Raw genomic sequence first — 53,510 nt, forward strand, 5'->3', positions numbered from 1 at the left:
TCGGCGGCTGGGTCAGCAACGCCGATCTTGGACACCCTCCCCGCATCTACCCAGCAGCGACACACGCCCGAATCTTCAAGGCATCAATCATCTAGGGTTTCCGGGTGGGCACGGATTTCGAGATCGTCTGTGAGATCGAGCCGCCGACGCGGCCGGACATCCGGCACGTGCGACACCAGATCGGCGTGCTCGCCCCGGTCGCGCACGCGTTCCTCATCCCGGACAACCACCTCGGCCGGGCGAGCGTCTCCAGCATCGCCGTGGCGCACGAGGTCACCGCGATGGGCGGGCGCGGCATCGCCTGCCTCAACTCCCGCGACCGCAACCTGCTGGGCTTCCAGCGCGACATGCTCACCGCCGCCGCGTACGGCGTGGACGAGTTCCTGTTCGTGCACGGGGACAAGCCCACCGCCGGGGAGCGGGCCGGTGAGCTCACCGTGCGCACGATGATCGCCGAGGCGCGGGCGATGGGGGAGCGCCCGGGCTTCACCCGGCCGCGCATCGGCGTCGCCGCCGGCCTGCGCCGGGTGCCAGCCTGGAAGCGCGAGGCCGACTTCGTCATCGCCCAGATGTGCTTCGACGTCGCCACGCTGCTGCGCTGGCGCGACCTGGCCGCGCTGGACCGGCCCGTCTACGCCGGGGTGCTGGTGCTGGCCAGCGCCGGGATGGCCCGCCGGCTCTCGCAGACGATCCCGGACATCGACATCCCGGCCGCGCTCGTCGAGCGGGTCGAGGCCGACCCGCGCTCGGGCGTGGCGGCGGCCTGCGAGCAGGTCGAGGCGCTGCGCGACAGCGGCGCCTTCGACGGCGTCCACCTGGTCACCGTGTCCCGCTACCGCGAGGTGGCGCTGACCCTGCGGCGCCCGGGCTCGCGCCCCGGCGCGGACGGGCCGGCACCCCACTCCCCGGGGTGAACCGGCCCGTCCGTTGCGCCGCCCCCGGCCCGTGGCTGACCGGGGGCCGCGCTTTCCCAATGGGGTCCTACGAGGCGGCCGGCTCCGTGGCCGCGGCGGTCTCGCCGATGTGGTGCTTGACCGGCTTGATGAGCGAGGCGAGGGCGCCGATCACCGCCATGGCGATCGCCAGCCAGAACACGATCACCAGGCCGTCATGGAACGGGCCGGAGATCAGGTGCGGGAAGAACTCCCGGCCGGTCAGCGTGGCCGCGTTGGCCGGCGGCAGCTGGCTGAGCAGCTGCGGGCCGAGCAGTGACTGGATCGGGTTGTACCCCAGGAAGGCGGCGAACAGCGTGCCCACCGGCGGCAGGCCGGCGATCTGGCCCGCCGCGCCGGCCGGGACGCCCTGCGCGGTGAGGCCGCTGCTGAGCGAGCCAGGCAGCGAGCCGGACAGCCCGGCGATCATGAGGGAGAAGAACACGCCGATGGACAGCACCATGCCGGCGTTCTGGAACGTGGCGCGCATGCCCGACGCGGCGCCGCGCATGTGGGCCGGGACGCTCGACATGATCAGCGAGGTGTTGGGCGCGGCGAACAGGCCGCCACCGAGGCCGTTGAGGAACACCAGCCCGGCGAAGACCCAGTAGCTGAAGTCGGTCGGCAGGATCAGCAGCCCGCCGAAGGACAGCGCCATGACGAGCAGGCCGACGGCGCCGAAGAGCCGGGGGCCGTGCCGGTCCGACAGGTGCCCGGCGATCGGGCCGGCGGCGAGGAAGCCCACGGTCAGCGGCAGCAGGTAGATGCCCGCCCACAGCGGCGTGGACTCGTAGGAGTAGCCGTGCAGCGGCAGCCAGATGCCCTGCAGCCAGATGATCAGCATGAACTGCAGGCCGCCGCGGGCGATCGAGGCGAGCAGGCCGGCGACGTTGCCCGACGCGAACGCGCGGATCTTGAACATGCCGAGCGGGAACATCGGCTCGGCGACGCGCCGCTCGATCCAGGTGAACAGGGCGAGGACGGCCACGCCGCCGATGAGCCCGGCGAGCACCCACGGATTGGTCCAGCCCTGGCTGTGCCCACCGTAGGGCTGGATGCCGTACGTGATGCCGGCCAGCAGCGCGGTGAGCCCCACGGCGAAGGTGAGGTTGCCCCACCAGTCGACCCGTCCGGGCCGTCGCAGGCCGGTGTCGTGGAGGCTGCGGTACGCCCAGATCGTGCCGATCACGCCGATGGGCACGTTGACCCAGAAGATGGACCGCCAGTTCCACTCGGCGAGCAGGCCGCCGAGGACGAGGCCGATGAACGAGCCCGCGATGCCGGCGACGATGTTCACGCCGAGGGCCATGCCGCGCTGGGCGGCCGGGAACGCGTCGGTGAGGATCGCGGCCGAGTTGGCCATGAGCATCGCGCCGCCGACGGCCTGCAGCACCCGCCAGCCGATGAGCCACAGCGCACCGCCGCCGCCGTTGAACGGGTCCAGCGACAGGGCGATCGAGGTGACGGTGAACAGCGCGAACCCGAGGTTGTAGATGCGGACCCGGCCGTACATGTCGCCCAGCCGGCCCAGCGTCACCACGAGCACCGCGCTCACCAGCATGTACCCCATCAGCATCCACAGCAGGTAGGACACGTTGCCGGGGCTGAGCGGGTTGAGGTGGATGCCGTTGAAGATGGCCGGCAGCGAGATCAGCACGATCGAGGAGTTGACCGTGGCGATGAGCATGCCGAGGGTGGTGTTGGACAGCGCCACCCACTTGTAGTACGGATGGTCCTTGCCGGCCGACAGTGCGCCCCGCAAGCCTGATGTGTTGGAACCATCGAGGGTCTCGGTCACTTGGCGAGCCTCTCCAGCGCCGGTAGCGCAGCCGCGATCAGCGCCTCGTCTTCGTCGGACAGGTCCACGAGCAGGGTGGCGAGGTGCTCGGCCCGCACGGCGCGCCGGCGTGCCAGCAGCTCGGTCCCGGCCCTGGTGACCCGGACCAGCACGACCCGGCCGTCGGTGGGGTCGGCGGCCCGGTCGGCCAGGCCGTCCCGCTCGAGGCGCTGGACGAGTTGGGTCATCGCGGGCTGGGTGACACCCTCCGCGGCGGCGAGCTCGGTGAGCCGCCGCGGTCCTTCGCGCTCCAGTCGCCGCAGCGTCGAGGCGGCCGTGAGGCTGATGTCGTTCGGTGGGTTGCCCTGCCGCAGCAGGCTGAACAGCCGCTCGACGGCGACGGCCAGGCGTGCGGGGTCCAGCGCGGCACGGGCAGCGGGCATGCTTCAATTCGTATCACGCCCTTATGGAAGTGGCTGGCCGGTGCGACCAAGCTCACCCCGCGCTCACCTACCGGCGTCCATCCCGCCGGTCCGGCTTCACCAGCGGGAACGCCAGCGTCTCGCGGATCGACCGGCCGGTCAGCAGCATGACGAGCCGGTCCACGCCCAGCCCCAGCCCGCCGCTGGGCGGCATCGCGAACTCGAACGCGTCGAGGAAGTCCTCGTCGAGCTCCATCGCCTCCGGGTCGCCGGCCGCGGCCCGCAGCGACTGCGCGGTCAGCCGGGCCCGCAGCTCGACCGGGTCGACCAGCTCCGTGTACGCCGTGCCGAGCTCCATGCCGAACGCGACGAGGTCCCAGCGTTCCGCCAGCCGCGGGTCGTCGCGGTGCTGGCGGGTCAGCGGCGACACGTCGACCGGGAAGTCGGTGTAGAACGTCGGGCGCACCGTGGCCGCCTCGACCAGGTGCTCGTACAGCTCCAGCACGAGCTGGCCGTGCGTCCACGCGTCCTGCCAGGCGACGTGCAGCTTGTCGGCCAGCTCGCGCAGCTCAACCACCGTGGAGTCCGGCGACACCTCGGTGCCCGCCGCGTCCGAGACGGCCGCGTAGACCGGCACCACCGGCCACTGCTCGCGCAGGTCGACCACGACGCCGTCACGGCGCAGGACCGGCTCGTTGCCCGCGGCGGCCAGGACCAGGTCCCGCGCCAGCGCGCGCATGGTGGTGTAGTCGCCGTACGCCTCGTAGGCCTCCAGCATCGTGAACTCGGGGTTGTGGGTCGCGTCCACGCCCTCGTTGCGGAAGTTGCGCCCGATCTCGAAGACCCGCTCGACCCCGCCGACGGCGAGGCGCTTGAGGTACAGCTCGGGCGCGATGCGCAGGTAGAGCCGCATGTCATAGGCGTTGCTGTGGGTCACGAAGGGCCGGGCGTTGGCGCCGCCGTGCACCGGCTGCAGCACCGGCGTGTCCACCTCGACGAAGTCGCGCGAGTGCAGCGCGCGGCGCAACGCGAACGTGACCGCCGAGCGGGTGCGGATCATGTCGCGGGCCGGCCGGTTGACGATGAGGTCGACGTGGCGCTGCCGCACGAGCGTCTCGGGGTCGTGGATCCCGCGGTGCTTGTCGGGCAGCGGGCGCAGGCACTTCGCGGTCAGCTCCCAGCGCTCGGCGAACACCGACAGCTCGCCGCGCTTGGACGTGCCGACCTCGCCGGTGACCCCGACGTGGTCGCCGAGGTCGACGCTCGCGGCGAACTCCGGCCGGTCCACCAGCATCACCTGCAGGTCGCCGGTCCAGTCCCGCAGCGTCGCGAAGCACAGCGACCCGTGGTCGCGCAGGCGGATCACCCGGCCGGCCACCGACACCCGCTCGCCGGTGCGGCGGTCCGGGGCCAGGCCGGCGTGCGCCACGCGGACCTCCGCCAGGCTGTGCGTGCGGCCGAAGCCCGGCGGGTAGGGCTCCACGCCCGCGGCGCGCAGCGCGTCGAGCTTCGCCATCCGGATGCGGACCTGCTCGGGCCGCTCCGCGGTCGGGGTGGAGGGTGCGGGGGCCTCCTCGTCGGTGACGATCAGCTCGCGGCGGTCCGCGGTGAACGGCGCCGTCGCGCCCCGCCGCAGCAGGGTGCGCAGCCGCGGTACGACCACGAAACCCTCGGCGAGGCCGGAGGCGAGCCCGACCTTGGGCAGGTCCCGCACGTCCTCGAAGCACAGGAAGCGGGGCAGCCACTGCGGGTTGTACTTCACGTTCGACCGGTACAGCGACTCCAGCTGGAACCAGCGCGAGGCGAACAGCAGCAGCGCCCGCCACAACCGCAGCACCGGGCCGGCCCCGATCCGGGCGCCCTCCTCGAACACGGCCCGGAACACGGCGAAGTTCAGCGACACCCGCTGCACGCCGATGCGCGGCGCCTGGAGCATCAGCGTCGCCACCATGTACTCGACCAGCCCGTTGTCCGACTGCCGGTCGCGGCGCATCAGGTCCAGCGACAGCCCGCCGGCGCCCCACGGGGCGAACGACAGCAGCGCCACCTCCCGCCCGTCGCGGTCGTACGCCTCCACCAGCACGCAGCGGCCGTCGTTGGGGTCGCCGAGGCGGCCCAGGGCCATCGAGAAGCCGCGCTCGGTCTCGGTGTCCCGCCAGCTGGCCGCGAGCTGGATGATGTTCGCCATCTCCTCCGGGCCGATCTCGCGGTGCCGGCGGATGCGCACCGTGTACCCGGCCCGCTCGACCCGGTGCACCGCCTGGCGCACCTGCCGCAGCCGGGGCGCGTCGAGGTCGAAGTCCCGCACGTGCAGGATCGCCTCGTCGCCGAGCTCGATGACCCGCAGGCCGGCCCGCGCGTAGGCGGTGGCGCCCTCCTCGCCGGCGCCCATCACGGCGGGCGTCCACGCGTACGCCCGCGCCTCCCGCAGCCACGCCTCGATCGCCGGCGGCCACGCGTCCGGGTCGCCGAGCGGGTCGCCGCTGGCCAGTGACACGCCGAAGACCACGCGGTAGGTCACCGCCGCCCGGCCCGACGGCGACATGATGACCTCCTTGTCGCGGCGGGTGGCGAAGTAGCCCAGCGAGTCGCGCTCGCCGTGCTCGGCCAGCAGCCGGCGCACCGCGCGCTCCTCGTCGGTGTCCAGCGAGGCGATCATCCGCTGCGAGCGCAGCAGCGCGAAGAGGGCCGAGAACAGCGCGACCGCGCCGAACGTGCCGAGCACGAGGTTGACCCAGCCGGGGGCCCGCCCGTGCCGGCCCACGTCGAAGCCGAACGCCCCGCCGAGCACGATCCGGCCGCTGTACCCCAGCCGCGCGATCCCCGGCCCGAGCGAGCCCGGGAACAGCTCGAGCAGCCCCCACCCGACGGCGGTGAACGCCAGCAGCAACACGCCCAGGGTCAGCAGCGCCTTGGGCAGGCTGGCCCGCTGGACCCGGGCCCGGAACTCGCCGCGGGCCAGCCACAGCAGGCCCAGCAGCGCCGCCGTCACGACCAGGTTGGTCCAGGCCGCGGCCGTCCCGTGCCACGGCAGGCGGATCTCGTGCGCCTCCTCACCGCGCTCGCCGACGTCGGAGAGCACGAACACGTCGTACAGGCCCTGCACCGCGAATATGATCGCGAGCAGCCAGAACGTGATCCGCTTGCGGTTGCGCACGCCGGCCGCGAGCGTGATGAGGAACGCGGCGTAGCCCACGTTCGGGGGCGCCGGAAAGAGCAGCGCGTCGACGCTGGCACGCACGGGGTGAACCCGCGCGCCGAGCGCCACGCTCACCGCGGCGGAGGCGCTCAGGGCCGCCACCAGCGTCAGACCGACGGCCAGCCAATCCGGGATCCGCTCTCGCTTCACCGGGACATCATGCCCTGGACACTCAGCCGTTCTCTTGGATGCACCGTTTCGGCGCGCGGTGACGTCGTCCATACCCGCGTCCTCACGCGTTCCACCTTCACCCGTTCTTCACCCGATCGGGGGTTCTCAAACCGTCATCCCCGCAGCCCGAGCGCCCGTTCGACCTCGTGGCAGACCTGCTCGACGACGTTGACGCGCGCGGTCGGCTTGTCGTCGGCGGCGATCACGTGCCACGGCGCGGCCGGGTGGTCGGTGCGCTCCAGCATGTCCTCGACCGCCTCCTTGTACTGCGTGCGCTTCTTGCGGTTGCGCCAGTCCTCCTCGGTGAGCTTCCATGAGCGCAGCGGGTCGGCCGCGCGGCTGTTGAACCGGCGCAGCTGCTCCTTCGACGAGATGTGCAGCCAGAACTTGACCAGGATCATGCCCTCGGCGGTGAGCGTGCGTTCGAACTCGGCGATCTCGTCGTACGCCCGGGTCCACTGCTCGTCGGAGGCGAAGCCCTCGACCCGCTCGACCAGGACCCGGCCGTACCACGACCGGTCCAGCACCGTCATTCCGCCCCAGCCGGGCAGGACCGGCCAGAACCGCCAGAGGAAGTGGTGCCGCTTCTCGTCGTAGGTCGGCGCCGCGAACTGGGTCACCCGCACGTGCCGCGGGTCGAGGTGCTCGACCAGCCGCTTGATCGAGCCGCCCTTGCCCGACGCGTCCCACCCCTCGAACACCACGCACAACGGCGGGCCGAGCCTGTGGTCGCCGATCTGGCCGCCCAGGGTCAGCCGCAGTCGCAGCAGCCGCTCCTGCGCGGCCGTGAGCCTGGCCAGCGCCACATCCTTGGGCAACGTGGCGTTGAGATCAACCTTCGACAGCCGTTTCATGCTGTTCAGCCTGTCACCCCCGGGGGTGACGAACGCGACCGGCCAGGCAGACACCAGCCAGCACCAGCCAGCGCCAGCCAGCAGCATCGTGCTGGTCGCTCCCGAACGGTGCCGGGGTCCCCGCAGCGGGGTCTCTGTGCCGGGGTTTCCGGCCGCCTGCCCGGACACGAAACCGCCCCGCGGCCGGTGACCCGGCGGCGGGGCGGTTTCGCGACGACCTGTCAGTGGATGATGACCGCGGCCGGGGCCCCGGCGGCCTCGTCGTCGTTGAGGTGCGTGACCTCCCTCTTGCGCGGCAGGAAGGCGATCGGGATGAATGTCGCCAGCACCAGGATGAAGGCGACCCAGTACGTCGAGGAGAACGCGTCGGCGACGACCGCCAGGCCCCGGTGGATCACGTCCGGGCCGAACGTCTCCAGGATCTTCGGGCCCAGTTCCTTGTCGTGCGAGGCGATCGCCACGTCGGCGATGCTGAGCGGCTCGTTCGTCTGCGGGTTGACCGCGCCCGGCAGCTTCGGCGCGTCGTCGAGGTTGCTGGTCAGGATGACCGACATGACCGCGGCGCCGATGGAGCCGCCGATCTGCTGGAGGATGTTCACCAGCGTCGAGCCCCGGGCCACCTCGTGGTTGGTCAGCGTCCGCAGCGCCGAGGTCATGATCGGCATCATGGTGCCGCCCATGCCCAGGCCCATCACGAACAGCGAGCCGCACAGCAGCAGGTAGGACGTGTCCGCGCCGACCTGCGTGAACGTGAGGAAGCCGGCCGCGATGAGCGCCATCGCGAACGGCACCGTGCGGCCGACCGGGATCTTGTCCGCCAGCATGCCGGCGATCGGCATGGTGAGCATCGCGCCGATGCCCTGCGGGGCCATCAGCAGGCCGGCGTTGAGCGTCGACTCGCCGCGCACCTGCAGGAAGTAGCTCGGGAAGAGCAGGCCGGCGCCCATGAACGCGATCACGAACACGAACAGCGAGATCGTCGCGATCGTCAGCCTGCGGTTGCGGAACAGCCGCAGGTCCAGCAGCGGGTGCTTCGGCTTGAACGAGTAGAACACGAACCCGATCAGCAGCAGCGCGCCGACCAGCATCGGCGCCCACACCTTCGTCTTCGCGATCGTGCCCTCCTCGGGCAGCGAGGACATGCCGTACAGGAACGACGCCAGACCCGGCGAGAGCATCAGCATGCCGAGGAAGTCGAACGACTCCGACGGCTCGGTGTGGTCCTTGGGCAGCGCATACGCGGCGTAGACCAGCGCGATCGCGCCGATCGGCAGGTTGATCAGGAAGATCCAGTGCCAGCTGGCCACGTCGATGAGCCAGCCGCCGAGGATCGGGCCGCCGATCGGGCCGAGCAGCATCGGGATGCCCAGCACGGCCATGAGCCGGCCGATGCGCTCCGGGCCGGCCGCACGAGTCATGATCGTCATGCCCAGCGGCATCAGCATGCCGCCGCCGAGGCCCTGCAGCACCCGGTAGCCGATCAGCTCGCTGATCGAGCCGGCGGTGGCGCACAGCCCGGAGCCCACGGTGAACAGGAACAGCGCCAGCATGTACAGCCGCTTGGTGCCGAACCGGTCCGCGGCCCAGCCGGACAGCGGGATCACGGTCGCCAGGGCGAGGGTGTATCCGGTCATCGTCCACGCCACCCGGGCGTACGTCGCGTCGAACTCCCGCATGAACGTCGGCAGCGCGACGCTCACGACAGTCACGTCGAGGATGGACATGATCGCGCCGAGGACGATGACGCCCGCGACCTTGAGTACCTGGGCGTCCAGCTTCGTCGACGCCGCGCCACCGGCTCCCGGGGCGGCTATTTGCGGTTGGGCCACGTGTTCCCCCAAAACGTGAACTCTCACGTACAGATGATCGATTTTTCGGCCACAGCCTACGTGGCGTGTGTTGCCCACTGCGAACGAGATAGCAACCTTTACCTGCGCTCAAGGTTGCCGCTGCGGTGTGGGAGTCGCTGCGGATGAACCGAATAAGGCTACGCTAAGCTTTTTGGGTGACCGATCCGGCCCAGGAAATCGACGTGCATCCGGTGCGCCGCAACACGCGGCAGCGCGACGCCGTTATGACGCTGCTCGGCGACGTCGATGGCTTCTACAGCGCCCAGGAGCTGCACGTGATGCTCCGCGAGCGCGGTGCCAACGTGGGCCTGACGACCGTCTACCGCACCCTGCAGCTGCTCGCCGAGACCAATGAGATCGATGTCATGCAGGTCCCGGGCAGTGACACCCGTTACCGCCGCTGCAGCGACCGCCACCATCACCACCTCGTCTGCCGCGGCTGCGGCCGCACCGTCGAGGTGCTCGGCCCAGCGGTGGAGCGCTGGGCCGACCGCATCGGCGAAGAGCACGGCTTCCGTGACGTCAGCCACACCCTGGAGATCTTCGGCACGTGCTCCACCTGCGCGTGACCTGGGCTGAGCGGTGCGTAGCGAGCGGGGCTGTCAGAGCAGCTCGCGCAGGGACTCGACCAGCAACCACACGCCGAAGACGGCGAACAGTGCGGCGGCGCCGTACTTGATGGCGCGCTCCGGCAGGTGCCGGCCCAGCTGGCGGCCCACGACGATGGCCAGGGCGTCCGCGGCGACCATGCCCACCGTCGAGCCGATCCACGTGCCCAGCCAGCCGTGCTGCGTGGCCAGCGTGATCGTGGCCAGCATGGTCTTGTCGCCGAGTTCGGCGAGGAAGAACGAGACGCCCACGGCGATGATCGCGGAGCGGGTGGTGCGTTCGGCCTTGCTGCGCTCGTCGTCGGTCAGGCTGTCGCCGCGCAGGGTCCAGGCGCCGAAGCCGAAGAACGCCAGCGCCGCGACCAGTGAGATCCAGCCGGTCGGCAGGGTGGCGCCCAGCCCGTAGCCGACGGCGACGGAGACCAGGTGCACGACGGCGGTGGCGATCGTGATGCCGATGAGGACCGGGAGCATGCGGAAGCGGGTGGCGAACGTCAGCGCCATCAGCTGGGACTTGTCGCCGAGCTCGGCCACGAAGATGACGCCGAAGCTGATGGCCAGCGCGGCGAGGAACTCGCTCAAGAGGAACCCTTCCCGGGACGACCGGGAGCTGAGGGCACACGACCTCGACCCGGCCGTCCAGCTTGTGAAAACGCCGGACAACTGAGCCGAAAGTCTCGTCCGCCACCGCGTGAACGCGGTGGCCGCGCGGCCGGGCGCGTAGGTGCGGCGCCAGTATGTCGACCGGGCAGTTGAGGACTACTCCCCTTCGTTCGCGTCCACCATAGCCGATCTCGGTCGCGGCCTCGATGTGAGGCGCGGCACCCGGGCCGTGCGGCCCGGATGCCGCCGCGGCGGTGTTATGACTTGCGCTTGGCGGGCCTGGTGAGGCGGTCGGTGCCGACCTTCTCGCGCAGCACCTCCGGGACCAGCACCGAGCCGTCGGGCTGCTGGAACTGCTCGAGGATCGCGGGGAAGATGCGGCTGGTCGCCAGGGCCGAGCCGTTGAGCGTGTGCACGAACCGGTTGTTCTTCGAGCCGGGCACGCGGTAGCGGATGCCGGCCCGGCGGGCCTGGTAGTCCCCGGCCCAGGAGACCGAGGAGACCTCCTTGTACTTACCGGTGCTGGGCATCCACACCTCGATGTCGATGGTCTTGCGCATCGAGGCACTGGCGTCGCCCGCGGCCAGCAGCGAGCGGCGGAAGTGCAGGCCGAGCGAGTCGACGATGCCCTCGGCGTAGTCGACCATCTCCTCGAGGGTCTTCTCGCCGTCCTCCTGGGTGGTGAACTGGAAGATCTCCACCTTGTTGAACTGGTGGCCGCGCACGGTGCCGCGCTCGTCGGAGTGCGAGCCGGCCTTCTCGCTGCGGTAGCACGGGGTGTACGCGAACGCCTTGTGCGGCAGGTCGGCCGGGTCGAAGATCTCGTTCTGGTAGGCGCCGAGGATCGCCGTCTCGGAGGTGGGCAGCAGGAACCGGCCGCGCTCGCCCTCGTCGGTGGCGATGTGGAACACGTCGTCGTAGAACTTCGGGAACTGCCCGGCCGCGAAGCCCGCCGAGTCGAGCAGCAGGTGCGGCGGGAGCATGAACTGGTAGCCGGCCGCGAAGTGCCGGTCGATGAACCAGTTGACCAGCGCCCACTCCAGCCGTGCGCCCCAGCCGGTGTAGATCCAGAAGCCGGAGCCGCCGAGCTTCACGCCGCGGTCGAAGTCGACCAGGCCGAGCTCGCTGGCGAGCTGGACGTGGTCGCGCACGTTGTCGATCTTCGGCGCCTCGCCGTAGATCTTGACGACCCGATTGGCCTCCTTGCCGCCGGCCACGACATCGTCGCTGGGCAGGTTGGGCAGCTCGCTCATGGCGTCGCTCAGCCGCTGCTGCACCTCGCCGAGGCGGTCCTCCAGCTCCTGCAGGGCGGCCTTGGCGTCGCGGGTGCCGGGCTCGACGGCCTGGCCGGCCGCCTTCGCGGCGGCGAACGCGCGCGCCTCCTCCTTGCGCCGGGCCCGCTCCGCGTCGATCTCACCGATCAGCTCGCGTCGCTGCCGGTCGAGGTCGGCGATCGCACTCAGCGCGCTGGACACCTCGGCCGGGTCGAGCCTCTTGGACAGGGCGGCCTCCACCGAGGCCCGGTCCTTGCGAATCAACTCGATGTCGAGCATGCTGCCGCGCACCTTCGTCTTGAGATGGGGAAAACCCGGACGCTCAGGATGCTACCGGGCCGGCCCCAGGCGTTTTCAGTACGGCCATCGCCTGCACGGCGCCCATGACCAGCTCGATGCCGAAGTCGAAGTACCGGTCCAGGTCCGGGTGGGTCAGGTAGCTCTCGGCGAGGCGCACCATGTGCGGGTATCGCCCCGCGGGCAGGCTCTGCAGGTGCACGCGGTGCTGGCGCAGCCACTCGTCGGCGTGCTCCCGCGGCAACGCGGTGGGGCACCCCCGGCTGCGCGACGGCCAGCCCGATCGCCGCGTGCAGCAGGTAGGAGGCGACCCAGTAGCCCTCCTCCAGGGTGAATCCCGCCTGCTCGAGCAGTCCGAGCGTGTCGTCGGTGGCGCGGGTGAAGCTCTCCACGCCAGTCTTGTCGACGGCGTGCAGCAGGTCGGGCAGGCAGGGGTGCGCCCGCATCGCCCACACGAGGGCCGCGATCATCGCGCGCAGCTGGACCGGCCACGGGTCGGTGGCGCTGCGCTCGGCGCGCACCTCGGCCAGGGCGTGCTCGGCTTCTCCCCGACCGAGGCCGGTTCCGCGTTCGTGCCGATGGCCCTCGCCATGGCGGTCATCGCCGTGGTCGCGCCCCGGCTGGAGTCGCGCTTCGGCGCCGGGCGCACGGTCGCGGCGGGCATGGCCCTGATGGCCGTCGCCCTCGGCATGCTCGCCACGGTCGGCGAGGGCTCCGGGTACACCGGCCTGCTGCCCTGGTTCCTGCTGTTCGGCCTCGGCGGCGGCCTGCTGTTCCCGCTGACCAACGTGGTCCTGGGCGCCCTGCCGGTGGCCCGCGCCGGCATCGCCTCCGGCATGCTCAACGTCTCCCGCGAGGTGTTCGGCCTGCTGGCATCACGATCCTCGGCGCGATCGTGGCCAACCGGCAGCACGCGGCGAGCGGCCCGGCGCTGCACCGCTTCCTGGCCGGCTACCAGTTCTCGCTCGTGGTGGGGGCCGCGCTGGTCGCGCTCGGCGTCCCGATCGCCCTGGTGGCGCTGCGCCGGATCAGGACGCCGGAGCCGCCGGCGGCCGGTCGGCCCGAGCCGGAACTCCAGCAGGTGTAGCCGGGGGAGCGTCCACCGCACAGGACAGCCAGGGCTCCTCCTCGAGCACCTCGCCGCCGGCGCTGCGCGCCGGCGGCAGAGCGTGAACGTCGCGGATGGTGGCCGCGGCGAGCAGCCCGGCCAGTACGCACAACCCAGCGCAGATGAGCACGGCGCGGTGGAAGCCGGCGGACAGGAGCACCGGCGAGGTGTACGCGGCGCTGGTGATGCCGGCGGCCGCAGGCAGCACGGCGACGGCGATGAGGCCCGCGGCCCGGGCCACGTCGTTGTTCACCGCGGAGGCCGTCCCGGCGTGGGCGGCCGGCGCCGAGGACAGCGCCGTCGAGGTGAGCGGCGCGACCGTGATCGCCAGGCCCAGGCCCAGCACGAGCACGGCGGGCAGCACCTGCGCGAGGTAGTTCCCGCCCGCGGTGATCCGGGCGAACAGCGCCATCCCGCAGCCGGCGACGACGGGGCCGGCGCTCATCTGCAGCCGGGGCCCGATCCGGGCGGCGAGGGCCCCGGAGCGCGCGGACAGCAGCAGCATGACGATCGTGACCGGCAGCAGCGACACGCCGGCGCGCAGCGGGGAGTACCCGGCGACCTGCTGCAGCTGGATCGGCAGCAGGAACAGGGCGCCGCCGAGCGCGCCGTAGACGACGAACGTGACCACGTTGGTCGCGCTGAACTGGGCCGAGGCGAACAGCCCCAGCGGCAGCATCGGGTGGCGCAGCCGGGTCTGGCGCCACAGGAACACGGCGATGAGCGCCACGCCGCCGGCCAGGGCGGCGAGCACCGTGGCGCTGCCCCAGCCGAGCGCCTGGCCCTCGATGAGGCCGTACGTCACACCGATCAGGCCGGCGGTGACCAGCGCGCCCGAGATCATGTCGACGTGGCCGCTCGCCGCCTCGTCGCGCGATTCGGGGACGTGGCGCCAGGTGAGGTACACCACCAGCACCGCGATCGGCACGTTGATCGCGAAGATCAGCCGCCACGACGACGCGCCGATCCCGACGAGCCAGCCGCCGACGAACGGCCCGATCGCGGTCGCCACGCCGCCGAGGCCGGACCAGGCGCCGATCGCCTTGCTGCGTTCGTCCGGGAGGAACGACGCCTGCAGGATCGCGAGGCTGCCGGGGGCGAGCAGCGCGGCGCCGACGCCCTGCAGGGCCCGGGCCGCGACGAGCACGGCGGCGTTCGGCGCGATCCCGCACAGCACCGAGGCGACCGCGAACCAGACGACGCCGATGGCGAAGACCCGCCGGCGGCCGTACCGGTCGCCGAGCGCGCCGGCGAGCAGCAGCAGCCCGGCCAGGGTCAGCGTGTACGCCGTGACGACCCACTGCAGCACCTGCAGCCCCGTGTCGAAGGAGCGGCCGATCGCGGGCAGCGCGATGCCGACGACGGTGGCGTCGATCGAGGCGATGCCCGACCCGAGAATGGTGGCGGTGAGCACCCACCGCCCGGCCGCACTGGCATAGGCGAGCCGGCCGGGGACGTCCGCGGTCGTCATGGGATCAACGTAGCCTGTTTTCCCGTGCGCCTGATCCTGCTCAACGGACCGCCGGGATCCGGCAAGTCGACGCTCGCGCGCCGCTTCGCCGACGAGCACCCGCTCACCCTGAACCTCGACGTCGACCGGGTCCGGGACCTGCTCGGCGGCTGGCGCGACGACCGCACGGCGGCCGGAGTCCTGGCCCGGGGGATCGCCCTCGCCGCCGCGCGCACGCACCTGGCGGCCGGGCACGACGTGGTGGTACCCCAATTCCTGGGCCGCCTGCCGTTCGTGCTCGACCTGGCCGCGGTGGCCGAGGCGGCCGGCGCGCCGTTCGTCGAGGTGGCGCTCATGGACTCGCGCGACGCCGCGGTGCGCCGCTTCGCCGAGCGCACCCGCACCAGCGCCGATCCGGCGCACCGCGAGGCCGGCCGCGGCGTGAGCGCCGCCGAGGCGGGAGAGATGTACGACCGGCTGCTGACCGTGATCGCCGCCCGGCCCGGCACCCGGATCGTGCCCAGCGTCGAGGGCGACGTGGACGGCACCTACCGGGCGCTGCTGGCCACGCTCGCCCGCTAGTGCGATGTCCACCAACGTTGACCGGGGTCACCCTTGTCGATCTTGCAGTTCTGGTGCCGAGACACGCCGCGAATGCCGGGTTTGTCGGGCACCACAAGTGCAAGATCGATGCGCAGCGAACCCGGCGAACGTTGGTGGACGCCGCGCTAGATACCGGCCGTCAGTTGCGGTAGCCCTTCACACGGATCTTGAACGACGTCGCCGGGCCCGGGGTGGGAGCGGTCCTGGTCCGCAGGGTGTAGCCCGGCGACTCGAGCTCCAGGTCGAGCCGGTGGAACAGGCGGGCCATCGACAGCGCCATCTGCACGTCGGCGAAGCTCTTGCCCAGGCAGGTGTGCGGGCCGCGGCCGTAGGGCGAATACGCCCCCGGCCGCAGGTGCTCGGCACGCGGCTTGGCATAGCGGCCGATGTCGAACATCTGCGGCTCCGGGAAGTATTCCTCCATGAAGTGCGGGACGCTCGTGGCGACGTAGACCATCTCGCCCTCGCGGATGGTGTGCCCGGCGAACTCGAAGTCCCTGGCCGCGGTGCGCACCAGGGTGACCGCCACCGGGTAGAGCCGCATGGTCTCCATCAGCGCGTAGCGCACGGCGGGCAGCCTCCGCACGTCGTCGTCGCTGATCGGGCTCGCCCCGTCCTTCTTCGTGGCGCCGAACAGCTCGTCGGCCTCGGCCCGGATCCTCGCGAGCACCTCGGGGTGCTTGAGCACGGCGTAGACGAACGACGCCGTGGTGTTGGCGACGGTGTCGAGGCCGGCCACATACGGCCCGGTGAGCGTCATCGTCAGGTCCTCGGCCGGGACGACGCCGGGCCGCTCCAGGTGGGCGGCCATGATGTCCTCGACGAGGATCCGGTCCTCATCGGGCGTCCGGCCGGCGCGCGCCCTGAGATCGGCGGCCATCCTGTCGGCGAGCTCGAAGACGCGGGCCTTCGCCTTCCTGTACCGCGGGTCCTTCAGCAGGATCCTGGGCCGCTGCCGGGTGACGAGCACGTTGAGCACGTAGAGCGTGAGCAGCCGGATGTCCGGCACGTATTCGCGCGGCGCGCTGCCGGTGAGGATCTCGCCGAGTTGCTCGGTGACGAGGTACTGCATGTTCTGCACGACGGGCACGGTGGTGCCGGCCTTCCAGTCGCGCTCCAGCACCCGGTCGGTGATCTCGATGAGCTCGGGCACCCGGCCCTTGATGGCGTCGCGGGAGTAGCCGCGCCGCATGAGCTCGCGCAGCTCCCGGTGGCTCTCGCCGTCCTCGCCGGTCAGCGTGCGGGTGCCACCGTACTCATCGACCATGCCCTGCCAGAACTCCTTGGAGCGCAGGCAGTCGCGACCCTCGCGGGAGCCCATGAAGTTGGCCGCGTCAGGTCCGGCGATGACCGTGTAGGTCTGGTTGAGCAGCCGCATCCGGAAGACCGGGCCGTGCTCGCGATAGGCGCGCACCAGGAAGGCCGCGGGGTCCTTGCCCATCTCCAGGGCGCTGCCGAACACCGGGATGCCGCGCACCACCGGGATCTGCCTGGCCGGCGCCTCCTGCGTGACTGTCACAGAGTGTCCCCTCCACGCGTGAGCATCGATGTGCCGCGGGGGATCGTATCGAACACGATCGTCTTTCGGGGTCCCGCAGGTTACCGGCCGATGACAATCCGCGACGGGACCCTACGGCGGGGCCGTCCCCGGGGCTTTGTTACGGTGCGGGACGCGGGCCGAGAGGCGCTGCGACGGATTCTCATCCGCCACGCTCGGGCCGCCCACGGGAAGAAGGGCGCCTCCGACCTCGCGGAGGACCAACCGATGCGCACCGACACCGGTGATCTCGCCGACTTCGTGGCCGGCCTGCCGAAGGTCGAACTGCACGTGCACCACGTGGGCTCGGCCACGCCGCAGACGGTGGCCCGCCTCGCCGAACGGCACGCCGGCGCGACGCCGGTCCCGGCCGACCCGCAGCTGCTGGCCGAATACTTCACGTTCACCGATTTCGCGCACTTCATCGAGGTGTACCTGTCGGTCGTCGACCTGATCCGCGACGCCGAGGACGTGGCTACGCTGACGTACGACATCGGCGCCGGCCTCGCCGCCCAGTCGGTCCGCTACGCCGAGCTGACCCTCACCCCGTATTCGTCGATCGCCCGCGGCATCCCCGCCGAGGCGTACTGCGAGGCGGTCGAGGACGCCCGTGCCCGCGTCGCCCGCGACCACGGCACCGAGCTGCGCTGGTGCTTCGACATCCCGGGCGAGGCCGGCGTGCCGTCCGCGGACGTGACCCTGCGCACGGCGCTGGAGCAACGCCCCGACGGCCTGGTCAGCTTCGGTCTCGGCGGCCCGGAGGCGGGCGTGCCGCGGGAGTGGTTCGCACCGCACTTCGCCGCGGCGCGCGCCGCCGGCCTGCGCAGCGCCCCGCACGCGGGCGAGTCGACGGGCCCGGAGACGATCTGGGACGCGCTGCGCCACCTCGGCGCGGAGCGCATCGGTCACGGCATCGCCGCTGCGCGCGACCCGGAGCTGATGGCGCACCTGCGCGAGCGCGACATCGCGCTCGAGGTGTGCCCGACCTCCAACGTGTGCACCCGCTCCGTGCCGTCCCTCACCGAGCACCCGCTGCCCGCGCTGGTCGCCGCCGGCGTGCCGGTGACGATCAACTCCGACGACCCGCCGATGTTCTCGACCACGCTGAACCAGGAGTACGTCCTGGCGGCGCGGCTGCTGGGCCTGGACCGTGCCGGGGTCGCGGAGCTGGCCCGCCAGGGGGTGCGCTACGCGTTCCTTGACGACGCCCGCAAGTCGGCGATCCTGGCCGAGATCGACGCCTACCTCGCCGCCGCCATCGGGTAGGCCCGCATGCCGGTGATGGCATATACCCGGTCAGGCCGTCGTCCAGCAGGATCCACCTAGCCTCCTAGGACGCGTAACGCGCGGTGCGCAGCCGCGCGGCTCCCGCCGGAGAGATGCGTTTTTGACAATGATTGTCATCACCGGGGAGACTTGCGGCCGTGCGTGGGAGAGTGGCGGTCCTGCTGGTGGCCGGGATGCTGGCCATGACCGGGATGCTGGCCGGGTGCGCCGGGCCCGCGAAGCCCGCCGACGGGCGGATCCGGGTCGTCGCCGCGTTCTATCCGCTGCAGTTCATCAGCGAGCAGGTCGGCGGGGACCGCGTCGCCGTCGAGAATCTCACCCGGGCCGGGGCCGAGCCGCACGACCTCGAGCTGCGGCCCAGCCAGCTGGCCGGGCTCGAGGACGCCGGCCTGGTGGTGTACCTGCGCGGGTTCCAGCCGGCCGTGGACGAGGCGATCGACCTGCAGCGGCACGACAAGACGTTCGACGTGGCGGGGGTGGAGCCGCTGCGCGACGCCGATCCGCACGTGTGGCTCGACCCGCTGCGCCTCGCGGCGATCGCGGACCGGCTCGCCGGGCGGCTCGCGGCGCTCGACCCCGCCGACGCCGACGCGATCCGGGCGCGGGCCGCGACGCTGGGCGAGCGGCTGCGGGAGCTCGACGCCGAGTTCTCGCGGGGCCTAGCCCACTGCGCGCGGCGCGACGTCGTCACGAGCCACGGCGCGTTCGGCTACCTGACCGCGCGGTACGACCTGGTCCAGGTGCCGGTGACCGGCCTCAACCCGGACGAGGAGCCTGGGCCGCAGCGCGTGCGGGACGTGGCGCGGCTGGCCCGCGAGCGCGGCGTCACCACGATCTTCTTCGAGTCGCTGGTCAGCCCCAAGCTGTCGGAGACGATCGCGAAGGAGATCGGCGCGAAGGCCGCGGTGCTCGACCCGCTGGAGGGCGCGGAGGACGGGGAGACCTACTTCACGGTGATGCGCGCCAACCTCGAAGCGCTCCGGGACGCGCTCGGCTGTCGTTAGTCCCGGGCCCTCGCGACCGTCCCACCCGCCTATTCGTGCAGACCGCCGGCGACGACGTGGAGGAACGCGGCCTGCACGTCGTCGGCGCTGAGCGCGTCGTCGACGTACGCGCCCAGTGGCTGCTGCAGCGCCGCCTTGAGCCGTTGTGCGGCGTCCTTCTTGCCCAGCACCATGACGCTGAGCGTGACCGGTCGCTTCGGGTCCTCGAGCGCGGAGAGCTTGCGCACCATCTCCTCGACGGCGTGGGCGTTGGCGCTGTCCTTGTCCGCGTCGTCGGTGAGGACGAAGACCTGGTTGAACATGTCGTCGTGCCAGTCGTCGCGGACGGACTGGTAGCCGGCGACGATCGTGTCGAGCAGCCCCGGTCCGGCCTTGTGCGTGTTGAGTGAGCTGACCGAGCGGGTGAACGCGGCGCGGGAGGTGTCGTCGAGCCGGTCGGTCGGCAGCAGCTTGCGATAGCCGGACGGGCCGGGGCTGATCTCCCACAGGCCCAGCCGGGAGCCGACCGGCATCAGGTCGCCCACGACCCGGCAGCCGGCCTTGAGCACGTCGATCGGCTGCTGCCGCGCCCCGGCCGGTGGGCTGGACGAGCCCGGCGCGCCGGCGATGTCGACGATGATGAGCAGGTTGCCGCGCCGGTCCTCGGGGTCCCAGGTGGCGAAGACGTGCTGCACGTGGTGGGGCGCGAGCACGCCGAACGGCTCGGCGATGGGCTCGGGCAGCGCGGAGGCGCCGTCGAACGGGGGCCGGGCCTGGCCGGGGCCGCGCAGGCCGGCCGCGTCGACGGCCCGGCGGGCCTCCGTGGTGGAGAACGCGGCGAGGAGCCGCTTCAGGGCCGCGGCACGCTTCGGGTCGCGGGCCGCGGCGGCGGAGGGCAGCCAGGTGTACCGCATGATCGCGGTGTGGTCCGCGCCGGTCAGGTAGGCGCGGCCCGGTGTGGCCAGGTTTATGGTCGGCAGCAGCGCGTACTCGGGCACGAGGCCGACCTCGCCGGCCTCGTTCGGGGTGGCGGCCAGGTCGTGGTTGACGGTGCGGGTCACCGCCAGGGCGGTGTTGAGCACCAGCGATGAGGCGTCCATGCCCCTGTCGAGCCAGACCGCCTCGCCGACGGCGCCGGCGGCGATCAGGCCGTCGCCGGACAGCGCCGGGTCGCGCACCACCATGCGTACGCCCGAAGTTTTGGTGTCGAGCAGGTTGGCCAGGGCGAGCCAGCCGTTGCCGGCCGTCTTGATCTTCTCGGCGGTGGCCCGGTCGGTGACCATGACGATCGGGCTGGTCGCGAGGGTCTGCCCGGCGGAGGTCTCGCGCTGCTCGGCGGTCTCGTTGCCGGCCGGCACGAGGAACCCGGGCGGGGCCAGCGCGGCCCAGGCGGCGTCGTCGGGGATCCAGACGTCGGCGGCGGCCTGGCTGAGCTGCCCGGCGGCGGGGCGGCCGTCGGCGCTGGTGGTGTCGATCAAAATGCAGTCCTCGCCGGCGCGCAGCGTGCGGCCGGCGGCGGAGACGACGTTGGCGAACGACGACGCGGTGATGACGTGCAGGGTGGTCGGGCAGTCCGCGCCGTCCTCGACGCCGCCGTCGCGGTCGTTCAGCACATACCAACCGGCGCCGGCCACGAGACCGGCGGCGAGGAGGAGCACCAGCCCGCGCAGCGGCGCGCCGAGCGTGCGTGTGCCCGCCTGATGCTTGCCCATGGCTGCAACCGTCCGAGGTCGGAGGGGTGGAGAGGCGTGACCGCGGGCCATTATTACATCGAGCGTGCGGATTCTGGGTGCCGTCCACCGGTCGGCGGGGACGACCGGCCGGTCAGACGGCACGTTCCGCGTGGATCCGGCACACCCGTGGCGCCGGTGGCGCGATCGTCCATAGTGGACATGGTTAACGGCCGGCGAACAGGATGTTGACTGCCGGGAGTTGTGGCCGGGGTGCAGAATTTGGGTGTGAAACGGACCGGTCCACTGATCGTCCTGGTGCTCGTCCTGGTCGTCGCCGGCGCGGTCGTCGGCCATCTGCTGGGCCGCTCCGCGGGCTTCGGCCCGGGAAAGGGCCCGGGAAAGCTCCGGCAGGTCAGCGCGATCGTCGGCTCCGAGAAGGCGCGGTTCTTCGCCGACCCCGAGGTGCACCAGGTCCTCGCCCGGCACGGCTGGTCGGTGCGCGCCGACGCGGCCGGCTCCCGCCAGATGCCGACCCGGACGGCCGACTACGACTTCGCGTTCCCCGCCAGCAAGGCCGCCGCCGACGAGATCCGCCAGCACGGCAACCCGGCCGGGGACGACGTCGTCGTGTTCTCCTCGCCGCTCGCGGTCGCCAGCTTCGTGCCGATCGTCGACCTGCTCCAGACGGCGCACCTGGCCGCTCGCGACGCCGGTGGCGTGTGGCGGCTGGACCTCAAGGCCCTCGCCGACGCCAACCGTCGCAACCTCAAGTGGACCGACATCCAGGGCAACACCGCCCACCGCGTCGCGCGCAACGTGCTGGTCGCCACCACCCGGCCCGCGGACTCCAACTCCGCGGCGATGTACGCCGTGCTGCTCGACCGGGCCACCGGGGGCGACCTGACCGCCGTGACCAAGCTCTTCACCGACCAGGGCGCGGTCGACTCCACCAGCGAGGAGCCGTTCGAGAGCTACCTGCGTAGCGGCCGCGACTACGCGCCGATGGTGCTCGTCTACGAGGCCCAGTTCGTCGACCACGCCGTCAACGACGGGCTCACCGGCGGGCAGACGCTGGTGTATCCCACGCCGGCCCTCGTGTGCGAGCACACGATCGTGCCGCTGACCCAGGCCGGCGTCGAGATCGCGAAGCTGCTGGCCACCGACCACGACCTGCAGCGCCTCGCCGCCAAGCACGGTTTCCGCACCGCCGACGCCACGCTCACCGCGCCGGTCTTCGGCAAGGTCCGCCCCGGCGACGCGCCGCTGCCGGACTCGATCGACGGCGCCGTGCCCGACCCCGACTACAAGGCCCAGCACACCCTGCTGGCGAAGCTCGAGGAGAGAATGTCGTGAGGAAGTCCGGCCTGCTGTTCGTCGTCGCGGCGGCGCTCGTGCTCGGCGCGTGCACCAGCGGGACCAAGGGCGACCCGGCGAAGCCGGCCGAGAGCGAGGGGCCGCTGCTGAAGGGCTCCGGCACGCTGCGCGTGCTCGCCTCCAGCGAACTGGCCGACCTGCAGCCCATCCTCGCCGACGCGAAGCAGGCCACCGGCGTCGACGTGCGGCTGCAGGCCACCGGCACCCTCGACGGCGTCGAGAACGTCGTGTCCGGCAACGCGGCCAAGCAGTACGACGCCATCTGGTTCGCCAGCAACCGCTACCTGCAGCTGCATCCCGGCGCCGGCGACAAGATCGGCACCGCGACCAAGGTCGCCACCTCCCCGGTCGTGCTCGGCCTGCGCCAGTCGGTCGCGGCGAAGCTCGGCTGGACCGAGCACCGCCCCACCTGGAGCGAGATCGCGGTCGCCGCCGGCGAGCACAAGTTCAGCTACGGCATGACCAACCCGGCCAGCTCCAACTCCGGCTTCTCCGCGCTGGTCGGCGTCGCCGCGGCGATGGCCGGCACCGGCGCCGCGCTCACCGCCGAGCAGATCACGCCGCTCACCCCGCGGCTGCGGGCCTTCTTCGCCGGGCAGGACCTCACCGCCGGCTCGTCCGGCTGGCTCGCCGACGCGTTGGTCAAGCAGGCCGCGCAGCAGCCCGGCCACGGCGTCGACGGGCTGGTCAACTACGAGTCGGTGATCCTGTCGCTCAACGCCTCGGGCAGGCTGAGCGAGCCGATGACCGTCGTGTACCCCGCCGACGGCGTCGTCACGGCCGACTACCCGCTGACCCTGCTGGCCGGGGTGTCCGGGGTAGCTGAGCAGACGAAGACGAACTACGCCGCCGTCACCGGCTACCTGCGCCGGCCGAGCGTGCAGCGGCAGATCATGGCGAAGACGTGGCGGCGGCCGGCGCTGCCGAACCTGGCCCTCGCCCCCGAGTTCGGGCCGAAGGGCGGCCCGCTGCCGGAGCTGCCCTTCCCGGGCCGGCTCGAGGCGGCCAACGCCCTCATCGGCGCGTTCGGCGACGACCTGCGCAAGCCCGCACGCACCATCTACGTGCTCGACCTGTCCGGCTCGATGAAGGGCGAGCGGATCCAGGGCCTCAAGAACGCGCTCATCGGCCTCACCGGCGCGGACACCAGCCTGTCCGGGCAGTTCAGCCGGTTCAACGGCCGCGAGCAGGTGATCATGGTGCCCTTCAGCACCAAGCCCGGGCAGGTCCGCCGCTTCGACGTGCCCGAGGGCGACGTCCAGCCCACGCTCGAGCAGATCCGCTCCTACGCCGGCGGCCTGGCCGCGAACGGTGACACCGCGATCTACGACGCCCTGTTCGTCGCCTACGACCAGACGGCGGCCCTGGCCAAGGAGGACCCCGACCGGTCCACCTCGATCGTGCTGCTCACCGACGGCGAACTGACCGCCGGGGCGAACGTCGAGGCATTCCAGGCGCGGCTACCGCAGCTGCCGAGGGTGCCGGTGTTCACGATCCTGTTCGGCGAGGGCAACGTCGCGCAGATGCAGAGGGTTGCCGACCTCACGGGCGGCAAGTCGTTCGACGCGCGCACCGGCTCGCTGCCGGCGGCGTTCAAGGAGATCCGCGGGTACCAGTGACGAGTGGTAAGGCAGTGTTCAAGCCCCGGCAGTGGTGATTCGCCGGGGCTTGGGGTACGACAACACCCATGACCGAACTCTCGCTCGACGACTACCTGGTCGAGGACGACGATGACGACGACCCGGTGCTGCTGCGCAAGGACGGGCAGCCGGTCGACACGTGGCGGGAGGACTATCCCTACGACGAGCGGATGACCCGCGCCGAGTACGACCGCACCAAGCGCCTGCTGCAGATCGAGCTGCTCAAGCTGCAGAACACGATCAAGGCGCGCGGTGAGCGGCTCGTGGTGCTGTTCGAGGGGCGCGACGCGGCCGGCAAGGGCGGCACGATCAAGCGGTTCATGGAACACCTCAACCCGCGCGGCGCCCGGGTCGTGGCGCTGGAGAAGCCCAGCGAGCGCGAGCTGACGCAGTGGTACTTCCAGCGCTACGTCCAGCACCTGCCGGCGGCCGGCGAGATCGTCCTGTTCGACCGGTCCTGGTACAACCGGGCCGGCGTGGAGCGCGTGATGGGCTTCTGCACCCGCGCCGAGTATCTCGAGTTCATGCGCCAGGCCCCCGAGCTCGAGCGGATGCTGGTCCGCTCCGGCATCCGGCTGGTCAAGTTCTGGTTCTCGGTGTCGCGCAACGAGCAGCGCACCCGGTTCCTCATCCGCCAGGTCGACCCGGTCCGGCAGTGGAAGCTGTCCCCGATGGACCTCGCCTCGCTGGACAAGTGGGACGAGTACACCGAGGCCAAGGAGGCGATGTTCTTCTACACCGACACGGCCGACGCGCCGTGGACCGTGGTCAAGAGCAACGACAAGAAGCGCGGCCGGCTCGAGGCGATGCGCCATGTGCTGAGCCGCTTCGACTACGACAACAAGGACTTCGATCTCGTCGGCACCCCGGACCCGCTCATCGTCGGCGCGGCCGGCCTTGTCGACGAATCGGCCGACGCATCGGCCGCCGAGGCGCCGAGGCTGTAGCCGCAGGCGACGGGGCGCGCCCGGGGTCGTAGGGTGGTGGGATGCCGGAGGCGGGGGCGGGGCGTGAACTCGGGACGGAGTCCGTCGGCCGGCACGTCACCCTCGCCTACTCCACCGACGAGGAGATCCGCGACCTGCTGACCGGCTTCGTGCGGCGGGGCGTCGCCGCCGGCCAGCGTGTGATGATCCTGCTGGACAGCGACGCCGCGGACCTCGGGCGGGTCGTCGCGGCCGCCGCGGCCGGCGCCGCGCCCGGCCAGTTCGCGGTCCTGCGTTTCAGTGCCGGTCAAGCGGCCGGTGCGGGCCCGTCGGTGTTCGGCGGGCCGGGCTTCGGCGTGCCGGAGACGCTGGCCATGCTGAGCGCGCTGCGAGACGAGACGTTCGCGGCCGGCTACCCCGCCGTCGCCATCGCCGGGCAGATGCTCTGGGCGCTGCGCGCCGGATTCACGCCCGCCGACCTGATGACCTACGAGACGAGGTTGAACCGCTTCTTCGGCGACCCGCGCGTCACCGGCCTGTGCCTGTACGACCGGCGCCGCTTCGCCAAGGACCTGCTCGATCGCATCGGCGCGGTCCATCCGGGGCCGCTGCTGGGGTTCACCCTGGGCGGCTGGGGCGCCCATCTGCGGCTCACCGGCCAGGTCGACGCCTCCAACGGCGACTCGCTGCCCTCGATCCTCGAGCTGGTCGCCGGTGTGGACTCCGTCGTCATGCTCGACGCCAGCGACCTGAGCTTCGTCGACGTCGCCGGGGCCCGCACCATCGTCCGGTTCGCCGCGTCGCGGCCGCACCGGCACACCGTCGTGCGCTGCCCGCGCGGCGTGCGCCAGGCCCTGTGGCTCGTCGGAGCGGAGGCGGTGCCGAGCCTGGTGCTTCGCGACCGCGTCGCCAGGGTATGAATGCCACGTGTCGTCACCTGACCCCGCACTGACCGAAGCGGCCGCCGCGCGCGGCGTGGCCACCTGGTACTCCACGGCCGGCCACCGGCGCGTGGACATCGACCCGGACGTGGTGCGGGCCGTGGTCGCCCTGCTCGAGCCCCGCGCCGCCGGCACCCCGGCCGCCGCCGCGCCGCCGGTCCCGCTGCCGGAGGCGCCGCGGACCTGGGGATGGATGATCCAGCTGTACGGCATGCGTTCCGCCGGCTCCTGGGGCGTCGGCGACTTCGCCGACCTGGCCGAGTTCGCCCGCTGGGCCGCGTCCACCGGCGCCGGGGCGGTGCTGGTCAACCCGCTGCACGCGGTCGCGCCCGTCGAGGAGATGCCGGCCTCGCCGTACTCGCCGTCCTCGCGCCGGTTCGTCAACCCGCTCTACCTGCGCGTCGCCGCCCTGCCGGAATACCTGGCCGCGCCGGACGAGCTGCGGGCCCGGGTCGACGCCCTGCGCCCCGTCACGCTCCAGGAGCCCGGTGCGCCGGACGATCTCGTCGACTACGGCGAGGCGTGGCGGGCCAAGCGCGCGGCGCTGGAGCTGCTGTTCGCCGCGGCGGAGCCGCCGATCGTGGACGTCGCGCCGGCGCTGCGGGACTTCGCGACGTACACCGCCCTGGCGCAGGTGCACGGCGCCGACTGGCGCGACTGGCCCGAGCCGCTGCGCCGGCCCGGGCCGGCGGCGTACGCGGCGGCCGACCCGCGGCGGGTCGCGTTCCACGTGTGGCTGCAGCGCCGCTGCGCCGAGCAGCTCGAGGCGGCGGGCGCCGCCGCGGCCGGGATGGCGGTCGGGATCGTGCACGACCTCGCCGTCGGCATCGACCCTGGCGGCGCCGACGCCTGGACGCTGCAGGACGTCATCGCCCGGGGTGCTCGGGTCGGCGCACCGCCGGACGCGTTCAACCAGCAGGGCCAGGACTGGGGGCTGGCGACCTGGCGGCCCGACCGGCTCGCCGCCACCGGGTACGCCGCCTACCGCGACCTGCTGCGCGGCGTCCTCGCCCACGCCGGCGGCCTGCGCGTCGACCACGTGGCCGGGCTGTGGCGGCTGTGGTGGATCCCGCCCGGCCACGGCGCCGCCAAGGGCGCCTACGTGCACTACGACGCCGAGGCGATGCTCGGCGTGCTCATCGAGGAGGCGGTGCGGGCCGGCGCCGTCGTGGTCGGCGAGGACCTCGGCACCGTCGAGCCCGTCGTCACGAGCACCCTGCGGCGGCGCAACATCCTCGGCTCGGCCGTGCTGTGGTTCACCCGCGACGACGACGGCGCGTTCGTGCCGCCCGAGCGGTGGCCCGAGAACGCGATGGCGAGCATCTCCACCCACGACCTGCCGACCGCGACCGGCTTCCTCACCGGCGAGCACGTGCTGGCCCGCGCTGAGGCCGGGGTGCTCGGCGGCGACGCGCGTGACGAGTGGGTGGCGGCCGGCAGGGAACGCGCCGCCCTGCTCGATCTCCTCGACGCCGAGGGGCTGACCGGCCCGGACAGCACCGACGAGGACATCGTGCTCGCCATGCACCGGCTACTGGCCCGCACGCCGTGCCGGATCCTGCTCGCCTCTCCGTACGACGTGCTCGGGGAGACCCGCCAGCCGAACCTGCCCGGCACCACCGGCCAGTACCCGAACTGGCGGATCCCCCTGCCCCTGCCCCTGGAGGAGCTCACCACCGACCCGCGCATGCTGCGCATCGCCGAGCTGTTCGGCTCGCGGCCTTGAGCCGGCTCCGTCAAGTCCGTCAGCCAGCGACCGTTCGGCCGAGGCCGTCGTCATCCGGGCGGCCGGGCGCGGGCGGGATCTCCTGCAGCAGCCAGGTGTTGCCGTCCGGGTCGGCGAATGGCACGAACAGGATGCCGCCGAGGTCCTGCACCTCGCCGGCGTCCACGCCGCGCGCCAGCAGCGCCGCGCGGGCCCGCCGCACGTCGTCGACGACCAGGTGCAGGCCGCGCAGCGTGCCCGGCGGCAGGTCCAGCCCTGGCAGGTCCTTGTAGAGCACGATCGAGCACGCCGAGCCGGGCGGGGTCAGCTGCGTGACCCGGGCGCCGCCGCCGGGCCGCACGTCGTGGTCGACGTTGAAGCCGAGGCGGCCGGCGTAGAACGCGAGCGCGGCGTCGACGTCCTTGACCGGCACCGGCACGAGCTCCAGCCGCATCGTGAACGCCCCGCCGACCTGCTCGGCGAGATAGGCGTCCAGGCCCGCGTAGCCGGCGTCCAGGCCCTCACGCATCCCGCTCGCCACGGCGGCGTCGCGGGCGGCGGGGGAGACGTACCGGACCCGGGTGGTGATCCTGGTGCGGCCGCCGAGGTCGGTGAACGTGACCGTGTTGCGGGTCGCCGGCCAGTCGCCGCTCCACGCCTCGGTGCTCACGAGCCGGCCGGGCGGGTCGACCTCCTCGAACGTGCCGGCGATCGTCATCTCGGCGCCGTCGGCGGCCCGGTACACGTAGCGGTACGCGCCGCCGGGGCGCAGGTCGATCTCGCAGACCGGCATCGTCCAGCCGGGCGGGCCGAGCAGCCAGTTCGGCACGTGCCGCGGGCTGGTGTGCACGTGGAACACCAGGTCCCGCGGCGCGGCCACGACCCGGGTGATGCGCACCCCGTCCTCGCCCTCCAGCTCGAACCCGGTCACGCCCAGCTCATCGCTCATCTCGTGGTTCCTCCGTCTCGTCTTGGTGCAGACCGTCCTGTACGAACTGCAGATACGCGTCCAGGCGCGCATAGCTGGAGTCCCAGAAGCGCCGGTAATCGGCGGTGAACGCGGCGACCTCGGCGAGCGGCGCCGCCTCCAGCCGGCACGGCCGCCATTGCGCCTCCCGGCCCCGCGAGATGAGCCCGGCCTGCTCCAGCACCCGCAGGTGCTTGGAGATCGCCGGCCCGCTCATCGCGAACGGCGCGGACAGTTCCTTCACCGTCGCCTCGCCCTCGGCCAGCCGGGCCAGGATGGCGCGCCGGGTGGGGTCCGCGAGCGCCGCGAACGTCATGCTCAGCCGATCGTCGGTCATGACATACCTAAGCCCATGGCATACCTAACCAAGTGGTTATCTAACCTCTTGGTTACCTAAGCACTTCACGGGGATCGCTGTCAAGAACGCCGGATCGTCACACGATCGCGGCCGACTCCCCGGGCAGCGTGAGCAGGCCCGCCTGCAGCAGCGCCGACTCATCCGTGGCGAACAGCAGGCGCTCGGCCTGCAGCGGCACCGTGCGCGGATCGGGCGTCAGGTTGGCCACCACGATCCGCTCGCCGCGGCGGATGCGCAGCACCCCGTCGTCGTGGGCGACGTGCACCCGGGAGAGCCGCGGGTCGCTCAGGCCGGGCAGCCGCTTGCGCAGCGCGATCAGCCGCCGGTAGAGCGCCAGCATGTCGGTGTCCATCGCCGCCCAGTCCAGGTGCGAGCGGACGTACGTCTGCGGGTCCTGCGGGTCGGGCACGTCCCCCGGCGGCCAGCCGTGCGCGGCGAACTCCTCCCGCCGGCCCCGGCCGACCGCCGCCGCGAGCGCCGGCTCCGGGTGGCTGGTGAAGAACTGCCACGGGGTGCGGGCCGCGAACTCCTCACCCATGAACAGCATCGGCGTGAACGGTGAGGTCAGCAGCAGCGTCGCGCCGACGCGCAACAGGCCCGGCGACAGCGTGGCGGTGAGCCGGTCCCCGATGGCCCGGTTGCCGACCTGGTCGTGGTTCTGCAGGCACACCACGAACCGGTGGCCGGGGATGCGCTCCCGGTCGACCGGCCGGCCGTGTACCCGGCGGCGGAACGACGACCACGTGCCGGCGTGGAAGAACGCCGACTCCCACACGGTCTTGAAGCACTCCGGGGACCCGAAGTCGCCGTAGTACCCCTGCCGCTCGCCGGTCAGCATCGCGTGCAGCGCGTGGTGGACGTCGTCGTTCCACTGGGCGTCCAGCCCGTAGCCGCCGCCCTCCCGCGCGGTGATCAGCCTGGCGTCGTTGAGGTCGGATTCGGCGATCAGCGACAGCGGCCGGCCCAGCGCGCATGCCAGCGCGCCGACCTCGACCGCGAGTTCCTCCAGCAGGTGCGTCGCGCCCCGATCGACGAGCGCGTGCACGGCGTCGAGGCGCAGCCCGTCGGCGTGGTAGTCGCGCAGCCACTGCAGCGCGCTGTCGACGATGAACCGGCGCACCTCGCCGGAGTCGGCCTCGTCGAGGTTGGGGGAGCGGCCCCACGTGTTCGCGCCCGCCGACAGGTACGGGCCGAACGCCGGCGCGTACGCCCCGGAGGGGCCGAAGTGGTTGTAGACGGCGTCGATGATCACCCCGAGGCCGGCTCGGTGCGCGGCGTCGACGAAGCGCTTCAGGCCGTCGGGGCCGCCGTAGCTCTCCTGCACGGCGTGCCAGCCCACACCGTCGTAGCCCCAGTTGTGCTCGCCGTTGAAGGTGTTCACCGGCAGCAGCTCGACCAGGTCGACGCCGAGATCCTTGAGGTACGGCAGCCGCTCGATCGCCCCATCGAACGTCCCGGCCGGGGTGAACGTGCCGACGTGCAACTCGTAGATCACGCTGCCGGGCAACTGCCGGCCGGTCCAGGCCGCGTCGCCCCACGCGTAGCGGTCGTGCTCGTAGACGCGGCTGCGCCCGTGCACCCCGTCCGGCTGTCGGCGCGAGCGCGGGTCGGGCAGCACCCGCTCGTCGTCGTCGAGGGCGAAGCCGTAGTCGGTGCCGTGGCCCGCGGCGGCGTGCTCGGCGACCCACCACTGGCCCTCGGCCGTCATGGGGATGGCCTCGCCGCCGCTGTGCAGCACGACCCGGCGCGCGGACGGCGCCCAGACCCGGAACTCCATGTCAGCTCCTCACCAGCAGTGCGACCGGATAGGCGGCGAGCACGTCGCCGAGCGCCGGGGACGCCACCGCCCGCCCGGTCAGGACATCGGTCCAGTCGCCGCCGGGCAGCTTCAGCTCGGTGTCGCCCCAGCCGCCGCCGGCCGCAAGCCCCACCGGCAGCCGGGTGGCGACGCTCAGCGCCCCGCCCCGGTCGAACGCCACCACGTGCCGCTCGGCCGAGCCGGCCGCGGTCACCGGCCGGTAGCCGCCGAACAGCTCCGGCCGGTCCCGGCGCAGCCGCAGCGCGCGGCTGACGACGAGCAGCTTCGCCGCGCCGGAGACGTCCACGGGCGGCAGCGCGGGCCCGGCCGCCGCGGCCGCGTCGAGCGCGGCGAGCAGGTCGCGGCGCCCGGCGAAGTCGACCGGGCGGCGGTTGTCCGGGTCGACCAGGGAGTCCTCCCACAGCTCGGTGCCCTGGTACACGTCGGGGACGCCGGGCATGCTCAGCTGCACCAGCTTCTGACCCAGCGAGTTGCTCCAGCCGAACGGCGTGATCCGGGCCGCGAACGCCGCCACCTCGTCGCGCAGCTCCCCGTCGGCGAAGACCCGCGCCAGGGCCGCCTCCACGGCGTCCTCGAACGCCGCGTCCGGCGCCTCCCACGACGTGCAGCGGTTCGCCTCGCGGGCGGCCTTGGTGAAGTACCGCCGCAGCCGCTCCGGCTCGGCGGGCCAGACGCCCACCACGGTCTGCCAGAACAGCGCCGCGAACGACGGGTCGGGCAGCGGGGCGAGCGCGCGCCAGCCCCGCTGGAGCGCGGCCCACTCGGCGGCGACCTCGCTGAGCACCGCCAGGCGGGCCCGCACGTCCTCGCCGCGCTTCGTGTCGTGCGTGGACAGGGTGGTCATGCCGGCCGGCCACCGCCGGTGGCGGTGCGCGGCGGCCTCGTGGAACTCCTCCGGCGCGACCCCGTAGCGCGACGGGTCGCCGCCGACCTCGTTCAGGGCGATGAACCGGTTCCAGCGGTACATCGCGGTGTCCTCCACGCCCTTGGCCATGACGGCGCCGGTGAGCTGCTGGAAGCGCGGGCACAGCTCGTCGTGCGGGTCCGTGAGCCGCGGGGCGAGCGCGTCGATCGTGGCGGCCAGGTCGGGGCGCTGCTGCCGGGCCCGGTCCGCGGCCTGGTCGAAGACCTCGCGGCCGTACGGCAGATAGGTTCGATAGATGTCGAAGTTCGCCGCCAGCTGGGACAGCGCGTCCTCGACGTCGTCCGGTCCCTCAGGGCCGATCAGGCGGGCCAGGCGGTGCAGCTCCGCCGGGAAGAGGCGGCGCAGCACGTCCAGCTTGCGCTCGTGGGCCTCGTCGGCCCACGGCGTCTCGGGAGCGGGCGGGGACGCCGGGTCGATGAACAGGCCGCACACCTCGGCCAGCGCGTCGTAGCCGGTGGTGCCGTCGACCGGCCACTGCGGCGGCAGCGCCTCGCCGCGCTCCAGGATCTTCTCCACCACCAGCCACGTGTCCGGCGCGGCCGCGCGCAGCCGCGCCAGATAGCCGCCGGGGTCGCGCAGCCCGTCGGGGTGGTCGACCCGGATGCCGTCGACCAGGCCCTCGCGCACCCAGCGCAGGATCTCCGCGTGCGTGGCCGCGAAGACGGCCGGGTCCTCGACGCGCACGCCCGCGAGCTCGGTGACGGCGAAGAACCGCCGGTAGTTGAGCCGCTCGTTACCCTCGCGCCAGCAGACCAGCCGGTAGTGCTGGCGCCCGTGGACCTGCTGGGGCGTGCCCGCGCCGGTGCCCTCCGCGATCGGGAAGCGGTGCTCGAAGTACCGCAGCTCGTCCCCGTCGACGCGCAGGTCATCCAGCGACGGCGAGCCGAGCACCGGCACGACGAGCGGGCCCGTCTCCCAGTCGATGTCGAACCAGCCGGCGTACCGGCTGCCGCGGCCGTGCTTGAGCACGTCCCACCACATCGGATTGGCGGCCGGCTGGAACAGCCCCATGTGGTTGGGCACGATGTCGGCGACGAGGCCGAGCCCCCGCGCGCGCAGCGCCGCCACGAGCCGGTCGAGGGCCGCCGCGCCGCCCAGCTGCGAGCTGACCAGCCGCGGGTCGACGACGTCATAGCCGTGCGGCGAGCCGGGCGTCGCGGCCAGCAGCGGCGCCGAGTACAGGTGGCTCGCGCCGAGGTCGCGCAGGTATCCCGCCAGCCCCGCGGTCGTGTCCAGATCGAAGTCCGGCCGGACCTGCACCCGGTAGGTGCCCGAGGGGCGTGAGGGGCTGGTCATGCGGTGCGGTCGAGCACGACGACGGACCGGTCCGGCACCGTGATCGTCCCGCCGGCGGGGTAGGAGCCGCTGTCGCGGGCCGGGCCGGTGGCGGTCGCGATCACCAGTTCCCACTCCTTGCCGTACTCCTGCGGCGGGACCACGAAGTCCAGCGGGTCGGAGTGGGCGTTGAAGCACAGCAGGAACGAGTCGTCGACGTGCCGCTCGCCGTGCGAGCCGCGCTCGGTGATGGACTCGCCGTTGACGAACAGCATCAGCGCCTTGCCGAAGTGGTTGTCCCAGTCCTCCTCGGTCATCTGCCGCCCGTCGGTGGCGAACCAGGCCACGTCCGGGATCGGCGTGCCCTCGGCGCGGGCGACCGGCCGGCCGGTGAAGAACCGGCGCCGGCGGAAGACCCGGTGCCGCTCCCGGAACAGCGCCAGACCCCGCGCGAACGCGAGCAGCTGCTCGTCGACCGTGTGCCAGTCGATCCAGCTGATCTCGTTGTCCTGGCAGTAGGCGTTGTTGTTGCCGCCCTGGGTGCGGCCCAGCTCGTCGCCGGCGCAGATCATCGGCACGCCCTGCGACAGCATCAGCGTGGTGAGGAAGTTGCGCCGCTGCTTGGCCCGCAGCGAGCTGATCGCCGGGTCGTCGCTGGGCCCCTCGACCCCGCAGTTCCAGGAGCGGTTGTAGCTCTCCCCGTCGCGGTTGTCCTCGGTGTTGGCCTCGTTGTGCTTGTCGTTGTAGGAGACGAGGTCGTTGAGCGTGAAGCCGTCGTGGCAGGTGACGAAGTTGATGCTGGCGAACGGGCGGCGGCCGTCGTCCTGGTAGAGGTCGGCGGAGCCGCAGATGCGCGAGGCGAACTCGCCCAGCGTCGCCGGCTCGCCGCGCCAGAAGTCGCGCACGGTGTCGCGGAAGCGGCCGTTCCACTCCGTCCACAGCGGCGGGAAGTTGCCGACCTGGTAGCCGCCGGGGCCGACGTCCCAGGGCTCGGCGATCAGCTTCACCTGGTTGACGACCGGATCCTGCTGTACCACCTCGAAGAAGGTGGACAGGCGGTCCACCTCGTAGAACTCCCGCGCGAGGGTGGAGGCGAGGTCGAAGCGGAACCCGTCGACGCGCATCTGCGTGACCCAGTAGCGCAGCGAGTCCATCACCAGCTGCAGCGAGTGCGGGTTACGCACGTTGAGGCTGTTGCCGGTGCCCGTGTAGTCGGTGTAGTAGCGGTTGTCGTCGTCGTCGAGCTTGTAGTAGTGGCCGTTGTCCAGGCCCCGGAAGCTCAGCGTCGGTCCGAGATGGTTGCCCTCGGCCGTGTGGTTGTAGACCACGTCGAGGATGACCTCGATGCCGGCCGCGTGCAGCGCCTTGACCATACCGCGGAACTCCTGCACCTGCTGGCCGCGGTGGCGGCGGGCGTAGCCGTGGTACGGGGCGAAGAAGCCGATCGTGTTGTAGCCCCAGTAGTTCGACAGCCCGAGCTCGACGAGGCGCTGGTCGTGCACGAAGTGGTGCACCGGCAGCAGCTCCAGGGCCGTGATGCCCAGGCGCTTGAGGTGCTCGACGATCACCGGGTGGGCGATGCCGGCGTACGTGCCCCGCAGCTCCTCGGGCACGTCCGGGTGACGCATGGTCAGGCCCTTCACGTGCGCCTCGTAGACCACGGTGTGGTGGTACCCCACGCGCGGGGCGGCGTCGTTGCCCCAGTCGAAGTACGGGTTCACGACGACCGCCTTCGGCATGAACGGCGCCGAGTCGGCCGTCGACATCCGCTCCGGGTCGTTGAAGTCGTAGCCGTACACCGCGGGATCCCAGTTGATGTCGCCGTCGATCGCCTTGGCGTACGGGTCCAGCAGCAGCTTGTTGGGGTTGCACCGCAGCCCCCGGGTGGGTTCGTACGGCCCGTGGACGCGGAAGCCGTAGCGCTGCCCCGGCTCGACACCCGGCAGGTACGCGTGCCACACGAACGCGTCGACCTCGACCAGCCTGACGCGCTCCTCGTTGTCGTGTTCGTCGAAGAGGCACAGCTGCACCGAATCGGCCACCTCGCTGAAGATGGCGAAGTTGGTCCCCTGCCCGTCGTAGGTCGCCCCCAGCGGATACCGGTTGCCCGGCCAGACCTGCATGCTCGCTCCTGAGTCGTCGCTCGGCGCCGCGGTGAACGGCCGACCCCGTGGCCACGGTGTTACGTGCGTCGAAAGTTCACGCCCGGGTACGCGTGAAGCCGACTCGTATATGCCCCCCGCACCCAATAATGAATCGTGCCCGGCCCGCGGTCGGATTTCCGACAGGGATTCGGGATGAACCTCAGGCGAATTCAGCCGTGGCGCGCGTTTCAAACAAGGGGGATTGGATCATAGTTGGGCACATGCCCCCAGGATCGGTGATGACCTTCGGCCCCCATGCCTGTAGCACGCCGGCCGGATTCGAGTCCGAATGGCTGGTGACCGACGGTCTCGGGGGATACGCGACCGGCACGATCGCGGGGCTGCGCACGCGCCGCTACCACGCGCTGCTCGTCACGCCGCGGCGCCGCGTCGCGCTCGCCGGTCTCGACCCGGTGCTGAGCATCCCCGGCCGCCCCGACGCCCGCCTCGCCGTGCACGAGTGGGCCTCCGGCGCGCTGGACCCGGCCGGACACCATCTCCTGGAATCGTTCGACATCACGGATTCGGTGCCGCGCTGGCGCTGGCGGATCGGCGAGTACGTCCTGGAGCGCGAGATCGCGATGCCGTACGGGCGCAACGCGGTGGCGGTCGTGCACCGGCTCGTCGCCGCGCCGCCGGGCGCCTCGGTCCGTCTCACGCTGACGGCGCTGTGCACCTGGCGGGACGCCGATGCCGAGCGCTCTCACGACGGTCCCGGCCTCACCATGGACGGCACCGTCCTGGAGCACGGGGCCTACCGCCTCGACGGTCCCGGCTGGAAGCCGATCGGGCAGTGGTACCACGACGCCTACCACCGCGAGGAGGCCGCCCGCGGGCTCAACCCCGTCGAGGACCTCTGGGCCGCCGGCACGTTCGAGGACACCCTTCGCCCCGGCGAGACGCTCACCGTCACCGCCTGCTCGGACGGGCTCGACTCGCCCCTGCCGCCGGGTCCCGCCGTCGTCGACGCGGCCCGCCGCCGCGCCCGCAAGCTGATACGCCAGGCCGGCGCCCGCGGCACCGCCGACCGGCTGCTCGCGCTCGCCGCCGACCAGTTCATCGTCTCGGCCGGCGACGCGCCCGCGGTGATCGCCGGGTATCCGTGGCTGGGCAGCTACCTGCGCGACACGATGACCGCCTACGAGGGCCTGTTCCTGCACACCGGCCGCTTCGCCGAGGGCCGCCGGCTGCTGCGGGAGCACGCCGCGCTGGGCGTGCGGATGCGGCAGGAGACGCTCGAGGACGCCGACGGGCCGCTGTGGTACGTCCACGCCGTCGAGCGCCACGTCGCCCGCACCGGTGACGAGCAGCTGGCCCGGGAACTGCTACCCGCCGTCGAGGGGGTCGTCGCGGCGTACACCAAGGGCACCCGCGACGGCGTGAGCGTGGACCCCCTCGACGGCCTGCTCGCGCTCGACGCCGAGCACGCCGGCCTCACCTGGATGAACGCGCGGCTGCCCCAGGGCCCGGGCGCCCAGGCCGACCAGCCGGAGCCCCGCGGGGACGGCCCGCCCAAGGCGGTGACCCCGCGCGACGGCAAACCGGTGGAGCTCAACGCCCTGTGGGCCAACGCGCTCGGCGCCGTCGCCGCGCTGCGGGAGCGGTGCGGCCGGGACGCCTCCGTCGTCCACGCGCGCCGCGACGCGGTCCGGGCCCAGTTCGTCAAGCGCTTCCGGGCCCCCGACGGCTGGCTCTTCGACGTCGCCGACGCCGGCCCCGCGCCCTACCCGAAGGGCGGCAGCGGGGTGCACGACGACTCGGTGCTGCGGCCCAACCAGCTGCTGGCGTTCAGCCTGCCGTATGCCCCCGCCGCCGACGAGGCGCACCTGCGCGACAACGTGCTGCGGGCCGTCGGCGCCGAACTGCTCACGCCGCTGGGGCTGCGGACGCTTCCCGCGGGCGAATACGGGTACTGCGGTGCCCATCGTGGCGGCGTGTGCGCCCGGGACAGCGCGTACCACCAGGGGACGGTGTGGCCGTGGTGGCTCGGGCCGTACGCCGACACGCTGCGCTCCGCCGGCCGTTCGGCTGACGCGCTGCTGAGCGCGGTCGAGGCACATCTGGGCGAGTGCGGTCTCGGGTCGGTCAGCGAGATCGCGGAGGGTGACGCACCCCACCGCCCGACCGGGACGCCGTTCTCGGCCCGCTCGGTCGCCGCGGTCCTGCACGCCCGCGCAGTGATCAGGCAGAACTGCAACTTGCAACCAACGGCGAACGGGGATTCGCCGGTGGAGAAAACGAAATTGGCCCGCGAAGCCCGTCCGCGCACCCGCCGGAACGCGCTACGGTGACAGTTGGCGACGAGAGGTATCCGCCATGCGCGTATTGATGATCGCCTGGGATTTTCCGTCGAGTGAAGCACTAGACGCCCGCCAGGGCCGTATCGCCGCATTGTCGGCGGCCCTCGTCGCGGGTGGCCACGAGGTCACGGTGGTCAGCCGGCACCAGGCCGGCGCGCCCGCGAACGAGACGTCCGGCGGCGTCCGGGTGGTCCGGGCCAGCGCGCCGCCGCCGTTCGACGACACCGGCCTCGGTCACACCATGGCCGTCAACCACCTGCTGGCAGAGGCCGCGATCCGATCCGCCCCCGCCTCGGGCTACGAGGTGATCCACGCCCACGACTGGCTCGTCACACACGCCGCCGTCACCCTCAAGGAGCACTTCGGCATCCCGTTCGTCGCCACGCTGCAGGCCACGGAGGCGGGCCGGCACCAGGGCTACCTGCCCGGCGAGACGAGCCGCAGCGTGCACTCGGTCGAGTGGTGGCTGGGCTCGGAGGCGTGCCGCGTCATCGTGCCGAGCGAATACCTGCGCTGGGAGGTCCAGCACCTCTTCGACGTCTCCGCCGAGCGCGTCGACGTCGTGCCCAACGGCATCGACCCGGACGTCTGGACCGCCGGGCCCCGCGCCGTGCTCTCCGCGCGCCTGCGCTTCGCCGGCGAGGGCCCGCTGCTGGTCTCCGCCGGCCGCCTGATCGCCGAGAAGGGCGTGCAGGACCTCCTCGCCGCCATGCCCGCGATCCGCGAGCGCCACCCCGGCACCCGCGCCGTCGTCGTCGGCGACGGCGACTACCGCGGCACCCTCATCGAGGAGGCCCGCCGCCTCAAGCTGCACCGCGCGGTCTCCTTCCCCGGCACCCTCGACCAGCGCACCCTCGCCGCCGTCCTGGCCGCCGCGGACGCCTTCGTCATGCCGAGCCGCTACGAGCCGACCGGCACGGTGGCCCTGGAGGCCGCCGCCTCGGGCGCCGCACTCGTGGTCGCCTCCACCGGCGGCCTGGCCTCGATCGTCGAGCACGGCGTCACCGGCGTCCGCTTCCCCGCCGGCGACCCCGACGGCCTGGCCGACGCCGTCGGCGCCCTCCTGCAGGACCCGATGTTCGCCCAGTCCCTCGCCTCCCGAGCGCGCCGGATGGTCCGCGAGCGCCACTCCTGGCACGCGATCGCGGCACGCACCGCCGCCGTCTACGGCGCCGCGGTGGACGAGTCCCCGGCCTTCGAGGCCCGCCGCCAGGCCGCCGTGCTGGACAGCGGCCTGCCGGTCGTCCTCGTGCCGCCGGGCAACCTGCTCGCCGACCCCCCGCGCGTCCCGGTCGGGGAACGCCCGTCCAGCCTGGTCCGCGCCGCGGCCGAGGAGGCGGCCTGGCAGGCCGGCGCCGACGCGGCGAGGGCGGCGATGGCCGCCGAGGGCAACCCGTGGACGACGGACGCCGCCGCCCGCGAGGCCGCCGACCGAGACGCCGCCGCAAGGGCCGCCGCTGCCCCGTTCGACGTGGTGATGGCCGCGGTGGAGCGCCGCTGACCTCGCTTGCCACATGGCGCTGGCTGGCGCCGACTGACCTGCAGCCGGCCGTAATGGATCACGTGAACTCAGGTAGCGAGTGCACCCGTCGTTCGGCGAGGTCCGGCAGGTGCCGGGCGGCAGCCACGAAGTCGTTGTCGTCGTGCAGGACCACGAGTCCGCGGATGGCCGCACAAGCGCAGAGCAGGAGATCTACGCAGGACAGCGCTCGATGTGCCCCGGCTCGCAGCAGGCGGTACTGCGCCGACTCGACCCACTGCCACGCCGTCAACGGGAATCCTCCCGGACGGGGCAACCGGCGGCGAAGCAGGAAAACCTACGGGCGACCACGGGACTCCCCGCCTTTTAGGCGGGAAGGATGTCAACTGTTCGTACTCGTCGAGCGAACTCGGTGCGTTGGGGCTTGCACGATCCGATCGCATGATCAGAGACCACGTCAGTCCAACCGGCTCGCACGTTGGGTCGCGCAGCAGTCGTTACAGGGCCGACGAGTCCGCCAGGTAGCGCATCACGCAGCGGGCGCCTTGCCGGCCGAGCGCATTTCCTGCCACCCCTCGTAATCCCAGGCTTGAGCTGCGGCGACGTAGTGATCGAGCGCCGCGATGCGGCGATGCCGAGCTGCAAACTCGCGCAACGCGAGGTTCACCGTCTCCTTCTTGCTCCGCGCGCCAGATAGTCGCATCGCCTCGGCCAGCGCGTCATCGTCAAGATCAATTTCAGTAACCGTCATCGTGACTCCTGTGGACGATGTAGATTGCTGCGCCACTCGTTGCCGGTCTGGGCGAACCCACCACCGCTGATCGTGGCCTCCGCCGGCCCGAAAATCGCGCTACGGCTGGGCGGCGTGCGTGGCCAGCCAGTCCTGCAGCGGGCGGCAGCCGCGGAGGAACTCCTCCACGTGGGTGCGGGCCTTCGCCGTGCCCAGCCAGGGCTTCAGCGGGAACTGGTGCCACGCGATCAGGCCCTTGTGCCGCAGCAGTCCGGCCCGAGGGTGCTCCCTGTCGAAGCCGCGTGGCACCGACTTGAGCTGCTCGCGCGAGGTGACCGACCAGCCGCGCGCCTCCAGGCCGGCGACGATGACGGCCAGCCGCTCGCCGGTGAGGTCGTCGGCGACGGCCTGGCGGTAGCGGGCCAGGCGGGCCGAGTCCATCATGTACGCGCCGGCGCCCGCGGCCAGGCCGTGCGCCGTCAGCTGGATGTATCCGCCGCGCTCGAACGATGCCGAGCACGACGTCTTGTACGGGGACTTGTCGGCGCTGAAGCGCACGTCGCGGTACGGACGGAAGATCTTCGCCGGCCCGAACTCGGCCTCGAGCTCGGCGAGCAGCTGCGTCATCGGGCCGCGCACCTGCTCCTCGTAGATCGCCTTGTGCGCGGTCCAGTACGTCTTCGAGTTGTCCGCCTCGAGCCCGTCGTAGAACTCCAGCGCCTCGACCGGCCAGCCGTGGAAGGTCACGAACAGGAGCTTACGACGACACCATGTGTCAGCCGGCGCGGCGGCGGGCCCGGCGCATGGCGAGCTCGTCGCCAGCGGCGAAGGCCTCGTCGGTGCTGGTGCCGGCGCCGGTGGCCAGGGGCGCGGGGAGTTCCTCGCCCGTGGTGGCGGCCTCGGCGGGCAGGTGCGACAGGGTGCCCTCGATCTCCTTGAACGCGCCGGAGATCGCGATGCCGAAGACGCCCTGGCCGCCCTGGAGGAGGTCGACGACCTCTTCGGGGGAGCGGCACTCGTAGACGGTGGTCCCGTCGGAGATGAGCGTGATCTCGGCGAGGTCGCCGACGCCGCGGGAGCGCAGGGTGTCGATCGCCTTGCGGATGTTCTGGAGGGAGACACCGGCGTCGAGGAGGCGCTTGACGACCTTGAGCACGACGATGTCGCGGAACGAGTAGAGGCGCTGGCTGCCGGAGCCGGCGGCGTCGCGCACGGAGGGGACGACGAGGCCGGTGCGCGCCCAGTAGTCGAGCTGGCGGTAGCTGATGCCGGCGGCGTGGCAGGCGGTCGGGCCGCGGTAGCCGACGTCCTCGGCCTCGGCGATGCCCGGTCCGGCGGCGGTCGTCGCGGTGCCGGAGGCTGTGCGTGAACCCGTGTGCGAGGGCGTCACCTGGGCGCGCTCAGGGGCATGACCGGATGTCCCGGGATCGGGCGGCTGTTGCATTGCGACCCACCTCCAGCGTCAACACCCGCAACCCTATAGCGCACCTTGAGAGTCAATGGGGAAGTAACGCCGCGACACGCCGCGCGCCGGTGCGTGAATCTTGCGCGCGCCAGCGGACGGCAGGGGTCCACCGCTGGCGAACGGCGACCCGTGTTCGACGCTACCCGGCGAGCCGCCTCCCGGCGCGCGGCGTCGCGGAACTTACCCGGGTGAACCGCGAGCCCGGAAAGGGGGAACCACCTGGTGACCGCGAATCACCCCGATGATCCCCCAGAACGCCTGACGGCACGGCCCCCCACGGCCGGGCCGAAGATGCCGCTAAGGCGATCGTGAGGCGGGCGCGGCCGGGCTGCGTCGCTCCGCCGCCGGCTTGAAGGGTGAGGCGCCAGGGTGCGTCCTGAGGGGACGGTGGAGCGCGCGGCGCATGGCGAAGCGCGAAGGTCGGAGGCAGGCCGATGGCGCCGTGATCTGCTCAACCGCGGCTACCAAGAGCTGCCCGCCCGGGGCGGGTGCCGTGGCCGTCCTCTGCGGGAGGGCCGGTCAGCCGGCGAAGTCCTCCGGGCGGACCTGCTCCAGGAACTCGCGGAACTTCTCGACCTCGTCCTCCTGCTCGTCCGGGATGACGATCGCGGCCTCGGTCAGGACCTGGTCGGCGCAGCGGATCGGGGCGCCGACGCGCAGGGCCAGAGCGATCGAGTCGCTCGGGCGGGCCGAGACCCGGACGTTTTCGCCGATGACGAGCTCGGCGTAGAAGATGTTGTCGCGCATCTCCACGATCTCGACGGCGTGCAGCGGTGCCTTCAAGGCTGCCAGCATGTCGCGCATCAGGTCGTGGGTGAGCGGCCGGGCCGGCTTGACCCCCTGTTGCTCATAGGCGATCGCGGTCGCCTCCACCGCGCCGATCCAGATCGGCAGGTAGCGGTCGCCGTCGACCTCCTTGAGCAACACGATGGGCTGATTGGTAGGCAGCTCCACGCGAACCCCGACCACATTCAGCTCTCGCACTGCCGCCGCCTCCGTGTCGACTTTGCCTCTCCCTGCACGTTACACGGACACCACCGCAGTCGTGCCACTCGCACGGCCGGTGTGATGTGCCGAGTGGTGAAGATCGCCCGCGGGGACCGGAGTGGAAATCGGCTACTTGCCCAGGATTTCCCGCAGGCCCGCGCGGACCAGGGCGGCGTGCACGCGCTGGGTGAGCGCGGCGAGTTCGTGCACGGTGTCGGCCGCGCGGGCGCGGCCCGCTGGGCCGTTCTGTCTGGTCATCGGGGTGATGAGCTGGCTGAACAGGCCGATCTCGCGATCGGCGGCGGCCCGGTACGCGCGCAGGTGCCGCGGCTCGAGGCCGAACTCCGCCAGGCGGGCCGCGGCGGTCGCGACCTCCAGGGCGTCGGCGTCGTAGCCGCTGCCGGGGCGGGGTCTGAGCAGGCCGTGATCCTCCAGCGCCTTAAGCCCGGGGTCGGTCAGCCCGGTCTTGGTCAGCAGTTCGTCGCGGGTGAGCCGGATCTCGGAGGGGGGCTCCTGCGGTGCCACCGCGGAGACCTCGGTGAGGGGCTCCCGCATCGTGGCCAGGTGCTCGCGAATGACGCGAAGCGGGAGGTACTGGTCACGCTGGGCGGTCAGCACGTAGCGGAGCCGGGCGACGTCCGTCCACGTGTACTTGCGATACCCGGCCGGGGTGCGCCGCGGCTCGACGAGCCCTTCCGTCTCCAGGAATCGCAGCTTGGAGATGGTGACGTCGGGGAAGTCGCCGCGCAGGTGCGCGAGGACCTCGCCGATGCTCATGAGACGCTCACCCCGGGTGAGATCCTCACCCGGGGTGGCAGAGTTCCAGGCGGCCGCCGACGCCGTCATCGCCTCAGCTTTCGTCGGGGCGCGGTCCTGCCACGAATACGAGGCGGAACTTGCCGATCTGGACCTCGTCGCCATTGCTGAGCGTGGCGGCCTCGACACGCTCCCGGTTGACGTAGGTGCCGTTGAGGCTGCCGACGTCGCGCACCGTGAAGGTGCCGCCCTCGCGGTGGAACTCGGCGTGGCGGCGCGAGACCGTCACGTCGTCGAGGAAGATGTCACTGTCAGGGTGCCGGCCGCTCGTCGTCACGTCATGGTCGAGCAGGAAGCGCGCGCCGGCGTTCGGACCGCGGCGGACCGCGAGCAGAGCGGTGCCAGGCGGCAGCGAACCCGACATGCGGGTGGGGACCATGTCAGTGTCCGGCCCCTCGATGGCATCCTCAATGGCGCCAAGGTTGAGCGTGGACGTGACGTCGAGCGGGGGGAACTCGTCGTCTGGGCGCGTCATCGAACCACCTCACGGTCGTATGTCGGTGTCTACCGGCTGCATTCCACGATGCATAGGAAGGATGCATCAGAATGCCGAGAACGCATACGGTTGACTTGGCGAGCCTAGTCACGCCCGAAATATCGGGTCAACCGGACGCGCGGCAAATGGACTGGCGGAACTTCGGGGGGTCAGCCGACGGTCAGTTCACCGTAGGCCTTGGCGTCGAGCAGGGCGTCGACCGCGGCCGGGTCGGACACCTTGAGCTCGACCAGCCAGCCCTCGCCGTACGGGTCGGAGTTGACGAGCTCGGGCGAGCCCTCCAGCGCCGCGTTCACCGCGATGACCTCGCCGGAGACCGGCGCGTAGATCTCCGACACGCTCTTGGTCGACTCGACCTCGCCGATCGCGTCGCCGGCCTGGTAGGCGGAGCCGGCCTCGGGCAGCTGCACGAACACGATGTCGCCCAGGGAGTCCTGTGCGAAATGCGTGATACCGACCTTGAACGTGCCCTCGCCGGCTGGGGCGAGCCACTCGTGCTCGGCGGTGTACCGCAGATCCTCGGGAATCACGTGGAGTCCTTCTTCGTCAGGCGGGCTTGGCGTATTGCAACGCACCGGCAGTGTGCAGCGCTGTCACGTGCACCGGATCCGCTTCGTGCACGGAAACCGTACCGCCGTGCTGGCGAACGCTGTCCACGACCCCTCCCGGGATGTTCAGCGCCGTCCGCATGGTGTCCGGACCTCCGATGACGGTGATCGTATAGGGCGCGGCGAGCGTCGTCCCCCCGACCACGAGGCGGCCCCCGTCCGGGCCGTCCACGAAGTACGTGGAGGCGACGATGCGCACCGCCGGCCCGCCCGCCCCGGCGATCTGCATCGCCTCGGCGCCGGCGCCGCGCAGTTCCTCGATGGCGTCGAGGACCGTTTCGGACTTTATCGCCTCGGTACCCTGCATGAGGTCGATCCGTAGCCCCGGCCCCTCGGCCGGCAGCGTGCCCGCGAGGATCCCCAGCTCGTCGGCGCGCTTGCGGGCGTCGGCGAGCGCGGCGTCGCGGCCCTGCGCGCCCGAGTCGAGCTGCCGCTGCGTGTCCTCGAGGTCGCTGATCGCGCCGCGCATCCGCTCCTGCTGGGCGTCGAGGTCGGAGAGGATCCGCACGAGGTCCTCCGGCCGGGCGGAGGACAGCGCGGCGTCGGAGCCGCCCGCCTTGAACTGCACCGCCACGGCGAAGCCGAGCAGCGCGACCAGGACGGCGATGACGAGGTTGGCCGGTTTCTTCACCGTTGCGGCTCTTCCCGCCTCAGGCCCGGAACAGGTGACGCCGGATCGCCGCCACGTTGCCGAAGATCCGCACGCCGAGCACGACCACCACCCCCGTGGAGAGCTGCCCGCCGACCCCGAGCTTGTCGCCGAGGTACACGATGAGCCCGGCCACCAGCACGTTGGACACGAACGACACGACGAACTGCTTGTCGTCGAAGATCCCGTCGAGCTTGGCCCGGACCCCGCCGAACATCGCGTCGAGCGCCGCGACCACGGCGATCGGCAGGTACGGCGCCAGCCCCGGTGGCACGGTCGGTTCGAGGAAGATGCCGGCTGCGACCCCGATGGCCAGGGCGATCACGGCGATCATCGCGAGGGACCTCCAGAGGGAGAGGGCGAGGGGGTTCTGGCGTAACGCAGCGGCGGCTCGTCGGCCGCGGGGAGGGTCAGCTTCGTGCGCTTCTTCACGCTGAACTGCATCCGGTACTCGTCGACGTAGCGCTTGAAGCGCTTGGCGGTGACGGACCGGCCGAAGGTGTCGGTGATGTCCGGCGGCCCGATCGCGGTGACCTCGTAGGGGCTGGTCACCGGCCGGAAGTCGACCAGGATCACGCCGCCGGCGGTCCGGATCGTGCTCGTCGCCGTCAGGCGCTGCCCGTTCACGGCGATCGCCTCGGCGCCACTTTGCCACAGCCCGTTGGTGATGTCCTGCAGGTCGCGGTCGAGCACCAGGCCGAGGTTCTCCTCGGAGGTACGGCCGGTCACCGGGTCGACCTGCGCCGGCGCGTCGACGACACGCACCGCGACCCCGTCGCCGGTGACCTTGCTCGTGCCGGTCCCGGCCGCGAGGTCGCGCAGCCGCGACGCGTTGTCGCCGCCGGCGAGCGCGTCGTCGCGGGCCTGGTCGACCTGGGCGCGTAGCTCCGCGGCGCGCCGCTGCAACTCGTCGGCGGTGCGCTGGCGCGAGCGGACGTCGGCCGCCAGGTCTTCGCGGGCCTTCGTGGTGCCCGGCGCGGCGGCGACCACCTGGTGATAGGCGACGGCGAGCAGCAAGCCGATGGCGAGCATCGCCGCGGCCGTCAGCCAGCGCCCGGACCGCGGCGGCGCGGCGTCCCCGCGGCGGGCGGCCGCGGCCGTGTACCCGGGGTCGAGCGGGTTGCGGAACAGCTCGCCGAGCAGATCGTCGCGGCGGGGCGAGGTCACGCGCCCTCCTCGCTTCGCTCGTCGGCTGCTCGATGCTGGGTGCCGCTTCGCCGCGGACCGGTCACGGCACCCCGGCGGCCGTGGCGCGTCCGGCGCGCACGTGGACGGCCGCCTGGATGAAGTAGAAGACCGCGGCGACCCAGTACAGCACGATGCCCCACCACAGCAGGGCCCAGCCGCTGGGCAGCGCCCACGATCGCGCCGCCTCGCTGAAGTGCGCCAGCAGCATCATCGGGAAGCCCATGAGCAGGATCGCGGTGGCGGTCTTGCCCACGTAGTGCACCGGCGGCGGCCCGTGGCCGAGCAGCCGCAGCACGACCAGGCACAGCACCATCACGGCCTCGCGCGCGAGCAGCGCGATCGTGAACCACCACGGCACGACGTGCTCGAACGTCAGCGCGAACAGCGTCGCCAGGATGTAGAGCCGGTCGGCGAGCGGGTCGAGCAGCTCACCCAGCCGGCTGACCTGCTTGAGCCGCCGCGCCGCGAACCCGTCCACCCAGTCGCTCAGCCCGCCGACGGCGAGCACGGTGATCGCCCAGCCCGTCGCGTCGGTGGCGAGGAACAGGTACAGGAACAATGGCACGCCGAGCAGGCGCATCAAGCTGATGAGGTTCGGGACGGTGAGCACCGGCCCGAGACCCTGCCGGTCTGCCACGCCGGGAATGCTAACAGCCCGCACGGGTGACCTGGTGGCGGCGCGGCTGCCGAGTGCTACTTGAGCAGGGCGAGCGTGAAGTCGCCCGCCTGCGGGTGGTAGCCGTGGTCGAGGACCCAGCGGTCGGTCAGCGCGGCGGCGAAGCGGGCCGCCACCACCGGGTCCACGTAGAGCTCGTCCGGTGCCCTGGCGGCCTCGGGGCGCTGTGCGCTGAGGAAGTTCACGGCCACCGCCCGCCGGGAAATGTCGTACATCTGTTCTAAGATGGTGAGGTAGTAGAGGGGGTCCTCCGGGTCCGGGAACTGGAAGATGCCGCTCGCGAAGACGTAGTCGTAGCGGCCCCGGGGGGTCTGTGGGATCCGGCCCGGGGGCAGCAGGGCGACGTTCGGGACGCCGCGGGACGTGGCCAGCTCGACCATGCGCGGTTCGAGGTCCACGCCGGTGTAGTCGACGGGGAGGTCCATGGGGAGGTGCACGGAGCACAGGTGGAAGTAGAGGTCGCCGGGGCCGCAGCCCCAGTCGAGGACTGAGCCGCCGCGGTAGCCGGCCGCGCGCAGCAGGGCCTCGAAACGCACGCGCTGCAGGTCGGCGCTGCCCCAGCCCGCGATCCGCCACGTCGGCCCGTGTAGGCCGGCGTGAAACGCGGTGATGGCGGCCGCGCGGGATCCGGACGGCGCGGCGGCGGACGACGCGGGGCGGTCGGTGCTGTTGGTCCCGCTCGTACCGCCGGTGTCGTGGCCGCTGCCGGTCGGGCTCAAATCGCCGCCTCCGTCCAGGCTCGGGTGAGGATCTCGTCGACCGTCTCGGTGGGGGTCTGGTCCGAGGTGTCCAGCCACAGGCCGATCCGCGGGGTCCGGTGCCGCAGACCGGCGTCCAGAGCCTCCACGGTCCAGCCGGTGTAGGCGGTCTTCGCGCGCTCGGACTCGCGGGCGGCGACCGCGGCCGGGGAGGGGGCGAGCACGACCACGAGCAGGGGGCGGTTGCGGATCGACGCGGTCAGCTCGGTCAGGTCGGGGCCGAGGACGACGTCCTGGGCCACGACGGTGAAGCCCGCCTCGAAGTAGGCGTCGGCGACCTGCGCGGTCAGGCGGTAGCGCAGGCGGAGCTGGCGTTCGGCCTCTTCGGTGGCGTCCGGGGTCATCTCGGCGCGGCCACGCACCACCATGCGGCGGAACACGTCGCCGCGCACGTGTACGGAGCGGGGGAGGCGTTCGGCCAGGGCCTGGGCGACCGTGGACTTGCCCGCGGCCTGGATACCGGTGATGAGCACGATCGCGTGGTCGCCGGCACCCAGGCGACCGCCGCCCTCGCCGCGTTCCCGCACAGGACGACCGTATCCGGGCACCGGCGGGCGCGGCGACGTGGGTGAGGCTTCAGCGATGCAGGCGGGTGCGGATGACGAGGTCGTTGAGGGCCGGGCCGGCGGACGGGGTGTCCGGCAGCTTCGAGGCGTCGCGGGCGGCCTCCAGCTCGGCGCTCAGCCGCGCCACGTCGGCCGCCAGGGTCCGCTGGTCGACCAGGTCCGGCGGCAGGGCGCGGTGCTCGCCGGCCCGCTTGGCCTCGATCAGGCCGGGCACGTACGGGAGGGTGTTGAGCACCCGCAGGTCCGCCTCCACCTCGCCGGTGCGCATCAGGTGGATGCCGGTGTGCAGCACGCGCAGGGTGTAGAGGGCCGGTTTCAGCTCGCCGGTGTTGAGGTACAGCTGCCACTGGCCCGCGGCGAAGCCCAGGTAGTGCCGGGCGTGCTCGGGGGTCAGACAGTGCGGCGCGAGGGCCTTGAGCTCCTCGTGCAGCGCGGAGGTGCGCACCAGCAGGGGCGAGAGCAGCTGCTCCAGGACGTAGCCGTTGGGCTTGAGCAGCAGCCGGGCGAACTTGGCGAGCTCCTGGCTGACGACGTCGAGCTCCATGCCCTCGCGGACGCCGCTCGACTGGACCGTCTGCGGGCCCGTCGTCAGGCCCACCACCTCGTCGAGGGGCAGGACGTGGCAGGCGCGCAGGTCGAGGTCCGAGTCGACGGACGCGAAGCCGTAGAGGTGGGCGCCGCTCACCGTGGCGAAGACGAGCGGGTAACGGTGTTCGTCGGCCACGTCGCCCGCCCACGGTGGCACGTCGTCGAGGACCGGCAGCGGCGGCGGGGCGGGCACGTGCGGTACCGACGCTGGGACCGATGTGTGGGCCCTTAGCTCCACCAGGAACTTCTCGACCGCCGCGCGGTCCGGCTCCTCCGGCAGGGTGGAGGCGCTCTCCGCGCGCCGCAGCGCGGCGGACAGCGAGGCGGCCAGGGCCTCGAACGCCTCCCAGGTGAGTTCGCCGCGGCGGATGGCGAGCAGCTCGTCGCGGGCGGCGCGGACGTCGACCAGGACCTCGCCGGTGCGCAGCACATGGGCGCCGGCGCGCAGCAGGCGGGCCATGTGCATCGCCTGCTTCCAGCGCACCTCGCCGGTCTTCGCCCGGGCCGAGGTGAGCTTGGCCAGCTGGTCGCGGGCGTAGTCGCCGTAGGTGCGGGCGGCCCGGCGCGACAGGAACGCCGGGCGCAGGCCGAGCAGGGCCCGGCCGGCGTCGGTGACCCGCTCGACGAGCGGGGACGACAGGCACTCCCAGACCGTCGGGTTGGCGGCCAGCGCGAGCGTGCAGGCGCGCTCGACCTCCCACGAGAACTGCTCCGGCAGCGGGCCCTCCAGGTGTGCCGGCGGCTTGTCCAGGCGCCAGAACAGTGGCGTCGGCGCCTGGAAGACGCCGCGGCGGTCGGTGTCGGAGTCCGGTCCGTCGAGGCCGTAGGCGCGGGAGCCGACGATCGCGGAATAGATCGTGTGCGACGCCACGCTGGTCAGGTCCTGCACAGGAGGTAGGGTAGGCGAGCCGGCAATACCCGCGTGGGAGAGACCGCCGTTGGCAACGGACGGCGGCGCCGAAGGGGCAAATCCTCCCCGGAACCTCTCAGGCAAAAGGACCGCGACGGGTTGGCACCTCTGGAGTCTGCGACAGAGGGGGAGGAGCGCATCGCATCGCCCCTGTCCCGCGAGACCCAGAGAGTGTTGCTATGACGAGTTTCGCCGCGCGGCACATCGGTCCGTCCGTCGACGACCACGCCCGCATGCTCAAGGCCGTCGGATACGAGTCGGTCGAGGAGCTCATGACCGCCGCGATCCCCGGCTCGATCCGCTGGCGCGAGCCGCTCGAGCTGCCGCCGGCGGCGTCGGAGGCGCAGGTGCTCGCGGAACTGCGCGCGCTCGCCTCGGCCAACCGGCCGCTCGTGTCGATGATCGGCCTGGGCTACTACGGCACGCACACACCGCCCGTGATCCTGCGCAATGTGCTCGAGGACCCCTCGTGGTACACGGCCTACACGCCGTACCAGCCCGAGATCAGCCAGGGGCGGCTCGAGGCGCTGCTCAACTTCCAGACGGTCGTGGCCGACCTGACCGGGCTGCCGGTCGCCGGGGCGTCGCTGCTGGACGAGGCCACCGCCGCGGCCGAGGCGATGACCCTCGCCCGCCGCTCGTCCAAGGTCTCCTCCGAGGTGTACGTCGTGGACGCCGACGTGCTGCCGCAGACCCTCGCCGTGATCCGGACCCGGGCCGAGCCGATCGGCATCGAGGTGCGCGTCGTCGACCTCGCGGCGCAGGAGCTGCCGGCCGAGTTCTTCGGGCTGCACCTGCAGTATCCGGGCGCCTCCGGCGCGGTCCGCAACCACGAGGCCCTCGTCGAGCTGGCCCACGAGCGGGGCGCGATCGTCACCGTCGCCGCCGACCTGCTGGCGCTGTGCCTGCTGCGCGAGCCCGGTGCGATCGGCGCCGACGTCGCCGTCGGCAGCGCCCAGCGCTTCGGCGTGCCGATGGGCTTCGGCGGCCCGCACGCCGGCTACATCTCGGTCCGTCAGGGCCTGGAGCGCACGCTGCCCGGCCGGCTCGTCGGCGTGTCGAAGGACGCCGGCGGCGCGCCCGCCTACCGGCTCGCCCTGCAGACCCGCGAGCAGCACATCCGCCGGGAGAAGGCGACCAGCAACATCTGCACCGCGCAGGTGCTGCTCGCGGTGACCGCGAGCATGTACGCGGTGTACCACGGCCCGGACGGGCTGCGCGCGATCGCCGCGCACACCCACGACGCGGCCGCCCGGCTCGCCGCGGGGCTGCGCGCGGGCGGGGTCACCACCGAGCATCTCGCGTTCTTCGACACCGTCACCGCCGTCGTGCCGGGCCGGGCGGCCTCGGTCGTCGAGGCCGCCGCCGCGCGGGGGATCAACCTGCGCCACGTCGACGCCGACCGGGTGAGCATCGCCTGCGACGAGACCACCACGTTCGAGCAGCTGCGCGACGTGCTCGCCGCGTTCGGGCTGGCAGACGTCGACGTGACCGGGCTGGACGGCACCGGCGCGGTGCCGGCCGGGCTGCGCCGCGCGTCGGAGTACCTGACCCACCCGGTGTTCGCAAGCCACCGGTCGGAGACGGCGATGCTGCGATACCTGCGCAGGCTCTCCGACAAGGACTACGCGCTCGACCGGGGCATGATCCCGCTGGGGTCGTGCACGATGAAGCTCAACGCGACGGCCGAGATGGAGCCGATCACCTGGCCCGAGTTCGCCGGCCTGCACCCGTTCGCGCCGGCGTCGCAGACCCAGGGGTATCGCCGGCTGATCGGCGACCTCGAGCGCTGGCTGGCCGAGGTGACCGGCTACGACGCGGTGAGCCTGCAGCCCAACGCCGGATCGCAGGGCGAGCTGGCCGGGCTGCTGGCGATCCGGGCGTATCACCTGGAGCGCGGCGACACCGGGCGGGACGTGTGCCTGATCCCGTCCAGCGCGCACGGCACCAACGCCGCAAGTGCGGTGATGGCGGGCATGCGGGTCGCCGTCGTCGCCTGTGACGAGCTCGGCAACGTCGACCTGGGCGACCTGGACAAGAAGATCGTGCAGCACGGCGAGCGGCTCGCCGCGATCATGGTGACGTATCCGTCGACGCACGGCGTGTACGAGACCGGCATCGCCGACCTGTGCGCGAAGGTGCACGAGGCCGGCGGGCAGGTCTACGTCGACGGCGCCAACCTCAACGCGTTGCTCGGCTACGCCAAGCCGGGCAAGTTCGGCGCCGACGTGTCGCACCTCAACCTGCACAAGACGTTCTGCATCCCGCACGGCGGTGGCGGCCCCGGTGTCGGGCCGGTGGCGGTGCGCTCGCACCTGGCGAAGTACCTGCCGTCGCACCCGTTCCTGGCGGCCGACGCGCCGGTCGGGCCGGTCTCGGCCGCGCCCTGGGGCTCCGCCGGAATCCTGCCGATCCCGTGGACGTATCTGCGGCTGATGGGCCCGGAGGGGCTGAGCCGGGCGACGGCGGCCGCGGTGCTGGCGGCCAACTACGTGGCGGCCCGGCTGCGCGAGCACTACCCGGTGCTCTATAGCGGCGCGGAGCACCTCGTCGCGCACGAGTGCATCCTGGACCTGCGCGGGATCACCCGGGCCAGCGGCGTGACCGTCGCCGACGTCGCCAAGCGGCTCATCGACTACGGCTTCCACGCCCCGACGATGTCGTTCCCGGTCGCCGGCACCCTCATGGTCGAGCCGACCGAGAGCGAGGACCTGGGCGAGCTGGACCGCTTCTGCGACGCGATGATCGCGATCAAGGGGGAGATCGACCGGGTCGCGGCGGGCGAGTGGCCCGCCGGCGACAATCCGCTCGTGAACGCTCCGCACACGGCGGAGGTGGTCACGGCCGACGAGTGGGAGCACGCATACCCGAGGTCGGTGGCGGCCTACCCGTCCGCGGCCGCGCGCGAGGCGAAGTACTGGCCGCCGGTGCGCAGGATCGACGACAGCTACGGCGACCGGAACCTGGTGTGCGCCTGCCCGCCCACCTCCGCGTACGAAGAGTGACGGGCCGGTAAATACGCAGCGTTACCTATGCGGCGCCGACGAGCGTGTGTGGAGCCGGACCCCGGTGCGGCTCAATCACACTGCAATCGGGCAGAAGCTCCCCGGTGTCCTCAAAGGCGATCACACCGTTGCAGAGAAGGCTCCATCCCTGCTCGGGATGGCTCGCTGTGATCTTGGCGGCCTCGCGGTCGACGTCGGCGGCTGAGGGGCAGGGCGGCTGGTGCTGGCAGAGCATCGGGGGTCTCCGATTGAGAGATGCAGGTAAGGCCTGTGTGGTTCTTCACATGACCAGTGATGCACGCTACTACGGTCAACGGCACTATTCCGAGCATGTCACGGCACAACTTGGGGATAATCCACCCTTCGTATGAGCACATTAGGGCCGGTTGTCGGGTACGGGCCCCGGATTGTGGATCTTCCCTCTCCCGGGTTGCCCGCCGCGTGCCGATCGCGTGTTTGGGAGCGCTCCCGGCTGGAATGGCACGCGCGGGATGGCGGCGATCCGCTTCAATTGCTGACCGCTTTCGCGGAATCACACGGAGTGCCGGTCGGGGATTTGGCTTCGTCACGGAAGGTGATTGACGCGTCCACTTGCGGGATCGCGGTGCTCTTGTCGCCACCCTCCGTGACACCCTCCCCGGCCGCGGCGGTGCCCGACCTCGTCGCCGTCGCCTACGCGCACGGCGACCGGACCCCGTCCGCACTGGCCAGTTTCCCCGCAGCCGTGGGGGATTTCCCCGCAATCGCGGCCGCAACGCGGCCCGGGACTGTCGGAAACTGGACACCGAGCTGGAGCCCCGCCGGGCACGCCGCCGCGGTGCAGGAGGTGCGGGCCGCGATCGCCCGCGGCGACGTGTACGTCGTGAACCTCGTCGGCCACGCCAGCGCCCCGTTCGGCGGCGACCCGGCCCCGGCCCTCGCCCGCGTGGCGGCCCTGCCCGGCGCGCGGTACGGCGGCGTCCTGCGCGGCGAGCGCTGGTCGCTGGCGTCGGCCTCGCCGGAGACCCTCGTCGAGGTCTCGGGCGGCCGGGCCGTCACCCGCCCGATCAAGGGCACCCGCCCCGCCACCGCCGAGGGCCGCGCCGAGCTGCTCGCCTCGGCCAAGGAACGCGCCGAGCACGTGATGATCGTCGACCTGGAGCGCAACGACCTCGGCCGCGTCGCACAGGTCGGCTCGGTGCGCGTCGACGAGCTCTTCGCGATCCGCCGCTGGTCCGGGCTGTGGCAGGCCGAGTCGACGGTCAGCGCGCGGCTCGCCCCGGGGGTCGGCCTCGCGGAACTGCTCGCCGCGGTCTGGCCCGGCGGCTCGGTGACCGGCGCGCCGAAGCTCGCCGCGATCGACGTGGCCACGCGGCTGGAACCGGTCGGCCGCGGGCCCAGCATGGGCGCGTGCGGCTGGATCGGCCACGACCGGGACGGGCGCGTCTCGGTCGACCTCGGGCTGACCATCCGCACCGTGGCCGTCGCCGACGGCCGCGTGCACCTCTGGGCCGGCGGCGGGATCGTGTGGGACAGCGACCCGGCCGCGGAGGTCGCCGAGGCGGCCGCGAAGAGCGCACCCATCAAGGCGGCCCTGCGCGCAGCCA

At 72.3% G+C, this 53,510-nt stretch carries 47 protein-coding genes, 2 pseudogenes and 1 riboswitch; of the genes and pseudogenes, 15 read left to right on the forward strand and 34 right to left on the reverse strand.

Features of this window, described 5'->3' with window-relative positions:
• Positions 1 to 104: 104 nt before the first annotated feature.
• Positions 105 to 914, forward strand: a complete 810-nt coding sequence (locus AB0367_RS14810; protein ID WP_366226821.1) for a methylenetetrahydrofolate reductase — start codon at positions 105 to 107, stop codon at positions 912 to 914.
• A 67-nt stretch (positions 915 to 981) separates the two neighbouring features.
• On the opposite strand, the gene AB0367_RS14815 is transcribed toward AB0367_RS14810, so the two are convergent.
• The 5 genes from AB0367_RS14815 to AB0367_RS14835 form a co-directional block, all read right to left on the reverse strand.
• The gene (locus AB0367_RS14815; protein WP_366226822.1) at positions 982 to 2,730 is read right to left on the reverse strand and encodes an MFS transporter; all 1,749 of its coding nucleotides are present in this window, start codon (positions 2,728 to 2,730) and stop codon (positions 982 to 984) included.
• Entirely contained in the window at positions 2,727 to 3,152 is a 426-nt protein-coding gene (locus AB0367_RS14820) for a MarR family transcriptional regulator (RefSeq protein ID WP_366226823.1), read from the reverse strand. The genes AB0367_RS14815 and AB0367_RS14820 overlap by 4 nt, the downstream gene beginning before the upstream one ends.
• A gap of 67 nt (positions 3,153 to 3,219) precedes the next feature.
• Positions 3,220 to 6,552 carry a bifunctional lysylphosphatidylglycerol synthetase/lysine--tRNA ligase LysX gene (lysX, locus tag AB0367_RS14825; protein ID WP_366226824.1) on the reverse strand — a complete coding sequence of 1,111 codons (3,333 nt, stop codon included), beginning with the start codon at positions 6,550 to 6,552 and terminating at the stop codon, positions 3,220 to 3,222.
• 62 nt (positions 6,553 to 6,614) lie between these two features.
• Entirely contained in the window at positions 6,615 to 7,355 is a 741-nt protein-coding gene (locus AB0367_RS14830; protein WP_366226825.1) for a UDP-galactose-lipid carrier transferase, read from the reverse strand.
• A gap of 221 nt (positions 7,356 to 7,576) precedes the next feature.
• Entirely contained in the window at positions 7,577 to 9,184 is a 1,608-nt protein-coding gene (locus AB0367_RS14835; RefSeq protein ID WP_366227115.1) for a DHA2 family efflux MFS transporter permease subunit, read from the reverse strand.
• Between the two features lie 176 nt (positions 9,185 to 9,360).
• On the opposite strand from AB0367_RS14835, the gene AB0367_RS14840 reads away from it, so the two are divergent.
• Positions 9,361 to 9,774 (forward strand): transcriptional repressor, encoded by a 414-nt coding sequence (locus tag AB0367_RS14840; RefSeq protein ID WP_366226826.1) that lies wholly within the window; start codon positions 9,361 to 9,363, stop codon positions 9,772 to 9,774.
• 33 nt (positions 9,775 to 9,807) lie between these two features.
• Here AB0367_RS14840 and AB0367_RS14845 read toward each other — a convergent pair whose 3' ends face one another.
• From AB0367_RS14845 to AB0367_RS14855, 3 genes are all read right to left on the reverse strand, one after another.
• A complete protein-coding gene (locus AB0367_RS14845) occupies positions 9,808 to 10,395 on the reverse strand; it encodes a TMEM165/GDT1 family protein (RefSeq protein WP_366226827.1) in 588 nt (195 codons plus the stop codon).
• A gap of 278 nt (positions 10,396 to 10,673) precedes the next feature.
• Positions 10,674 to 11,969 (reverse strand): serine--tRNA ligase, encoded by a 1,296-nt coding sequence (gene serS, locus AB0367_RS14850; RefSeq protein WP_366226828.1) that lies wholly within the window; start codon positions 11,967 to 11,969, stop codon positions 10,674 to 10,676.
• A 43-nt stretch (positions 11,970 to 12,012) separates the two neighbouring features.
• Entirely contained in the window at positions 12,013 to 12,231 is a 219-nt protein-coding gene (locus tag AB0367_RS14855) for a hypothetical protein (RefSeq protein ID WP_366226829.1), read from the reverse strand.
• 651 nt (positions 12,232 to 12,882) lie between these two features.
• Between AB0367_RS14855 and AB0367_RS14860 the strand changes: the two genes are divergently transcribed.
• Complete coding sequence (locus AB0367_RS14860) at positions 12,883 to 13,074, forward strand: hypothetical protein (protein WP_366226830.1); 192 nt, start codon at positions 12,883 to 12,885, stop codon at positions 13,072 to 13,074.
• On the opposite strand, the gene AB0367_RS14865 is transcribed toward AB0367_RS14860, so the two are convergent.
• Complete coding sequence (locus AB0367_RS14865; RefSeq protein ID WP_366226831.1) at positions 13,016 to 14,566, reverse strand: DHA2 family efflux MFS transporter permease subunit; 1,551 nt, start codon at positions 14,564 to 14,566, stop codon at positions 13,016 to 13,018. The genes AB0367_RS14860 and AB0367_RS14865 overlap by 59 nt on opposite strands.
• A gap of 24 nt (positions 14,567 to 14,590) precedes the next feature.
• Between AB0367_RS14865 and AB0367_RS14870 the strand changes: the two genes are divergently transcribed.
• Entirely contained in the window at positions 14,591 to 15,127 is a 537-nt protein-coding gene (locus AB0367_RS14870) for an AAA family ATPase (protein ID WP_366226832.1), read from the forward strand.
• 160 nt (positions 15,128 to 15,287) lie between these two features.
• Here the strand turns inward: AB0367_RS14870 and AB0367_RS14875 are convergent, their stop codons facing one another.
• Positions 15,288 to 16,667 (reverse strand): cytochrome P450, encoded by a 1,380-nt coding sequence (locus tag AB0367_RS14875; RefSeq protein ID WP_366226833.1) that lies wholly within the window; start codon positions 16,665 to 16,667, stop codon positions 15,288 to 15,290.
• 246 nt (positions 16,668 to 16,913) lie between these two features.
• Between AB0367_RS14875 and AB0367_RS14880 the strand changes: the two genes are divergently transcribed.
• The gene (locus AB0367_RS14880; RefSeq protein WP_366226834.1) at positions 16,914 to 17,951 is read left to right on the forward strand and encodes an adenosine deaminase; all 1,038 of its coding nucleotides are present in this window, start codon (positions 16,914 to 16,916) and stop codon (positions 17,949 to 17,951) included.
• Between the two features lie 158 nt (positions 17,952 to 18,109).
• Positions 18,110 to 18,976 carry a metal ABC transporter substrate-binding protein gene (locus tag AB0367_RS14885; protein WP_366226835.1) on the forward strand — a complete coding sequence of 289 codons (867 nt, stop codon included), beginning with the start codon at positions 18,110 to 18,112 and terminating at the stop codon, positions 18,974 to 18,976.
• Between the two features lie 29 nt (positions 18,977 to 19,005).
• Here AB0367_RS14885 and AB0367_RS14890 read toward each other — a convergent pair whose 3' ends face one another.
• Positions 19,006 to 20,667: a substrate-binding domain-containing protein gene (locus AB0367_RS14890; protein ID WP_366226836.1), complete on the reverse strand. Its 1,662-nt coding sequence runs from the start codon at positions 20,665 to 20,667 to the stop codon at positions 19,006 to 19,008.
• 246 nt (positions 20,668 to 20,913) lie between these two features.
• Between AB0367_RS14890 and AB0367_RS14895 the strand changes: the two genes are divergently transcribed.
• The 5 genes from AB0367_RS14895 to malQ all read left to right on the forward strand — a co-directional run bounded on the left by AB0367_RS14895 (position 20,914) and on the right by malQ (position 27,235).
• Positions 20,914 to 21,981 carry a hypothetical protein gene (locus AB0367_RS14895; protein ID WP_366226837.1) on the forward strand — a complete coding sequence of 356 codons (1,068 nt, stop codon included), beginning with the start codon at positions 20,914 to 20,916 and terminating at the stop codon, positions 21,979 to 21,981.
• Positions 21,978 to 23,621, forward strand: coding sequence for a VWA domain-containing protein (locus tag AB0367_RS14900; protein WP_366226838.1), 1,644 nt, complete (start codon positions 21,978 to 21,980; stop codon positions 23,619 to 23,621). The genes AB0367_RS14895 and AB0367_RS14900 overlap by 4 nt, the downstream gene beginning before the upstream one ends.
• A gap of 68 nt (positions 23,622 to 23,689) precedes the next feature.
• On the forward strand, positions 23,690 to 24,589 hold the full coding sequence (ppk2, locus tag AB0367_RS14905) for a polyphosphate kinase 2 (RefSeq protein ID WP_366226839.1): 900 nt from the start codon (positions 23,690 to 23,692) through the stop codon (positions 24,587 to 24,589).
• Positions 24,590 to 24,630: 41 nt separating this feature from the next.
• A complete protein-coding gene (locus AB0367_RS14910) occupies positions 24,631 to 25,488 on the forward strand; it encodes an MEDS domain-containing protein (RefSeq protein ID WP_366226840.1) in 858 nt (285 codons plus the stop codon).
• A gap of 7 nt (positions 25,489 to 25,495) precedes the next feature.
• Positions 25,496 to 27,235, forward strand: coding sequence for a 4-alpha-glucanotransferase (gene malQ, locus AB0367_RS14915; RefSeq protein WP_366226841.1), 1,740 nt, complete (start codon positions 25,496 to 25,498; stop codon positions 27,233 to 27,235).
• Positions 27,236 to 27,254: 19 nt separating this feature from the next.
• Here malQ and AB0367_RS14920 read toward each other — a convergent pair whose 3' ends face one another.
• The 6 genes and pseudogenes from AB0367_RS14920 to glgX all read right to left on the reverse strand — a co-directional run bounded on the left by AB0367_RS14920 (position 27,255) and on the right by glgX (position 34,681).
• The gene (locus tag AB0367_RS14920; RefSeq protein ID WP_366227116.1) at positions 27,255 to 27,668 is read right to left on the reverse strand and encodes a VOC family protein; all 414 of its coding nucleotides are present in this window, start codon (positions 27,666 to 27,668) and stop codon (positions 27,255 to 27,257) included.
• 39 nt (positions 27,669 to 27,707) lie between these two features.
• A pseudogene (locus AB0367_RS14925) lies at positions 27,708 to 28,235 on the reverse strand (SRPBCC family protein); the annotation flags it as partial.
• Positions 28,153 to 28,518, reverse strand: a complete 366-nt coding sequence (locus AB0367_RS14930) for a metalloregulator ArsR/SmtB family transcription factor (protein ID WP_366226842.1) — start codon at positions 28,516 to 28,518, stop codon at positions 28,153 to 28,155. The gene AB0367_RS14930 and the pseudogene AB0367_RS14925, both read right to left, overlap by 83 nt.
• A gap of 97 nt (positions 28,519 to 28,615) precedes the next feature.
• A complete protein-coding gene (gene treZ / locus AB0367_RS14935) occupies positions 28,616 to 30,316 on the reverse strand; it encodes a malto-oligosyltrehalose trehalohydrolase (RefSeq protein WP_366226843.1) in 1,701 nt (566 codons plus the stop codon).
• 1 nt (position 30,317) lies between these two features.
• Positions 30,318 to 32,579, reverse strand: coding sequence for a malto-oligosyltrehalose synthase (gene treY, locus AB0367_RS14940; RefSeq protein WP_366226844.1), 2,262 nt, complete (start codon positions 32,577 to 32,579; stop codon positions 30,318 to 30,320).
• On the reverse strand, positions 32,576 to 34,681 hold the full coding sequence (gene glgX / locus AB0367_RS14945) for a glycogen debranching protein GlgX (protein ID WP_366226845.1): 2,106 nt from the start codon (positions 34,679 to 34,681) through the stop codon (positions 32,576 to 32,578). Before glgX ends, treY begins: the two co-directional genes overlap by 4 nt.
• Before the next feature lie 260 nt (positions 34,682 to 34,941).
• On the opposite strand from glgX, the gene AB0367_RS14950 reads away from it, so the two are divergent.
• A complete protein-coding gene (locus AB0367_RS14950; RefSeq protein ID WP_366226846.1) occupies positions 34,942 to 36,993 on the forward strand; it encodes an amylo-alpha-1,6-glucosidase in 2,052 nt (683 codons plus the stop codon).
• A 25-nt stretch (positions 36,994 to 37,018) separates the two neighbouring features.
• Positions 37,019 to 38,503: a glycosyltransferase family 4 protein gene (locus AB0367_RS14955; RefSeq protein WP_366226847.1), complete on the forward strand. Its 1,485-nt coding sequence runs from the start codon at positions 37,019 to 37,021 to the stop codon at positions 38,501 to 38,503.
• A gap of 58 nt (positions 38,504 to 38,561) precedes the next feature.
• On the opposite strand, the gene AB0367_RS14960 is transcribed toward AB0367_RS14955, so the two are convergent.
• The 16 genes and pseudogenes from AB0367_RS14960 to AB0367_RS15035 all read right to left on the reverse strand — a co-directional run.
• On the reverse strand, positions 38,562 to 38,774 hold the full coding sequence (locus tag AB0367_RS14960; RefSeq protein ID WP_366226848.1) for a hypothetical protein: 213 nt from the start codon (positions 38,772 to 38,774) through the stop codon (positions 38,562 to 38,564).
• Positions 38,775 to 39,011: 237 nt separating this feature from the next.
• The gene (locus tag AB0367_RS14965) at positions 39,012 to 39,233 is read right to left on the reverse strand and encodes a type II toxin-antitoxin system VapB family antitoxin (RefSeq protein WP_366226849.1); all 222 of its coding nucleotides are present in this window, start codon (positions 39,231 to 39,233) and stop codon (positions 39,012 to 39,014) included.
• A gap of 99 nt (positions 39,234 to 39,332) precedes the next feature.
• Positions 39,333 to 39,959: a DUF2461 domain-containing protein gene (locus tag AB0367_RS14970; protein WP_366226850.1), complete on the reverse strand. Its 627-nt coding sequence runs from the start codon at positions 39,957 to 39,959 to the stop codon at positions 39,333 to 39,335.
• A 28-nt stretch (positions 39,960 to 39,987) separates the two neighbouring features.
• Positions 39,988 to 40,656: a MerR family transcriptional regulator gene (locus AB0367_RS14975; protein WP_366226851.1), complete on the reverse strand. Its 669-nt coding sequence runs from the start codon at positions 40,654 to 40,656 to the stop codon at positions 39,988 to 39,990.
• A 540-nt stretch (positions 40,657 to 41,196) separates the two neighbouring features.
• A complete protein-coding gene (locus AB0367_RS14980) occupies positions 41,197 to 41,661 on the reverse strand; it encodes a bifunctional nuclease family protein (RefSeq protein WP_350557117.1) in 465 nt (154 codons plus the stop codon).
• Between the two features lie 132 nt (positions 41,662 to 41,793).
• Positions 41,794 to 42,510 (reverse strand): MerR family transcriptional regulator, encoded by a 717-nt coding sequence (locus AB0367_RS14985; RefSeq protein ID WP_366226852.1) that lies wholly within the window; start codon positions 42,508 to 42,510, stop codon positions 41,794 to 41,796.
• A gap of 4 nt (positions 42,511 to 42,514) precedes the next feature.
• Positions 42,515 to 42,955 (reverse strand): FHA domain-containing protein, encoded by a 441-nt coding sequence (locus tag AB0367_RS14990; protein ID WP_350557121.1) that lies wholly within the window; start codon positions 42,953 to 42,955, stop codon positions 42,515 to 42,517.
• 170 nt (positions 42,956 to 43,125) lie between these two features.
• Positions 43,126 to 43,506 carry a glycine cleavage system protein GcvH gene (gcvH, locus tag AB0367_RS14995; RefSeq protein WP_366226853.1) on the reverse strand — a complete coding sequence of 127 codons (381 nt, stop codon included), beginning with the start codon at positions 43,504 to 43,506 and terminating at the stop codon, positions 43,126 to 43,128.
• Between the two features lie 16 nt (positions 43,507 to 43,522).
• Positions 43,523 to 44,215, reverse strand: a complete 693-nt coding sequence (locus AB0367_RS15000) for a DUF881 domain-containing protein (protein WP_366226854.1) — start codon at positions 44,213 to 44,215, stop codon at positions 43,523 to 43,525.
• Between the two features lie 19 nt (positions 44,216 to 44,234).
• Positions 44,235 to 44,567 (reverse strand): small basic family protein, encoded by a 333-nt coding sequence (locus AB0367_RS15005; RefSeq protein WP_366226855.1) that lies wholly within the window; start codon positions 44,565 to 44,567, stop codon positions 44,235 to 44,237.
• A complete protein-coding gene (locus AB0367_RS15010; protein WP_366226856.1) occupies positions 44,564 to 45,400 on the reverse strand; it encodes a DUF881 domain-containing protein in 837 nt (278 codons plus the stop codon). The genes AB0367_RS15005 and AB0367_RS15010 overlap by 4 nt, the downstream gene beginning before the upstream one ends.
• A 61-nt stretch (positions 45,401 to 45,461) precedes the next feature.
• Positions 45,462 to 46,058: a CDP-alcohol phosphatidyltransferase family protein gene (locus AB0367_RS15015; RefSeq protein ID WP_366226857.1), complete on the reverse strand. Its 597-nt coding sequence runs from the start codon at positions 46,056 to 46,058 to the stop codon at positions 45,462 to 45,464.
• A gap of 56 nt (positions 46,059 to 46,114) precedes the next feature.
• On the reverse strand, positions 46,115 to 46,816 hold the full coding sequence (locus AB0367_RS15020; protein WP_366226858.1) for a class I SAM-dependent methyltransferase: 702 nt from the start codon (positions 46,814 to 46,816) through the stop codon (positions 46,115 to 46,117).
• Positions 46,813 to 47,382 carry an AAA family ATPase gene (locus AB0367_RS15025; protein WP_366226859.1) on the reverse strand — a complete coding sequence of 190 codons (570 nt, stop codon included), beginning with the start codon at positions 47,380 to 47,382 and terminating at the stop codon, positions 46,813 to 46,815. Before AB0367_RS15025 ends, AB0367_RS15020 begins: the two co-directional genes overlap by 4 nt.
• Positions 47,383 to 47,431: 49 nt before the next feature.
• Positions 47,432 to 48,184 (reverse strand): nucleotidyltransferase domain-containing protein, encoded by a 753-nt coding sequence (locus AB0367_RS15030; protein WP_366227117.1) that lies wholly within the window; start codon positions 48,182 to 48,184, stop codon positions 47,432 to 47,434.
• A 51-nt stretch (positions 48,185 to 48,235) separates the two neighbouring features.
• Positions 48,236 to 48,889 (reverse strand): annotated as a pseudogene (locus tag AB0367_RS15035) (nucleotidyltransferase domain-containing protein); the annotation flags it as partial.
• 33 nt (positions 48,890 to 48,922) lie between these two features.
• A riboswitch (glycine riboswitch) is annotated at positions 48,923 to 49,021 on the forward strand.
• Positions 49,022 to 49,098: 77 nt separating this feature from the next.
• Here AB0367_RS15035 and gcvP point away from each other — a divergent pair.
• A complete protein-coding gene (gcvP, locus tag AB0367_RS15040) occupies positions 49,099 to 51,924 on the forward strand; it encodes an aminomethyl-transferring glycine dehydrogenase (RefSeq protein WP_366226860.1) in 2,826 nt (941 codons plus the stop codon).
• Positions 51,925 to 51,949: 25 nt separating this feature from the next.
• On the opposite strand, the gene AB0367_RS15045 is transcribed toward gcvP, so the two are convergent.
• Positions 51,950 to 52,159, reverse strand: a complete 210-nt coding sequence (locus AB0367_RS15045) for a DUF5999 family protein (protein WP_350559594.1) — start codon at positions 52,157 to 52,159, stop codon at positions 51,950 to 51,952.
• A 132-nt stretch (positions 52,160 to 52,291) separates the two neighbouring features.
• On the opposite strand from AB0367_RS15045, the gene AB0367_RS15050 reads away from it, so the two are divergent.
• A partial coding sequence (locus AB0367_RS15050; protein WP_366226861.1) for a chorismate-binding protein occupies positions 52,292 to 53,510 on the forward strand: 1,219 nt, incomplete at its 3' end.

The sequence above is a fragment of the Dactylosporangium sp. NPDC051484 genome, assembly GCF_040689395.1.
Lineage (GTDB): Bacteria > Actinomycetota > Actinomycetes > Mycobacteriales > Micromonosporaceae > Dactylosporangium.

Bases quoted from the DNA above. Each gene is read 5' to 3' on its own strand.
- serS (WP_366226828.1), bottom strand. From the start codon at position 11,969: ATGCTCGACATCGAGTTGATTCGCAAGGACCGGGCCTCGGTGGAGGCC.
- AB0367_RS14910 (WP_366226840.1), top strand. From the start codon at position 24,631: ATGCCGGAGGCGGGGGCGGGGCGTGAACTCGGGACGGAGTCCGTCGGC.
- AB0367_RS14865 (WP_366226831.1), bottom strand. From the start codon at position 14,566: ATGACGACCGCGGACGTCCCCGGCCGGCTCGCCTATGCCAGTGCGGCC.
- AB0367_RS14920 (WP_366227116.1), bottom strand. From the start codon at position 27,668: ATGCGGCTGGAGCTCGTGCCGGTGCCGGTCAAGGACGTCGACGCCGCG.
- glgX (WP_366226845.1), bottom strand. From the start codon at position 34,681: ATGCAGGTCTGGCCGGGCAACCGGTATCCGCTGGGGGCGACCTACGAC.
- AB0367_RS14930 (WP_366226842.1), bottom strand. From the start codon at position 28,518: ATGACCGACGATCGGCTGAGCATGACGTTCGCGGCGCTCGCGGACCCC.
- AB0367_RS14950 (WP_366226846.1), top strand. From the start codon at position 34,942: ATGACCTTCGGCCCCCATGCCTGTAGCACGCCGGCCGGATTCGAGTCC.
- gcvP (WP_366226860.1), top strand. From the start codon at position 49,099: ATGACGAGTTTCGCCGCGCGGCACATCGGTCCGTCCGTCGACGACCAC.
- AB0367_RS14880 (WP_366226834.1), top strand. From the start codon at position 16,914: ATGCGCACCGACACCGGTGATCTCGCCGACTTCGTGGCCGGCCTGCCG.
- AB0367_RS15005 (WP_366226855.1), bottom strand. From the start codon at position 44,567: ATGATCGCCGTGATCGCCCTGGCCATCGGGGTCGCAGCCGGCATCTTC.
- AB0367_RS14890 (WP_366226836.1), bottom strand. From the start codon at position 20,667: ATGGGCAAGCATCAGGCGGGCACACGCACGCTCGGCGCGCCGCTGCGC.
- treY (WP_366226844.1), bottom strand. From the start codon at position 32,579: ATGACCAGCCCCTCACGCCCCTCGGGCACCTACCGGGTGCAGGTCCGG.
- AB0367_RS14965 (WP_366226849.1), bottom strand. From the start codon at position 39,233: ATGACGGTTACTGAAATTGATCTTGACGATGACGCGCTGGCCGAGGCG.
- ppk2 (WP_366226839.1), top strand. From the start codon at position 23,690: ATGACCGAACTCTCGCTCGACGACTACCTGGTCGAGGACGACGATGAC.
- treZ (WP_366226843.1), bottom strand. From the start codon at position 30,316: ATGGAGTTCCGGGTCTGGGCGCCGTCCGCGCGCCGGGTCGTGCTGCAC.
- lysX (WP_366226824.1), bottom strand. From the start codon at position 6,552: ATGGACGACGTCACCGCGCGCCGAAACGGTGCATCCAAGAGAACGGCT.
- AB0367_RS15045 (WP_350559594.1), bottom strand. From the start codon at position 52,159: ATGCTCTGCCAGCACCAGCCGCCCTGCCCCTCAGCCGCCGACGTCGAC.
- AB0367_RS14990 (WP_350557121.1), bottom strand. From the start codon at position 42,955: ATGACGCGCCCAGACGACGAGTTCCCCCCGCTCGACGTCACGTCCACG.
- AB0367_RS14830 (WP_366226825.1), bottom strand. From the start codon at position 7,355: ATGAAACGGCTGTCGAAGGTTGATCTCAACGCCACGTTGCCCAAGGAT.
- AB0367_RS14975 (WP_366226851.1), bottom strand. From the start codon at position 40,656: ATGCAACAGCCGCCCGATCCCGGGACATCCGGTCATGCCCCTGAGCGC.
- AB0367_RS14820 (WP_366226823.1), bottom strand. From the start codon at position 3,152: ATGCCCGCTGCCCGTGCCGCGCTGGACCCCGCACGCCTGGCCGTCGCC.
- AB0367_RS14955 (WP_366226847.1), top strand. From the start codon at position 37,019: ATGCGCGTATTGATGATCGCCTGGGATTTTCCGTCGAGTGAAGCACTA.
- AB0367_RS14985 (WP_366226852.1), bottom strand. From the start codon at position 42,510: ATGACGGCGTCGGCGGCCGCCTGGAACTCTGCCACCCCGGGTGAGGAT.